This is a genomic window from Methylobacterium dankookense (assembly GCF_902141855.1).
GTDB classification, from domain to species: domain Bacteria; phylum Pseudomonadota; class Alphaproteobacteria; order Rhizobiales; family Beijerinckiaceae; genus Methylobacterium; species Methylobacterium dankookense.
Genome location: NZ_CABFVH010000039.1, coordinates 1 through 52887, shown reverse-complemented (window position 1 = coordinate 52887; position 52887 = coordinate 1). Strand labels below are relative to the sequence as shown.

51 protein-coding genes and 2 pseudogenes are annotated in these 52887 nt (G+C 70.6%); 22 read left to right on the top strand and 31 right to left on the bottom strand.

Annotated elements, in window-relative coordinates; genetic code table 11:
* Positions 1-503 precede the first annotated feature (503 nt).
* From MTDSW087_RS22460 to MTDSW087_RS22425, 7 genes are all read right to left on the bottom strand, one after another.
* The gene (locus MTDSW087_RS22460) at positions 504-2489 is read right to left on the bottom strand and encodes a TniQ family protein (RefSeq protein ID WP_144767101.1); all 1986 of its coding nucleotides are present in this window, start codon (positions 2487-2489) and stop codon (positions 504-506) included.
* A 619-nt stretch (positions 2490-3108) separates the two neighbouring features.
* A complete protein-coding gene (locus MTDSW087_RS22455; RefSeq protein WP_144767100.1) occupies positions 3109-4938 on the bottom strand; it encodes a helix-turn-helix domain-containing protein in 1830 nt (609 codons plus the stop codon).
* Complete coding sequence (locus MTDSW087_RS22450; protein ID WP_186383963.1) at positions 4935-6068, bottom strand: TniB family NTP-binding protein; 1134 nt, start codon at positions 6066-6068, stop codon at positions 4935-4937. Before MTDSW087_RS22450 ends, MTDSW087_RS22455 begins: the two co-directional genes overlap by 4 nt.
* Positions 6065-8266, bottom strand: coding sequence for a Mu transposase C-terminal domain-containing protein (locus MTDSW087_RS22445; protein WP_144767098.1), 2202 nt, complete (start codon positions 8264-8266; stop codon positions 6065-6067). Before MTDSW087_RS22445 ends, MTDSW087_RS22450 begins: the two co-directional genes overlap by 4 nt.
* Entirely contained in the window at positions 8263-8856 is a 594-nt protein-coding gene (locus MTDSW087_RS22440) for a hypothetical protein (protein WP_144767097.1), read from the bottom strand. The genes MTDSW087_RS22445 and MTDSW087_RS22440 overlap by 4 nt, the downstream gene beginning before the upstream one ends.
* A gap of 499 nt (positions 8857-9355) precedes the next feature.
* Positions 9356-9949 (bottom strand): hypothetical protein, encoded by a 594-nt coding sequence (locus MTDSW087_RS22435; protein WP_144767096.1) that lies wholly within the window; start codon positions 9947-9949, stop codon positions 9356-9358.
* 1469 nt (positions 9950-11418) lie between these two features.
* Positions 11419-11652 (bottom strand): hypothetical protein, encoded by a 234-nt coding sequence (locus MTDSW087_RS22425; protein ID WP_144767095.1) that lies wholly within the window; start codon positions 11650-11652, stop codon positions 11419-11421.
* A 554-nt stretch (positions 11653-12206) separates the two neighbouring features.
* Between MTDSW087_RS22425 and MTDSW087_RS22420 the strand changes: the two genes are divergently transcribed.
* The 7 genes and pseudogenes from MTDSW087_RS22420 to MTDSW087_RS22390 form a co-directional block, all read left to right on the top strand.
* Positions 12207-13289 carry an acyltransferase family protein gene (locus MTDSW087_RS22420; protein ID WP_144767094.1) on the top strand — a complete coding sequence of 361 codons (1083 nt, stop codon included), beginning with the start codon at positions 12207-12209 and terminating at the stop codon, positions 13287-13289.
* A gap of 526 nt (positions 13290-13815) precedes the next feature.
* The gene (locus MTDSW087_RS22415; RefSeq protein WP_144767093.1) at positions 13816-14085 is read left to right on the top strand and encodes a hypothetical protein; all 270 of its coding nucleotides are present in this window, start codon (positions 13816-13818) and stop codon (positions 14083-14085) included.
* 510 nt (positions 14086-14595) lie between these two features.
* Positions 14596-15981, top strand: a complete 1386-nt coding sequence (locus MTDSW087_RS30970; RefSeq protein WP_280525285.1) for a S8 family peptidase — start codon at positions 14596-14598, stop codon at positions 15979-15981.
* A 97-nt stretch (positions 15982-16078) separates the two neighbouring features.
* The gene (locus MTDSW087_RS22405; RefSeq protein ID WP_144767091.1) at positions 16079-16639 is read left to right on the top strand and encodes a sigma-70 family RNA polymerase sigma factor; all 561 of its coding nucleotides are present in this window, start codon (positions 16079-16081) and stop codon (positions 16637-16639) included.
* Between the two features lie 10 nt (positions 16640-16649).
* The gene (locus MTDSW087_RS22400) at positions 16650-17333 is read left to right on the top strand and encodes a hypothetical protein (protein WP_144767090.1); all 684 of its coding nucleotides are present in this window, start codon (positions 16650-16652) and stop codon (positions 17331-17333) included.
* Between the two features lie 15 nt (positions 17334-17348).
* Positions 17349-17711 carry an SPOR domain-containing protein gene (locus MTDSW087_RS22395; RefSeq protein ID WP_144767089.1) on the top strand — a complete coding sequence of 121 codons (363 nt, stop codon included), beginning with the start codon at positions 17349-17351 and terminating at the stop codon, positions 17709-17711.
* A 31-nt stretch (positions 17712-17742) separates the two neighbouring features.
* Positions 17743-18522 (top strand): annotated as a pseudogene (locus MTDSW087_RS22390) (cobalamin-binding protein); the annotation flags it as partial.
* A 440-nt stretch (positions 18523-18962) separates the two neighbouring features.
* On the opposite strand, the gene MTDSW087_RS22385 reads toward MTDSW087_RS22390, so the two are convergent.
* The 3 genes from MTDSW087_RS22385 to MTDSW087_RS22375 form a co-directional block, all read right to left on the bottom strand.
* Positions 18963-19229, bottom strand: a complete 267-nt coding sequence (locus tag MTDSW087_RS22385) for a hypothetical protein (protein WP_144767087.1) — start codon at positions 19227-19229, stop codon at positions 18963-18965.
* A gap of 361 nt (positions 19230-19590) precedes the next feature.
* Positions 19591-19782 (bottom strand): hypothetical protein, encoded by a 192-nt coding sequence (locus tag MTDSW087_RS30370; protein ID WP_186383962.1) that lies wholly within the window; start codon positions 19780-19782, stop codon positions 19591-19593.
* A 387-nt stretch (positions 19783-20169) separates the two neighbouring features.
* Positions 20170-20409 carry a hypothetical protein gene (locus MTDSW087_RS22375; protein WP_144767085.1) on the bottom strand — a complete coding sequence of 80 codons (240 nt, stop codon included), beginning with the start codon at positions 20407-20409 and terminating at the stop codon, positions 20170-20172.
* Between the two features lie 487 nt (positions 20410-20896).
* Between MTDSW087_RS22375 and MTDSW087_RS30965 the strand changes: the two genes are divergently transcribed.
* A complete protein-coding gene (locus MTDSW087_RS30965; protein ID WP_238178997.1) occupies positions 20897-21070 on the top strand; it encodes a hypothetical protein in 174 nt (57 codons plus the stop codon).
* A gap of 97 nt (positions 21071-21167) precedes the next feature.
* Here MTDSW087_RS30965 and MTDSW087_RS22365 read toward each other — a convergent pair whose 3' ends face one another.
* Complete coding sequence (locus tag MTDSW087_RS22365) at positions 21168-21515, bottom strand: hypothetical protein (RefSeq protein ID WP_144767083.1); 348 nt, start codon at positions 21513-21515, stop codon at positions 21168-21170.
* A 116-nt stretch (positions 21516-21631) separates the two neighbouring features.
* Here MTDSW087_RS22365 and MTDSW087_RS22360 point away from each other — a divergent pair, with 116 nt between their 5' ends.
* From MTDSW087_RS22360 to MTDSW087_RS22345, 4 genes are all read left to right on the top strand, one after another.
* Positions 21632-22018 (top strand): hypothetical protein, encoded by a 387-nt coding sequence (locus MTDSW087_RS22360; RefSeq protein WP_144767082.1) that lies wholly within the window; start codon positions 21632-21634, stop codon positions 22016-22018.
* Positions 22019-22100: 82 nt separating this feature from the next.
* Entirely contained in the window at positions 22101-23834 is a 1734-nt protein-coding gene (locus MTDSW087_RS22355; protein WP_144767081.1) for an efflux RND transporter periplasmic adaptor subunit, read from the top strand.
* Between the two features lie 12 nt (positions 23835-23846).
* Positions 23847-27059, top strand: a complete 3213-nt coding sequence (locus MTDSW087_RS22350; protein WP_144767080.1) for an efflux RND transporter permease subunit — start codon at positions 23847-23849, stop codon at positions 27057-27059.
* Between the two features lie 32 nt (positions 27060-27091).
* Positions 27092-27457 (top strand): hypothetical protein, encoded by a 366-nt coding sequence (locus tag MTDSW087_RS22345; protein ID WP_144767079.1) that lies wholly within the window; start codon positions 27092-27094, stop codon positions 27455-27457.
* 62 nt (positions 27458-27519) lie between these two features.
* Here the strand turns inward: MTDSW087_RS22345 and MTDSW087_RS30365 are convergent, their stop codons facing one another.
* The 6 genes from MTDSW087_RS30365 to MTDSW087_RS22320 all read right to left on the bottom strand — a co-directional run bounded on the left by MTDSW087_RS30365 (position 27520) and on the right by MTDSW087_RS22320 (position 34338).
* Complete coding sequence (locus tag MTDSW087_RS30365) at positions 27520-27690, bottom strand: hypothetical protein (RefSeq protein ID WP_186383961.1); 171 nt, start codon at positions 27688-27690, stop codon at positions 27520-27522.
* Positions 27691-27702: 12 nt separating this feature from the next.
* On the bottom strand, positions 27703-28620 hold the full coding sequence (locus tag MTDSW087_RS22340; RefSeq protein WP_144767078.1) for a cation diffusion facilitator family transporter: 918 nt from the start codon (positions 28618-28620) through the stop codon (positions 27703-27705).
* Positions 28621-28663: 43 nt separating this feature from the next.
* Positions 28664-29197, bottom strand: a complete 534-nt coding sequence (locus MTDSW087_RS22335; RefSeq protein ID WP_144767077.1) for a threonyl-trna synthetase — start codon at positions 29195-29197, stop codon at positions 28664-28666.
* A 5-nt stretch (positions 29198-29202) separates the two neighbouring features.
* Positions 29203-32460 (bottom strand): efflux RND transporter permease subunit, encoded by a 3258-nt coding sequence (locus tag MTDSW087_RS22330; protein ID WP_144767076.1) that lies wholly within the window; start codon positions 32458-32460, stop codon positions 29203-29205.
* An 11-nt stretch (positions 32461-32471) separates the two neighbouring features.
* The gene (locus tag MTDSW087_RS22325) at positions 32472-33839 is read right to left on the bottom strand and encodes an efflux RND transporter periplasmic adaptor subunit (protein WP_144767075.1); all 1368 of its coding nucleotides are present in this window, start codon (positions 33837-33839) and stop codon (positions 32472-32474) included.
* 127 nt (positions 33840-33966) lie between these two features.
* Positions 33967-34338: a hypothetical protein gene (locus MTDSW087_RS22320; RefSeq protein WP_144767074.1), complete on the bottom strand. Its 372-nt coding sequence runs from the start codon at positions 34336-34338 to the stop codon at positions 33967-33969.
* Positions 34339-34643: 305 nt separating this feature from the next.
* Here MTDSW087_RS22320 and MTDSW087_RS22315 point away from each other — a divergent pair, with 305 nt between their 5' ends.
* Both MTDSW087_RS22315 and MTDSW087_RS22310 read left to right on the top strand, forming a co-directional pair.
* A complete protein-coding gene (locus MTDSW087_RS22315; protein ID WP_144767073.1) occupies positions 34644-34883 on the top strand; it encodes a hypothetical protein in 240 nt (79 codons plus the stop codon).
* 161 nt (positions 34884-35044) lie between these two features.
* Positions 35045-35281 (top strand): hypothetical protein, encoded by a 237-nt coding sequence (locus MTDSW087_RS22310; RefSeq protein ID WP_144767072.1) that lies wholly within the window; start codon positions 35045-35047, stop codon positions 35279-35281.
* 127 nt (positions 35282-35408) lie between these two features.
* Here the strand turns inward: MTDSW087_RS22310 and MTDSW087_RS22305 are convergent, their stop codons facing one another.
* The 4 genes from MTDSW087_RS22305 to MTDSW087_RS22290 all read right to left on the bottom strand — a co-directional run bounded on the left by MTDSW087_RS22305 (position 35409) and on the right by MTDSW087_RS22290 (position 38263).
* Entirely contained in the window at positions 35409-35663 is a 255-nt protein-coding gene (locus tag MTDSW087_RS22305; protein ID WP_144767071.1) for a hypothetical protein, read from the bottom strand.
* Between the two features lie 95 nt (positions 35664-35758).
* Positions 35759-37087: an ATP-binding protein gene (locus MTDSW087_RS22300; RefSeq protein ID WP_144767070.1), complete on the bottom strand. Its 1329-nt coding sequence runs from the start codon at positions 37085-37087 to the stop codon at positions 35759-35761.
* Complete coding sequence (locus MTDSW087_RS22295; protein ID WP_063111994.1) at positions 37084-37809, bottom strand: response regulator transcription factor; 726 nt, start codon at positions 37807-37809, stop codon at positions 37084-37086. The genes MTDSW087_RS22300 and MTDSW087_RS22295 overlap by 4 nt, the downstream gene beginning before the upstream one ends.
* Positions 37810-37840: 31 nt before the next feature.
* Positions 37841-38263, bottom strand: coding sequence for a MerR family transcriptional regulator (locus MTDSW087_RS22290; protein ID WP_063111995.1), 423 nt, complete (start codon positions 38261-38263; stop codon positions 37841-37843).
* A 65-nt stretch (positions 38264-38328) separates the two neighbouring features.
* Between MTDSW087_RS22290 and MTDSW087_RS22285 the strand changes: the two genes are divergently transcribed.
* Positions 38329-40461, top strand: coding sequence for a heavy metal translocating P-type ATPase (locus MTDSW087_RS22285; RefSeq protein WP_144767069.1), 2133 nt, complete (start codon positions 38329-38331; stop codon positions 40459-40461).
* Between the two features lie 18 nt (positions 40462-40479).
* Positions 40480-40874: pseudogene (locus tag MTDSW087_RS22280) on the top strand (DUF411 domain-containing protein); the annotation flags it as partial.
* A gap of 37 nt (positions 40875-40911) precedes the next feature.
* Here MTDSW087_RS22280 and MTDSW087_RS22275 read toward each other — a convergent pair.
* The gene (locus tag MTDSW087_RS22275) at positions 40912-41325 is read right to left on the bottom strand and encodes a MerR family transcriptional regulator (RefSeq protein ID WP_063111996.1); all 414 of its coding nucleotides are present in this window, start codon (positions 41323-41325) and stop codon (positions 40912-40914) included.
* Positions 41326-41391: 66 nt separating this feature from the next.
* Here MTDSW087_RS22275 and MTDSW087_RS22270 point away from each other — a divergent pair, with 66 nt between their 5' ends.
* Positions 41392-41811, top strand: a complete 420-nt coding sequence (locus MTDSW087_RS22270) for a mercuric transporter MerT family protein (RefSeq protein WP_186383960.1) — start codon at positions 41392-41394, stop codon at positions 41809-41811.
* A 2-nt stretch (positions 41812-41813) separates the two neighbouring features.
* The gene (locus MTDSW087_RS30960) at positions 41814-42041 is read left to right on the top strand and encodes a GDCCVxC domain-containing (seleno)protein (protein ID WP_144767067.1); all 228 of its coding nucleotides are present in this window, start codon (positions 41814-41816) and stop codon (positions 42039-42041) included.
* Positions 42042-42530: 489 nt separating this feature from the next.
* Here the strand turns inward: MTDSW087_RS30960 and MTDSW087_RS22260 are convergent, their stop codons facing one another.
* Genes MTDSW087_RS22260 through MTDSW087_RS22225 form a run of 8 tightly spaced genes read right to left on the bottom strand, consistent with a single transcriptional unit; the run spans position 42531 to position 48416 of the window.
* Entirely contained in the window at positions 42531-42773 is a 243-nt protein-coding gene (locus MTDSW087_RS22260) for a hypothetical protein (protein ID WP_144767066.1), read from the bottom strand.
* Complete coding sequence (locus MTDSW087_RS22255; protein WP_144767065.1) at positions 42770-43981, bottom strand: MFS transporter; 1212 nt, start codon at positions 43979-43981, stop codon at positions 42770-42772. Before MTDSW087_RS22255 ends, MTDSW087_RS22260 begins: the two co-directional genes overlap by 4 nt.
* On the bottom strand, positions 43978-44217 hold the full coding sequence (locus MTDSW087_RS22250) for a heavy-metal-associated domain-containing protein (protein ID WP_043075204.1): 240 nt from the start codon (positions 44215-44217) through the stop codon (positions 43978-43980). The genes MTDSW087_RS22255 and MTDSW087_RS22250 overlap by 4 nt, the downstream gene beginning before the upstream one ends.
* A gap of 14 nt (positions 44218-44231) precedes the next feature.
* On the bottom strand, positions 44232-44912 hold the full coding sequence (locus MTDSW087_RS22245) for a cytochrome c biogenesis CcdA family protein (RefSeq protein ID WP_063111999.1): 681 nt from the start codon (positions 44910-44912) through the stop codon (positions 44232-44234).
* A complete protein-coding gene (locus MTDSW087_RS22240; protein ID WP_063112000.1) occupies positions 44909-45253 on the bottom strand; it encodes a heavy-metal-associated domain-containing protein in 345 nt (114 codons plus the stop codon). The genes MTDSW087_RS22245 and MTDSW087_RS22240 overlap by 4 nt, the downstream gene beginning before the upstream one ends.
* Positions 45250-47712, bottom strand: coding sequence for a heavy metal translocating P-type ATPase (locus MTDSW087_RS22235; RefSeq protein WP_063112001.1), 2463 nt, complete (start codon positions 47710-47712; stop codon positions 45250-45252). Before MTDSW087_RS22235 ends, MTDSW087_RS22240 begins: the two co-directional genes overlap by 4 nt.
* Positions 47713-47745: 33 nt before the next feature.
* Positions 47746-47967 carry a heavy-metal-associated domain-containing protein gene (locus MTDSW087_RS22230; protein WP_144767064.1) on the bottom strand — a complete coding sequence of 74 codons (222 nt, stop codon included), beginning with the start codon at positions 47965-47967 and terminating at the stop codon, positions 47746-47748.
* Positions 47964-48416, bottom strand: a complete 453-nt coding sequence (locus MTDSW087_RS22225) for a MerR family transcriptional regulator (protein ID WP_063112021.1) — start codon at positions 48414-48416, stop codon at positions 47964-47966. Before MTDSW087_RS22225 ends, MTDSW087_RS22230 begins: the two co-directional genes overlap by 4 nt.
* A gap of 567 nt (positions 48417-48983) precedes the next feature.
* On the opposite strand from MTDSW087_RS22225, the gene MTDSW087_RS31455 reads away from it, so the two are divergent.
* Positions 48984-49286: a copper-binding protein gene (locus MTDSW087_RS31455; protein ID WP_373321958.1), complete on the top strand. Its 303-nt coding sequence runs from the start codon at positions 48984-48986 to the stop codon at positions 49284-49286.
* A gap of 160 nt (positions 49287-49446) precedes the next feature.
* Here the strand turns inward: MTDSW087_RS31455 and MTDSW087_RS30955 are convergent, their stop codons facing one another.
* Positions 49447-49896, bottom strand: coding sequence for a helix-turn-helix domain-containing protein (locus MTDSW087_RS30955; protein ID WP_238179004.1), 450 nt, complete (start codon positions 49894-49896; stop codon positions 49447-49449).
* Here MTDSW087_RS30955 and MTDSW087_RS22210 point away from each other — a divergent pair.
* The 3 genes from MTDSW087_RS22210 (at position 49895) to MTDSW087_RS22200 (ending at position 52664) form a co-directional block, all read left to right on the top strand.
* Entirely contained in the window at positions 49895-50968 is a 1074-nt protein-coding gene (locus tag MTDSW087_RS22210; protein WP_144767062.1) for a hypothetical protein, read from the top strand. The two genes, MTDSW087_RS30955 and MTDSW087_RS22210, sit on opposite strands and share 2 nt — an antisense overlap.
* Positions 50969-51559: 591 nt before the next feature.
* Positions 51560-52333 carry a metallophosphoesterase gene (locus MTDSW087_RS22205; RefSeq protein WP_144767061.1) on the top strand — a complete coding sequence of 258 codons (774 nt, stop codon included), beginning with the start codon at positions 51560-51562 and terminating at the stop codon, positions 52331-52333.
* A gap of 43 nt (positions 52334-52376) precedes the next feature.
* Positions 52377-52664, top strand: a complete 288-nt coding sequence (locus MTDSW087_RS22200) for a hypothetical protein (RefSeq protein WP_096485555.1) — start codon at positions 52377-52379, stop codon at positions 52662-52664.
* The last annotated feature ends 223 nt before the right edge of the window (positions 52665-52887 follow it).

Here is a 52887-nt window from a genome sequence, read left to right as displayed (position 1 = left end):
GGCGACCCTCGCCTCGGCCCAAGCCTTCCTCTACGCCGCTGCCGTCATGATCCTCGTTCGACGGCTGGGACGCGCCTCATGACTTATCGGACGGACTCTAACGCCCTGATCGATCAATGCGTCTCTGAATCTCTTCGTAGAAAAGACATGATATGACCGCCGCGTGCTCTAGATCGATGGCGTTTCGGGGTTCGAATCTTTTGATTTCACCTATTATTTTGGATTTCTGCGCATGGAATTTTGCGATCCAATCACAAGTGCTCTGGGGGAAAGCGAATAAGGAATTCCCCAACTGTTGATTCATAAGGGTTTCTTCTGGAAGATGAAAGCGATTGCGTGTCAATCCGAAACCGAATGCGTGCTGAAACGGAGTGGCTTGAATGCGATAAAATGTTCGGGCGGATGTTCGGCGCCTTGCTCGTGGTGACTTCGCGGCGCCAGCCGTCCCTACCGCATGAGGACGGCCCCTATGACGATGGCCGACGGCCGCGCACCACAGAAGGCTAGCCAGCGCCGTTCGTCACAGTGGGAACCGTTTGCACGCCTTGCGTGGGCAGTTTCTTCAAGAATGCCCTCAGGGCATCCGTACGCCGGTAGATGCGACCTCTCGCTCTATCCGGGTCAAAAGCCGGCTTGTACCCACGCCTGCGCATGAGGTGGTACACGGCGATAAAGTGCAGGCCGAGCATCTGTCCGATCTTGACTGCCGATATGTACCCCCTCTGAAAGGTCTCGACACTCTCGGGGGTGGCGCGACGCGAGCGGCGGTCCGAACCGGAGGTCTTCAGGACGCCCTCTCGTACCAGGAATTGAAACGTTGCGCCGCCAATCCCAAGCAGCTTGCAAACCTGATCCCGTGTTGGCGCCTGAGCGGGTCGGCGTTGCGCCATCAATCCCTCGACGTCCGACCGTTTGAGGAGGATTCGGGATAGGCCTTGGCCACGGTCGCGCAGGCCTGCCAACGGCACCGTGCGGCGCGTCAGGGCCCGGAGGAGCCGCTCAAGGCCCAGGAAGCCGTGGCCATCCGTGAACTGCGTTGCGGCGGCGGCATCGATCAGGTCGATGGTGTCCGCGGCAGCCAGGACCGGCGCAGACCCCGCTATGTCGAAGAGCAGGTACTCGATCTCCACACGGCTATACCGGTAGCTACTCTTGTCGTGAGGGTTGTCCTGCGTTGACAGGTAGCCGGCAGCCTGCAGCGTCGACACGCCGTTCAAACTGACGCCGAGCAGGTGTGCAGCCTGTGTTCGCGTGAGGGCGTCGTCGTACATCTCCTTGACCGTTGGCAGGAGCGACCGGGCGAGCTTCACCCTAGTGTGGTTGACCTTACCCGGACCGACGACGCCGAGATCGTAGAGGATTGGGTAAAGTTCGCCGGACCACGGTGTGAGCCCGCAGGTCTCGTTCGCGTAACCGAGGGTGACCCAGCGCGACGCTTCCGCCGGGCACCCGAAGATCACTGTCTTCGGGCCTGCGGGAACGTTGGCCAGGAAGTGCCGTTCGTACTCCTCGCGCAGCGGCTGCGCCCCAGGCAAGTTCCATCCATCGAGCCTGTGCCCGAACAGGCGGTAGGCCCGGCTCGACCCGTCGTCCCGGCGAGCGGAACTCCCGAGGTTGTCCTTCGCGAGCCGGAAGAGGCTGTCCAGGAAGCGCCAATAGGCCCGAGGCCAGTGACGGAGGATGCGGAAGCTGGCCATCTTCGCCGAGAGCTTGGCTTCCCGGGAAGCGCCTCGCTTCCACAGGGTGCCCTTTGTTATCTCGGGCCATGGCGCTGGGGACGCCCCGTCAGCATGGCGACCGCTTCCTGCCCGGTACCGGTTGTTCCCGACCTGCCATCCCAGGGAAAACATCAACGCCGTCGCCTGCCCGAGCGGCATCGCGTCGAGCAGCGGGACGGCGCGGTGGGGTCTGCCGAGAAGCCGTCCGAGGATGTACGCGTCCGCCCGCGCATCCAACGGATCGACCCGCTCCGGTTCGACACGGGCCAGGTCCGCGCCGCATTCGCAGAACCGCACGTCCGCCGGCAGAAGCGTGAGGTGCCGTCCGCAGGACGGACACCGGTCGACCAACCAGGCCGAGTGCCTCGGGCAGACGTCGATGGCTCGCAGGTCCCACCAGCAGCGCCGGTGACAGCAGGCATAGGGGGCGGCTGCCTCGCCGTGCAGGCTCAGGTCGTCCCGAAGGCAGGCGACGCAGACCCGGCGTTCGGCGTGCACGAACCAGTCGTTGTTGTGGAACTTCTCGCCTCGGAAGTGGCGCGCGTGCCAGTCGGGCGTCGTGGTCCAGGATCGAACGAGGCCAGGTTCGAAACCGGCCAGTTCGGCGATCAATGAGGCGGCACTTCCGCCGACCGTGTCCTGATAGGACAACCCCACGTCGCCGGCGAAGGTGCGAAGGTCCGCGCGTCGGTGCCGAAGGGCCAGCCTCGCCAACAAGCCATAGGCGGGCTCCTCCTCACGGAAGCGGACCCGGAGCGCCAGCGAAGCCAAGTCGGTTTCCTTCCAGGCAGGTCCGGCGAGGCGGCGGACGCGGCCTTCTCAGGGACGGTTCCATCCTGCAGGGCGGAGCTGAAGAACCGGTTTCGCTGGTCGGCCTCCGCTCCCGTTGACGGTCGTTTCGTCCTCATTCGCCGCGCCGGTCCTCGTCATGCCTGGGGCCTGCCCGCTCGGCAGCACGCCGCCGGGCCCTCGCGGGGATGGCAGCGACCGGGCGTCGGCATGCCTCACGACCTGCCCGGCGTCCGTCGTCCAGGCCGGCCCATCGGGTGCGCGTCGCGCAGCACCACACAGCGGACCCGACCGGTGCACATCGCGCAAGTCCGGGCGAGGCGCGACACCGACGCCCCGCTCGCCCGCGCCTGTGCAGGGAGCGGCCGCCGGAGGGCAAGCCGGCGAACCCGACGGCCCCGTTCCGGTACGGGGCCGCCGGAACGAGCAGTGGTACCGCAGCTGTGCCTAGCCGCCGCACTGGCTGGACCCGACGGCCTGCCTCCTGGCATCCCTGTCCTCCTGACGCGGTCGCGGAGCGGAAGCCTCCGGCCGGTTCGGCGTCGCCGCACCCGCCTTGCCGCATCGGGCCAGGTCTGCCCGATGCCGTCGACAGGGTACCTCACGGCCTTGCCACCGCCAGCACTTGTCGCTGGGCGTCCGCGCGGAGGTAGAAGGTCTGACGGCATGTGGGCGGCCCAGCCGCGACGGCGACCTGCCGTTCGGCCATGAGCCTGGTCGCGCGCTTCGGGGAGGTGCCGAGGAGGCGCGCCGCCTCGCTGGCCGGCATGTACCGGCGCGCGAACGCGTCGACCTCGCCGCGCCGGAGGGAGCGCCGGCCCGGTCGGACCCGGCCCAGCAGGCCCGAACGCCGAAGCGACCGCACCGCCTCGTGGTGGACGCCCAGCGCCTTGGCGGCCTCCTCCACCGTCAGGCCATCGTCCTTCCGAAGCCGGCGGAGGTCCGCGGGCCTTACCATGATCGCCGCCAGGGACAGGCGCCCGGGCGCGACGCCGGTCGCCCGGACGTCGCCCTCCCGCAACCCGGTGCAGGCGACCTCGACGGGAACGCCCGCGGAGCGGCAGGCGCCGGCCAGCATGGCCGACCCATGCGGGAGCTTACGGCGAACCGGGACGCCCTCGATCAGGGTCCTCAGGAAGCGCTCGGCGGCCGCGACCTCGAAGCGGCTGGCCGCCCCGCCTGGTCCGCTGCCCACGGGCGGCACCAGCCCGGCCCCCACGATGCGCCGAGCCTGTGCCTTGCCGACCCCCAGGATCGCGCGCAGCCCCTTCGCGTCGGCCGTCCGATCCAAGGCCTCCCGCAGGCGGGTGAGACCCACGCCGTCGATGGGGAAGGCGACGCTCCGGCGGATGCCGTCGGGCAGCATGCCTCCCCGCCCCAGGATGGCCCGGGCGCGGGCGTGCCCCATGCCGAGGGACGATGTCGCCGTCGCGAGGTCAACGAGTGGCCCGCCGAGGCCGCCGCCGAGTGCCCGTTCCCGCTCCGGGATAACGCCGTTCGCCACCGCATGCTCCCGCAGGGCGGACTTCAGCATCCTGCCGAACTCGTCGTCCGGCAGGTTGGCGATCCAGAGCTCATAGATCCACCCGTAGGACCCGATCAGGCCTGGCCGCCCTTCCCGCGCCCGTCCCTCCGCCAGGACCTGGTCCAGGGCACGCGCGAGGCCGTGCCTCCGGTCGGCGAGGAGCCCCATGCCGGCATCCCGACATGCCGCCGCCTCGCTCCCGCTCAAACGTGGCTTGCGAGCGCTCCATCGCCCTGTTGCGACGAGCCCGAGCCGTTCCAAGGCGCGAACCGCGTCCCGGTAGGTCAGGGCATCGACGAGGGAAGTCCCCGAACGGATCCCGGTGAGGCGCCCCGCGAGGTAGTGGTCTGCCGGACTCGGCCGGCAGCCGTTCGCCTCGGCGGCCGGCAGGAGCGATGCCCCGCAGGGGCACCGGTGCACGGGACCGGCCCAGCCAGGTCCGCGGCCGCAGGCCGCGCACGTCTGCGCGAGCGGGACGCCATGCACCGCGCAGCCGAAGACCGACTTGACGTCCCACCAGAACCGGTGATGGGCGAGCCGCTCCGTCGGCAGGCCCCGCCCGAGTGCGAGCCGCGCGTCGTCGGCGAGGCAATGCGGGCACCAGCGACGGTTCGTCGTGGACCAATCGCCGAGCGCGATGCGCTGCCCGCCCAGGTCGACCGTGCGCCCCGGGGCGTTGACCCGCGGCGAGCGCTGCCCGAGCGCGAGCGGGTCGAAGCCCGCCAGGCGTGCCACGGCGTCGGCGCCGCCGCCGCGCAGGACGCTGCGAAAGGACAGGCCGCAATCCGCCGCGAAGCCGGCCGCGTCGCCGGGACGTCGGTGACGCGCGGCCAGGCGCATCAGGGTGCCGTGCGCGGGCTCGCCGGGCATTTCCGGCACGCGAAGCGCGAGCGGAGCGGCGCTCACGCCGGCCTCCCGAAGGCGCTCGGTGGTGCAGCCTCCTTCGTCCTGTGCGCCGTCACCCGCGACTGGTCGGCAAGGCGATCGCCGGCCATCTTGCGCCAGAGCGCGCGGAACGCTTCGCCCTGCGCCAAGTAGGGGTTGTCGTCCGACGCGGCCTCGGGGCCGGCGTCGCGCGCCCTCCCCTCGGCCTCTCCCGTCCGCCCGGCCGGGACCTCGTCGGGGAACCCAGCGTCGAAGTCCAGCAGGACGGCGGGCTTCCGCTTGAGGACCAGGTCGGCATACGCCCCGGCCATGAGCGGCAGGTCGATCCGGGACTTGCCGTCGGCCACCGCCGTCTCAAGCGCCAGGCTGAGATGAGCCGAGATGATGCCGACATGGCCGCCCGTCGCGCAATAGATGCGGGCGGCGAAATCGAACCCGATGAGGTTGGACGGCTCGGGCAGACCGAGGTGCCGTTCGAAGAATGCAAGCATCCCGAGGTACTTCCTGCGCCCCGTGCGGTCGCTCCAATTGTAGGGATCCAGGTGCACCGGCGGCCGGAAGCGCCGACGCAGCTGCCGGAGCTTCTTGGTTTCGGGGAGGACGCCGAGGTGCGGCAGTCCTGCGAGCACGATCTGCGTCGAACACATGTTCAGCAGCTGCTTTAAGAATTCAGCTGCATCCTCCAGGTCGTCCGTATTCTTATGGTCGACGATGTGGTGCGCCTCGTCGATCATGAGCACCTCGACGCCCATCTCCTCGCAGAGCATCTTGATCTCGCTGAGGATGCGCGCGGTGTTCCATCCGTCACGCAGTCGGTACCCAGGTTCGAGGGCATCGAAGATCGCCGCGGCGAGCTGACGCGGCGTGGTCCGCTTCGGGGCCTCGACGAAGATCACCGGCCGGACGTCGCCATCCTCCGTGGCCCGCTTCGGGTTCTCTTCCGCCAGGGTCTCCAGGATGAAGCTCTTGCCGGCTCCGGGCTCCCCGAGGATCAGCAGCGCGCGCGCCTTCAGCGGCTTGACCCCCTTCGGACGCCAGCGCCGACGCAAGGTCTCGATGGCGCGCCTCCCCTTCTTGAACAGCTCGTGGGGCACCACGGCATGCTCGAAGGTCTTGACCCGCTCACTGATATCCGCGTCCGTCGGCGTCATGCCCGGCTCCATTCGTCCATGAGGGCGTCGAGGTCTTCCGTCAGGCTCTCGTGGGCGGAGCTGGCAGAGGGGGGCGGCGCCGTCGGCGCCGGGGCGGAAGGCGTATCCGGCGCCACGGGCGCAACCGCGGTGGGGACCCGCTCGGCCGCCGGAGTGTCCTTGACCCGCTCCGGCTGACCCGCGTTCCGGGGACCGACGGGCGTGAAGTACTCCCCGTTTGGATAGCGATACCGAGCGACCTTGGCCGCGGTCGTGACGGACCCGCCGTTGCCGAGGATGCGGTCGCTCTCCTCCTCGACGCGCTGCTTGGCCAGAACGATGTCCTGCTCGGTGACGAAGCGGCCGGCCCCGGAGCTGCGCGCCTGCTGGAGGTGCAGGCCGGCCGCGAAGATCGACACGTTGCGGGCGATGGCCTGGTTGGTGCAGTCGACCGGGATGTGCTCGCCCGTCTCCTCGTCGAGGACCCAGATCCTCCAGAGGTCGAAGGGGTCGAACCGGACCTGGTAGAGCTTCTGGCGCCCGCCCCGCCGCTCGCGGAGGGCGGTCAGCCGGTCGGAATGGTAGTTGAGGCCTTCCAGGTGGATGCCGGTGTTGCCGATGGGCCGCTCTCGGACCTGGCCGATGAGTTCGATGATCTGGGCGTGCGACGGGACGGCCCGGATGCCGCCGTTGCGCGCGACGAGGTCGTTCCAGACGTCGAGCGGCCGCGCCTCCAGCGTCCTGTGCCGCGTGACATGATAGTCGTCGACGATGTAGCTGAGCAGGTCCCGGCGCAGCTGGGGCAGCGTGGTCTCGGCCCGCTTGATCGAGTTGTAGTCGCCGCGCGCGACCGCGCTGTGGAACGTCTTGCCCTCGCGATGGGCGTAGACCTGCGCGTTGAAGCGCCCGAACAGCCGTTCCAGCTTGCCCTTCAGCCACGGTGCCATGACCGGAAGGGGGCGGATGCGGAAGTTCATCGCCGTCTCGCTGCGCCGCAGGCTCTTCGACCGGAACTCCTTCCCGTTGTCCACGAACGCGAATTGCGGGATGCCCTCGCAGGGCCAGGGATTGCTCAGCCCCTCGATGCCGCGCAGGTCCTTCGGCCAGAACGCGTGCCCCATGCAGCGCTGGAGCGCCGCGTAGCTCGGCACCTCGAAAGACAGATGGCACCCGATCAGCATCCTCGACGCGCGGTCGAGCGCGGCCGTGAACCACGGCCGGCCAATCGCGCGCCCGGTTTGCTCGTCCACGACGATCAGGTCGACCAGCGAATGGTCGAACTCGACCTCCGCCATCACCTTGGCGAGGGGATCCGTCTTCCGGAAGACATTGAACGTCAGGTAAGCCTTCCGGCCCCCTTCCCGCACCTGCATCTCCTCCCGCGCGTCGAGCATCCCGTTCTTGAAGGTGCGGAAGGCCGCATAGGTGGGATAGGGGCGCGGCTCGCCCTTCCTCCGCGGCTTGTCGGCGTCGAGGCCCTTGCCTTTACAATGGTCCTCAAACTTGCCGTACGCGTAGGTCAGCGGCGGCCGGCGGCGGTCCTTGACCAAGTAATACTTCTCGATATGGGCCCGCATCTCGACGTAGATCCACTCGGCATAGCGCTGCGTCCGGTCGCCCCGACCACGAAAATCCGGCAGGAGCACGCGGATGTCGCGGTCGTGCGTGATCCAGGTCCGGTACCAGAGCTCGACCGTGCGGGGCTTCGGAACGACGAGAGGCTGCCCCTTCTTCGGCCGCTTCAGCTCGGTGGCAGCCTTGCGCTGCCGCTGGCGCCGCCGCTCCGCGAGCGCCGCCGCGTAGGCGACGTCCTCCTCGCGCCATTCTCGCTCGAAAGCCGCGAAAACGTGAAGCGCCGCCCATACGTAGCTCTCCTCCAGCGTCTCCCCCGCCCCGTGCCAGTCATCCACCTCGCGCACGTACTCGGCCCGGCGCAGGGCGATGGTCTTGAGGTCTTCGGGAAAGGCCTCGAACGCCTTGGACAGGCAGTAGGCCACGTGTTCGTCGGCCTCGGGGTCGGCGGCATAGAGCTCGACGGCATGGTCCAGGCGGAGGTCGTGGATGTGATCGTCCGACCAGGTGACCGCGTCCTGGTCCCCGAGCTGCACGAGCCAGCCCTTCCGCTTCCGCTTCAGAACCTTCCAGAGTTCGGGACGGCCTCCCTCGCGCTGCACGTGCACGTGCGCGCCGGGATGGAGCTCGATTTGGGCGGCGCTCACGCGGTCCTCCGGCCGACAAGACGGCTTCGCAGGGAGAGGGGCTGGTCGAGGTCGATCCGCAACTCGTCGAGGGCAACGAGCCCGAGCAGCGTACAGAGGGCGTCCGGGCCGAGGCCGGCCGAGCGCAGGAGCTCGCCGGTGGTCCCCGGGCAGGTGCCCGCCCGAATGGTTCGGCGCAGGGCCGCGAGCGCCGGCTCATCCCAGACCGGTCCGGCGTGGCAGAGGATCTCGCGCGCATTCTCAAGGCGCGGTGACCGCCGGATCTCCTTCTCGGTCCATGTCTCGAACGTCGCCCCGCGCCGCGCGCTTTCCGCTTCGATAGCCGGGCGCCTGCCGCCCAGCGAAGGGTCCTTCCGAAGGCGACGCAGGGGCTTGACCTCGCGGTACGCGCGCGCGCCGGCGGTGGTCAGGATCAAGAAGTCGGGCACGTACCGACGCACCTTGCCGTCCTGCCGCCAGCGAAACGCCTCCGGCTGCGCCCAGAAGCCATCCACCTCGGGATCGACGCACAGGATGGTAACCAGGTCCGCCTCCAGCAGGCTTTCGTAGGGGACGTCTCCCTGCATCCGGTGCGACCAGATGCGGTGCATGAAGGACCAGCGGCTTCGGCCTTCCGCGCCCGTGCGAACCGGTGCCCAAGGCTGTTCCGCGCCGGGGGGAGCGCGCCCGGGTGCGAAGCCGGGCCGAAACGGTGCCTCAAGCGAGAACGGCAAACTCCTACCTCCCTTGCCTCGTGATCGTCGCTATCGCGGTGGGCCGACACGCCGGCAGGCTAGCGCGGGTCGGCTAAGCTTGACTGAACCTCATCTCGCCAGTCTGCCGGGGCCGTCTCCCGGACCGGCTTCGGCTCGCGACGCGAGGCGCCCAGCGGGTCGGGAGGATCCGGTTCCCGCCCCGGCTTCCGAGCGCCTGCCCGCTATGCCGGATTGGCCCGCGAACGGCGCGCGGCGACGGGCGACCGACGGCTGGCCGGGCCCAAGGAGCTGGTACGGTCCCGGCCATTACGTCGGCCAAGGCCTCGACCCCCCGCCCCGGGAGCACCCCCTCGCCGCGCGGCATCCGGGCGTCGGCGGCGCGAGCGCCAAACCGTCACCGGGAGCCGGTGGGCGACGGCTCGGACGAGGCGGAACGTTTCCGGCGCGCGGCCGCAAGGTCGATCACGTTGGTCGCCCCGGCCGAAGGCAACGTCCGGTTTGCCGCGTCCGGTCTCGCCGCGGCCTGCGGTCCGCCGCGGAGGGAGGCCGTCCCAGCGGAGGCATCCCCGCACGGCACGCGGTGCCAGGCGCCATGGACCAGCGCGAAGATCCAACGCGGGTCGGCTGCGTCGACCGCCACGCGAACCCGGCGCTCGCCGGCCATCCGGGCCGCCTGGACGGCAGGAGACGAGTAGATCCGGCCGTGGACCCGCACGCCCAGCTGGGTGATATGACGGTTGACGTAGATCGTGTCCCGCTGGCCGGGGCCCGCGTCGAGGCATGGGTCACGGTCGTCCGGCCCTTCGCGCTCCGGCGCATCGCGCTCGTCCGGGCCGTGCCTGCTCGGGCCCGTCGCGTCGAGGTCCCGGTCCCGCTGCACCCCCGGCGAGACGGGCGTCGGGTCGAACGGCAGATCGAGCTGATGCGGCCGGGGCTTTCCGTCCGGGGTCTCAGTGGAGGGGTCTTGCCCTCCGGTGCCGCTGGTCATCATCGCGCTCCATAACGGTTCCGCGCGGGCACGCGGCCCGGCGAGCCGGACGTGCCTTTGCGGGTCAGTGACGGACCGACGGGGGCGCGAAGCGGGCTTGCGGCCCGGAATCGACTGTGCGATCGATGTTCGAGGAGCGCACGGGACCCCCGGCCGGCGGAGCCGGCCGACGTCGATCCTGGATATCCCTTAGGGCGCTGTCGTGAGCGTGGTGGCCCTGAGGGAGGATGGCTCTGATGAGACGCGCGGTCCTGGCAGACCGCGCGTCTCAGCCCGCCTGCGGCGGCGCGCGCGAGCAGGCGCGGCAGCTCGATCCGGTCATGCGCCGATCTCCTCCTGACGTGGCTTGTGCCGCGCGTATCGATTCCAGACGCAGGGCCGGTCCGTCAACAGCAAAATGCGCCGGCCAAAGTATCGCAGGCTTGGACGCCAAGGTTGGTATTTCAAGTTCGGCAGGTCGTTCCGCCCGAATTTTGTCACGCGTCAAGGATTGACCGTGGTTGAGCTGGTGGAAGGATTGGGCGTCATTTCCTTTAATTGCCATCGACCGGCCTGCGCTCGCCTCCGGGCGAATTGGATACTTCTCGAAGGATTGGCATCTCAATCCTTGAAGGTCCATTCCGCGTCCATGATGCCGCGATCCGGCTCGGCGAGGCACGGCCGTCCCGCTCGCGCGCCCCTGTTCCCGCAGGGGGATCGGCGTCGGTCCGACTTGTGAGGGGTTGCAGAAAGCGAATTATAGCAGCGCCGCCCCTGCCCGCACATCCGCCGAGCGCTTCTTCCTGTTGATGAGGCGGCGCAAGGGACGTTTGTGCCGTTCATATATGGTAGGCTTTTCAGCCGCACGGCGATGACAGGGCAGATCGTCCTTTTCGGCCTAGCCGGAGACCTGGTCCCGCGCCCCGCGGCCAACACGGTCCTGCTGCCGTGCATCCAGCTCAAGAAGTTCCGCCTCGGCATCGCGCTGGTCGCCTGCTTCAGCATCGGCCTCGCGCTGAGGATGGTCTCGGCGGGGACTGGCCGGGTGGCACGTGGCGGCCCGCTGGTCCGCGTTCGGCGCCTTCGCCCGGTGGGCCCCCTACGCCTCGACCGCGCTGATCGTGCCGTTCAGGCTCTGCACGGACCGGCTCGGCTGGAAGGGCATCCGGCACGGAGGCGGGAGCCATGTAGCCGTCCCTACACCGGTAGGCGGATGACCGGTCCATCCCCGCCGCATCAAGCACGGGTACTCCGAGCAGGAATCCTTTCACCCGCCGGATGCGATGTTGGGACCGGCTTTTGAAGAACACGTACAACCACGCGAGGCCGCCCCCGTCGTTGGGCGACCTTCCACCCGCACCTTTCACCCTCCCGGACGTTGCCTTCCGGCCACCCAGGACCGCCGCCACGCGGTAACCTCGGTCCGGCCGGTCCACGGTGCCGGTCAAGTCTCCCTCATCCCTGGGCGCGAGTTCGCCTGTGCTCACGCCTCACGCGCGTGGCCCGTAGAAGCGGTACGCGTTCCGAACCACTCCGGGTTCGTGCTCCCTCGGGAGATCGCGCCCATCCGTCATCGCGTTGATCACCTCGAACGCGTCCTCGATCTTGTCGAAGGCGCGACCGCCTTCGAGGTCCGGCACGAAGGTCCCATCCGCTGCCAGGAAATAGATCACGTCGGCGTGTCTCAGGTATACGTGATACTCGTCCGGCCGGTCGTCGCCCAAGGTCAACCTCCACCTACGCGAGCGGCCTATATGGAACGCATTCCGACCGGCACACACCGTAGAAAGTACGGTCGCTCGGGATCTGGGATTGATCGCCTCCTGTGGCGGTCCACTGCGCGGCGTGAGACGTCGAGCGTTCCAGCGCGACGCACGAAATCGCGTTGGCCGAGCGAGCGTGTGCCTAGCTGGTCAAGTGGCGCTAGCGCGGGAGTGCGGTGGGGAGGCACCACGCCGGACGCCGCCCGGCAACCTCGGCTACACCTTTCCGACCTCTATCGGAGAAGGTCGCGCCGCCTCCGGACGGCGTCGATTGCAAGCTGCGGACAAGGCCAGAGCGCGCCGGAACGGGTTCGACGCGGCTGCGCAACGCGCCACGGGACGCAGGGCAGTTCGTTCGAGGGGTAGATCGGCGCGTCGCCGGACGTGCGGTGGTACCGCGGCCGCGGCTTCGTTCAAGTTCCATTGTCCATCATGGACAGTCGCGTACCGGTGCTGGCGCTCGCTTAACCGGCTCCGGTGAAACTCCGCCCTTGGCTGGTATGCGAGGGCGGTTAATGGGCGGACGGGCGAGCACCCAAGCGGAGGAAGAACTCCGCTACGCCTGGGTCGACGTGGCGAAGGGCATTTGCATCGTCCTCGTGGTGATGATGCACTCGACCCTGGGCACCGGCGAAGCCTTGGGAGGAGAGGGCTTCCTGCACCCGGTCGTCGCCTTCGCCCAGCCGTTCCGGATCCCGGACTTCTTCCTGCTCTCGGGCCTGTTCGTCGGACGGGTGATACACCGTGACTGGCGCCTCTTCGCCGACCGGCGCATCGTCCACTTCGCCTACTTCTACCTACTCTGGCTGCTGCTCCAGTCGGCAGTGAAGTACGGGACGGTCGCCGGGGATGGGGGTGTGCCGGCTTTCCTGGCTCACCTCGCCCTCGCCCTCGTCGAGCCCTACTCGACGCTGTGGTTCATCTATTTGCTCGCCGCGTTCTCGGTTGTCACGAAGTTGCTGCGGTCGCTGCCTGGCCCGGTGCTTCTCGGGGCCGCCGCGCTGCTGCAGATCGTGCCGGTCCAGAGCTCCTCCTACCTCGTTGAGGAGTTCTGTGCCCGCTACGTCTACTTCGTCGGCGGCTACCTCCTGGCTGACCAAGTCTTTGCCCTCTCCGACGCCGTACGGCGCTACCGGTGGCTGGCGCTTGCGAGCCTTGGGGTCTGGGCGCTGGCCGAGGGCTGGCTCGCCTTTACACCATCGGGCGCACCGGAATTTCCGACCCTCGCAGCCCTGCCGGTCGTGAGCTTGGTGCTCGGGTTCACGGGCGCGCTGGCGATTGTCGTGCTCGCCACCTTGCTTGCCGAGGCGGGTGGAGCCGTGGCGGAGGCTTTGCGTACCTGCGGCAAGCGCTCGATTGTGATCTACCTGGCGTTCTTCCTACCGATGGCTGCCAGTCGAAGCCTCATCGTGAAGACCGGGGTGGTAACGGATATCGGGCTCGCCTCATTGACCGTGATGGCCGTTGCGATCGCACTGCCCCTCGTCTTCGAGCGGCTTATCCGCGGCACTTGGCTCGACTTCCTGTTCCGCCGCCCCCTTGCCTTTCATCTCGCCGGGACGGTGAAAAGGAACGAGGCGGTGCTTCGGCCAGCTTAGCGTGGTCCCGCGTGGATCCAAACGCAATGTGGCTGTGCTCAGCGTGCTCGCCGGGAACGCGGCGGGCGGGCATGATCTTGCGGAGGGTCTGGCGAATGCCGCAGGCGCAGCGGGCCTCGTCTTCCACTCCGCTCGACCAAGTGCGAGATGGCCGCCCTGGGCCGTCCTTCCGCAACCGCGGCCAGCCGCTGGACCTGGAGGGCGGCCCCGTCATCGAGGGTTGGCGTCCGTCTGTGCGTCCACTGCCGTCATCGCCGTCGCTGCCGACAGGGACGGCGATCTAGGACGGCCTGTGGAGCGTCGCGAGAACCTGCCCTAAAGGCGTGCCGTGACCGTATGCCTGTGTTCCACCCTTGAGCCTTCGCGGCATCCGGGGTGCCATGGCGTCGGACCGGGAAGACACCGGGTCTCCCCGCTTCTCGGGAGCCGGAAATTCGCGGTTCCCGTGAACCGAGGGCGGACCCTGCGCGACCAACGGATATCGGGGCCGCACCGAGCGGGCCGAACCATCCGAAGGAGCATCGCCATGACCCGAACCAAGATCATCGCCGCCCTGTGCACCGTCGGCCTGGGCCTCGCGGCCGGCTCCGCCGAGGCGAAGCCCTTCCATGGGCACGGGCACCACGGTTTCGGGCACGGGGGCGTCGTCCTCGGCGGCCTTGCCCTCGGGGCGGTGGTCGTCGGCACCGCAGTCGCCGCCACGACGGAGGAGACGTACGAGTGCGTCGTGAAGATCCGGCGGACCTACGACGATTTCGGCAACGTCTATGTTCGGCGGGTCCGTGTCTGCGACTGAGGCCTGATGTTCGCCGCCGGGACTTCGCGGCCCGGAGCATCCGGGCCGCGTGGACTGAGTTTGGCCGCTCATCTACAGTCATGGCGCCGCGCGCCGCTCAGGCGGGCGGTCGCGGGAGCACGTGCTGCGATGCGGAGTGCCTTCGTTCGGTCAATGGGTGGGTGGCCCTGCCGCGTACTGACCGCGGCGGTGCTCCTCTTCCCCGGTTGCCTCGCCGCCCAGGCGCAGATGCGCGGCCCGGCCGGGTCCGGTTCCGGAAGCCCCTACGGCGGGGGCGGCTACGGTGGCGGCGGCTATCGCGGCGGCCCGATGATCGGCTTGCCGGGCATGATCGGCGTCATACCCCGCATGATCCCACCCCCGCGCCAGAGGGTGGAAGAGGTCGAGGACGAGGAGCCGCTTCCCCGGCGGCCGGCGCGCCAACCCGATTACGAGGACGAGCCTCCGCCATACCGCCCAAGGCCGCGCCCCCGGCCACAGGCCCCGCCGCCCGTCCACCGGGCGGAGCCCGTGCCAACCCCGCGCCCCAGGCAAGCGGCACCGGCCCGCGAGCCACCGCCCAAGGTCGTCCAACGGCCCGAGCGATCCAAGCCCATCGCGGCGCCGGCCGCCAAGCCGCAGCCCTCGAAGCCGGCGCTCGCCAAGGCACCGCCTCCGCAGCGCCGGCAGCCGCCGGCTCTCGCACCGGTCCCGGCCGCCGGCTCGCCGGGCCCCGCCGAGCCGGGCGAGGTTCCCGGCGAGGTCCTGTTCGCCCTGAAGGCGGACGCGCCCGCGGGAAGCTTGCCCGAGATCCTGCGCCGCGAGCGCCTGGGATTGGTCTCGACGGACACCTTCACCCTGGTGCCAATGACCCTGCACCGCGCCCGCTTCAAGGACCGCCGGTCCGTCACGGCGGTGGTCGCCGCCCTGGCACGCGACCCGCGCGTCGCCTCGGCGCAGGCGAACCATGTCTACGGCCTCGTCGGCCAGGCCGTGCCCGCCCTCGCCGGCGCCCAGTACGTCGTGGGCAAGCTCCGCCTGAAGGAGGCGCACGCCTCGGTCACGGGCAAGGACGTGACGGTCGCGGTCATCGATTCCGAGCCCGACGGCACCCACCCCGCGCTCCGTGACGCCCTGTCCGAGCGCCACGACGCCCTCGACGGGAGCAAGCCGATGCCGCACCCCCACGGCACGGCCATCGCCGGCATCGTCGGCGCCCGCGCCCAGCTCGCCAGCGCGGCACCCGAGGCGCGCCTCCTCGCGGTGCGCGCCTTCTCGGGCGAGACCCGGGCCGGGGCGCAGGGCACCACGCTCCACGTCCTGCGGGGCCTGGACTGGTCCGAGAGGAAGGGTGCGCGCGTGGTCAACATGAGCTTCGCCGGCCCCTGGGACGCGGCCCTTTCCGAGTTCCTCGCCGCCGGGACCGGGCGCGGCATCGTCTACGTGGCCGCCGGCGGCAACGCCGGTCCGGCGTCACCGCCGCTGTTCCCGGCCGCCGACCCGAACGTCATCGCGGTGACCGCGACGGACGCCGAGGACCGGCTGTTCCCGGCCGCCAACCGCGGCTCGCACCTCTGCGTCGCCGCGCCGGGCGTCGACATCCTCGTAACCGCCCCGAACGGGGGCTACGGGCTCCTGTCGGGCACCTCGATGGCGGCCGCCCAGGTCAGCGGCGTCGTCGCCCTGATGCTGCAGGCGAAGCCCGGCTTGAAGCCCGCCGAGGTGCGGGCGGCGCTGACGCGTAGCGCCCGCGATCTGGGACCGCCGGGGCCGGACCGGGAGTTTGGCGCGGGCTTCGCCGACGCGGAGGGCGCGGTCCGGGCCCTGACGGCGCCGGTGGCGGAGACGCAGCAGACCCTGCCCGCCCCGGGCATGAGCGCGACGCCGGTCAGCGCGGCCGCGCCGGCGCAACCGTGATGCCCGGCGCCAATTGCGTCGAATGGGGCGCCCCGTGGAAATCCGCTCCGGCCGTTGAACCGTCCGCCTTGTCCGCGCGACCCATGATGGGGTGCGGATGAGCGCGCCCTCCGACGAGGACCTCATCCGGCGCATCGCCGGTGGCGACCGCGCGGCGATGCAGGGCCTCTACGCCCGGCATTCGACCGCCGTGTTCCGCTTCCTCGTCCGCATGGTGCGCGACCCGAGCCGGGCGGAGGACCTGATGAGCGACGCCTTCTTCGATGTCTGGCAGCAGGCCGGCCGCTTCGAGGGCCGGTCCAGCGTCATGACCTGGATGCTGACCATCGCCCGCTTCAAGGCGCTCTCGACCTTGCGGCGGCGACCGCACGAGGCGCTGGAGCCGGAGATGGCCGAGGCGGTCGAGGACGAGGCCGACACGCCCGAGGTCACCCTGCAGAAGGCGAGCAAGGCGGAGGCCATGCGCCGCTGCCTCGAAGGCTTGTCCCTGGAGCATCGCACCGTGATCGATCTCGTCTACTACCACGAGCTCGGCGTCGAGGAGGTGGCGCAGGTCCTCGACATCCCGGCCGGCACGGTGAAAACGCGGCTGTTCCACGCCCGCAAGCGCCTGTCCGACCTGTTGCTGAAGGCCGGAATCGACCGGGGATGGCCGTGAGGAGGCCGCGATGACCACGACCGATCCCGCGCGCGACGAGGACGACCTCCTGCTGCCCTGGCACGCGACCGGCCGCCTCGACCCTGCGGCCCGCGCCCGGATCGAGGCGGCGCTCGACCGCGACCGGGAGCTCGCCCGTCGCCTCGACCTGGTCCGGGACGAGCGGGACGCGACCGTGGCGTCGAACGAGGCTCTCGGCACGCCGTCCATGAAGGCCCGGGACGACCTGTTCGCGCGCATCGACGCCGACCTCGCGGCCCGCGACCGTGGCCCTTCGCGCTGGCTGCGGAGGCTCGGCGCCGCGCTGGCGAGCCTGTCGCCGCCCGTCCTGGCCGGGGCGGCGCTCGCCGCCTGCGCCCTGATCCTGCTTCAGGCGGGGCTCCTTACCGGCACGTGGCTCGCTGCCCCGGGCGCCTCCTACCAGACGGCCTCGCACGGCGACGGCGGGACGGCGGCAGGGGGGACCTTCATCCTCGTCGCCTTCGCCCCGACCGCCACCGCCGCGCAGATCGCGGCCGCTCTCGCGGAGGGCGGCATGACGGTCGTGGACGGCCCGCGTGCCGGGGAGATCTACCGCATCCGGGTGCACGCCGGGGCGGATGGGGATCGCTCGTTGGGTGCCGCCCTCGACCGGCTGCGCGCGAAGCCCGGCTTGGTGGTTCTCGCCGTTCCCGAAGCTTTGCCGGCTCGCTGACTGGAGGAGGTGAAGATGCGTGCCCTCCTGGTCTTCGCCTTCACGGCGCTCGCCGCACCCGTCCTGGCGCAGCCCATGCGCGGGGTGCCGCTCGCGGACGACGGCTGGTGGGTGGTGCTTGGGTCCTTCGCCAACAACAGCGGGTCGGGCAGCCGCGCCGCGGACGCGGCGGTCGCACGGGTATGGCGGCAGGCGCAGGCGTGCGGGGAAAGCCCGTTCAACGACGCCTCGGATAAATTCTCGGGGCTTGCCTCGGGTTTCGAGGTCTCGGTCGTCGGCGCCTACCCGACGCGAGCGCGAGCGGAGGCCGCGTTATCCCGGGTCGATGCCTGCGTGCCGGGCGCCTATATCCGTCGCGCGCGGTACGCCGGCGAGTGAGCGCCGGCCCGTATACCGCGGCCAGGTTCGCATGCGTCGCTTCCCGCCGGAACGGATCGTCTGCCTGACGGAGGAGACGGTCGAGACCCTCTACCTACTGGGCGAGCAGGTCCGCATCGTCGGCGTCTCCGGTTACGCCGTCCGACCGTCTCAGGTGCGCCGCGAGAAACCCCGCGTCTCGGCCTTCACCAGCGCGGACATCCTGAAGATCCTCGCGCTCGACCCCGACCTGGTGCTCGCCTTCTCGGACCTGCAGGCGGACATCGTGGCCGAGCTCGTCCGGGCCGGCGTCGCCGTGCACGCCTTCAATCACCGTGACGTCGCGGGCATCCTCGCCATGATTCGCACCGTCGGCGCCCTCGTCGGCGCGAACGGGCGGGCCGAAGCCCTGGCCCGCGGATACGAGGAGCGCCTGGTGCGGGTGGCGGCGGAGGCGCAGGGGCAACCGCGCCCACGCGTCTTCTTCGAGGAGTGGGACGAGCCGCTGATCTCGGGCATCGGCTGGGTTTCCGAGCTCGTCCGCGTCGCCGGGGGCGAGGACGTATTCCCCGAGCTGGCAGCCCAGGCGGCAGCCAAGGACCGCATCGTCGCGCCCGAGGCGGTGGCCGCCGCGGCGCCCGACGTGATCCTCGCCTCCTGGTGCGGGAAGAAGGTGGTGCCGGCCCGCATCGCGGCGCGCCCTGGCTGGGACGCCATCCCGGCGGTGCGGGCGAACCGGATCACGGAGATCAAGTCGCCGCTGATCCTTCAGCCGGGACCGGCCGCGCTCACGGATGGGCTCGACGCCATCGTGGCCGCTCTGGAAGCGGCTCGCGCCCCTGTGGCGGAGTCCGGGGGTGGCGATGGCCGCCACCGACCGTGGGCCCTCAGCGAGAGGCACCGCGCGGTCCTGCGCAAGGTTCCGGATGACGGGTGGGTCGAGGGCTCGCGGCTCGACGGGCGCTGCCTCGACCTGCTGTTGCGACGTGGCTGGATACGTCGGGTACACGCCGACCCGCAGGGCCGCGCTCGCCAGGACGGCTACCAGAGAACGTCGGCGGCACGGCTGGCGCTCTTTCCGGATGGGCGGCCCTCAAAGTGAACGGCGCAGCCACGCGGCCGCCGCCATGGGGGGGTCGGAGCGAGAAACGCACCCGGGTCCCTTGGGGCCAGGGTGCGTTCCGGTGTGTGGGCGAAGTCGGGCGGTGCGGCACGCCTCCGCGGCGGCGACGGATAGGGCCGCGCATGCGCGGCGCCGTCGGCCCCGAACGCTCAGTGGCAGACCCTGCGGACCACGACGTCGCCGAAGTCGTTGACCCACCGGCGCGCGTGGCAGTGGCCGCCATAGTAGACCGTCCCATACCCCCAGTGACCGTGGCCATGGCCGAGTCCCCAATGGCCGTGACCGTGCCCGAAATGGCCATGACCGAAATGCCCGTGCCCGAAGTGACCATGGCCGTGGGCCGACGCGGCCGTTGCCCCGAAGGTGCCGAGGGCCGCCACCACGAGGAGCGGGAAGAGCTTGCGGGATCGGAACATGTTGACCTCCTCTGCTTGCGGACCGGCATCCGGTCCTGACCTTCGTTGGTCGCGGGAGGCTCCGGGACGGTTCATTCCTGCCCGGAAAAACATTCGCGCTCCTGATCACTCCCGGGGGCCGGACCAGAAGGGCGACCGATACCGCCAAGGCAATCCGGCCAGGGCACACAAGCGTAGCGGCCGAAAGCAACGCGGCGGCCGACCATGGTGTTGGTTCAGCCAATATTCATCCTGAAAGAAAGGTCACGAGTGCGCGGATCGGTTCGGGCGGATCTGACGTTTCGCTTGTCGAGATCCTCGTTCACGGAGTTAATCCATGAAGCTTACCCTGCCTATCCTTGCCGCCGCCGCGTCTCTGGCCCTAGCCCCGGGCTACGCATCGGCCCAGCACGTTGACGTCGGCCCCGGTGGCGTCTCCGTGCACGGGCACGGACATGGTCATGGCCACGTCGAGCGGCACGAGCATGTCGAGCGCCGCCACGAACATGTCGACCGCCATGACGACCACCATGATGGGGGCCACAAGCGGGTGACCGTGGAAGAGCACCGCCACTGAGCCGACGGCGCTTCCCGGATGCGGGGCCGTCCATGAGAGCGGCCCCGTCGCGCTTCAGCGAGGGGCTTCAGAAGTGATGATGGTGCCGCCGGACGTGGTGATGGTGGTGTCGACGGTGGTGATGGTGGAATTGCGCGTGGTCCACGAGACCTGCGTCGCCGATTGACGCGGGAGCGGCTCCGGCGAACAGCGGCAGCGCCCCGGACGGGGCGCCTCCGGCCGGGCTGACGGCAGCCGCGAAGGCGAGGGAAGCGGTCAAGGTCAGGACGCGCACAGCCGTTCCTCCTGGATGAGGAAGCGAGTTCGGCTGAGGTATCCCAATCTCGCACCGGCCTCGTCGCTGGCCGTAGACATGAAACGGGGCCCCGAAGGACCCCGTCCGCCTCACATGCGGTGGTGATGGTGCCGCATCATGTGGCCGCGGCGGTGATGGTGGTGGCGCATCATGTGCCCGTGACGGTGGCGGCGGCCCATTTGGCGATGGTGGCCGTGCATCCGGTCCATCCGCACCGAGACCACGTCGGACGAGGCGATCGCGGCGCCCGGGAGGGCCGGCGCGGCGGAGGCGGCTCCGGCCAGGCCGAACGAGGCCATGACGGCGAGCGCCAGCAGGGACTTCTTCAAGGGCGTGTTCCTCTCTTTTCGGTACCGCCGGGTCCATGTGCCCGGCAGGCCCCGTCGCGCCGGGCCCCGGCCGCAGCGGCGCGATCCGAAACCCCGGCCCGACGAGGCGCCCCCGGGGAACGGCCAAGCTGACATCAGGGTTCCCTGGCCCGTCCAGGTTCTCCCGTCCCGCCTTGGTAACGCGCGAGAGAGGGAGGTGGCGATGCGGGTATCCGGAGGAAATCGGCAGCGTACAGGGTTGTCCCCGCGTGTCCGGGTGCACGCGCCAGGATCCAATTGGCGAAGATCCCCTTTGCGACGGATCTGGATAGCTTATGGTCTGGGCACGGACCCCGGTCCGCACCTCTTGGAGGAACACCCGATGACGTCACGATTTATTGGGTATCTCGCCGCCGTAACCTTGGCGCTTTCAGTTCAGTTGGCTCCCGCGCGGGCGGCTCCGATGCCGGTTGCCGCGGCCGATGTCGGTACCGCCGAAACCCCGTTGGTGCAGACCGTGCAACACTGGGGGCATCACCACCATCACGGCCACCACCACCACTGGCGCCCTCGTCACCATCATCACCACTGGGGCCATCACCATCACTGGCGGCCGCGCCACCACCACCATGGCTGGGGCCATCACCACCACTACAGGCGGCACCATCACCACCACTTCTAAGGGGATGCAGGCTGCGCGGGAGGGCTGCCCGACCGGCGGCTCTCCCGCCTACCTGACTGGTAGAGGCGTGCGAGCCGGCAGGTGTGTGCCGGCGTCCTCAGAGGGCCGCCCCCCGCAGGCGATGGTAGAGGGCGCGCACGGCGTCCATGTAGTCCTGCTCGGGGTGCTCGCGGCAGAAGGAGCGCAGGAATGCCGCCTGGTCCGGGAGGGGCAACGTCGGCGGCAACAGGTCCAGGCCCTCGTCGACGCCGGGCGGGGCCCGCATCAGCGCGCCGCTCATGAAGCCCTGAGCCCAGGCGAGATAGTCGCGTTCGGACGCCGGGGCCTCCGCGACCTGCGCGTTGAAGCGGGCGCAGGTCGCGGCGCCGATGCCGACGATCTTGGTCTCCTGTGCCGTCGCGCAGGTCGCAAGGCCGATGCACAGGGCCGCCGCAGTCAACCTCATTCCCTCTCCGTCCTCGGTCGAACGACCCGCCCGCGAGCCTTCCGGCCAGACGCGCGCTCGTCCGGTGCCAAAAAGCTCATGAACGATACGCTCGGACATGCTAAGCATGTCTCGTCATGTCGGCCACCCGCTCCCTTTGGCGCTCGTTGCTCACGGTCTTCCTGACCGTGACGCTCGTCGCCTTTTCGGTGGCGGGTGCCGGGCACGCCCATGCCGGGATACCGCATGTCGGCCACGCGCAGGTCACTGCGGCCGGTCACATGGAAGCCTCCGGACCGGAGCAGGCGCTCGACCTGTCGGACCGCGCGGAGCGAGCCGGCGACGAGGCGGCGGCAAGCCCCTGCGGCCTGAACTGCTGCTGCCATGTGTCCTTCGTGCGCTGGGACTTCCCGGCCGTGGCGGTCGGCTGGAAGCCCGGTCGGACGCTGGTCGGCATCCGAAAGGTTGCCTTCGACAGCCTTGCACCCGAGACCCTTCCCGAGCCCCCTCGATCCTTCGCCTGAGGTCCGCGCATCGACGCGCGCCCTGAACGGCTGCCCGTGAGGGCTGCCGCTAGCCTCCCCTTCGCGAAGGCTCGATTATCCCATGCGTTTTTCCCCCGCCTCCGCCTTGCGGATGGCTTTCCTGGCTCTCGGCCTGTGGGCTGGTGCGCCGACGATATCCGCCGCCCACGAGGGTCATGATCACGGCAACGAGGCACAGGCTCCGGCGACGGCGACCGCGCCGCGCGGCACGTCGAGCACGGACGCGCTGGAACTGGTCGCGGTCGCTCGCAACGGTCGCTTGATGGTGTTCCTCGACCGCGTGGCCACCAACGAACCGGTGACGGACGCCGCCGTCCAAGCCGAGACGCCGGAGGGGGCCGCCACCGCCACGCCGATGCCGGACGGCAGTTACGCGTTCGACGCCCACTGGAGCCTGCATCCCGGCGAGCACGAGGTGCTGTTCACCGTGACCGCGTCCGGCGCGACCGACATGTTCCCCGTCACGCTGACCGTTCCGGAAGCGCCGCCGGCACCGCCGGCCGCGGGCGCCTCCACCTGGGCGACCGGCCTCGCCGCGGCCCACGACTTCCAGCGCCACCTCAAGGAGGCGGACCCGCTGCCGCTGGCCATCGGCGGCATCGGCTTCCTGCTGGGCACCGCGGTCACGCTTCTGATGCGGGGACGCCGCTACCTGCCCGCCACCGCCCTGGTCGTGCTCGTCGTCGCCCTTGCCTTCGCGCCGCGCGCCTTCGCGGCCGACAGCCATGACCATGGCGCCAAGGCAGCCGACACGCCCCAGGTCTTGCAGATGGCGGCGCTGGCCCCTGCCGGGCAGGACCTCGCGCGGCGCCAGCCGGACGGCTCGATCTTCGTTCCGAAGCCGACCCAGCGTGTCCTCGCCGTCCGGACCGTGGTGACCGCCTCCGGCACCCTGCGTCGCACCGTCGAGCTGCCGGGCCGCATCGTACCCGACCCGAGCGCCAGCGGGGTCGTCCAGTCCTCGGTCGGCGGACGGCTCTCGCCGCCGGAATCGGGGATTTTCCCGCGCCTCGGTACCCGGGTGCGCAAGGGCCAGGTGCTCGCCTACGTGACGCCGCCGGTGCAGGCGGTGGACGCCTCCGACATGCGCCAGCGCCAGGGCGAGCTCGACCAGCAGATCGCCATCACCGAGCGCCGGGTCGAGCGCTATCGCAAGCTCGCGCCGGGCGGCTCTGTCTCGCAGGTCCAGCTTGAGGACGCCCAGGCCGAGCTCAAGGGTCTGCTCGACCGCCGCGCGGCCCTCGACAACATCCGCCAGCAGCCCGAGGCGCTGAAGGCCCCCGTCGATGGCGCCATCGCCGAGGCGAACGCGGTGGCCGGACAGATGGCGAGCCCCGGCGTGCAGGTCTTCCAGATCGTCGACCCGAACCGCCTCTGGGTCGAGGCCCTGAGCTTCGACGCGCTAGCCGGGGGGCAGGACGCCACGGCCCGCATGGCGGACGGCCGGATGCTGCGGCTTGCCTACATGGGCGCGGGCCTCGCAGACCGCAGTCAGGCAGTCCCGATGCACTTCGCGGTGGAGGGCGCGCCGCCGGAGCTGCGCACCGGGCAGTTCGTCACCGTGCTGGCGGCGACCGATGCCCAGCAGGCCGGGCTGGCGCTGCCGCGCATGAGCGTGGTGCGGGGCGGCAACGGCCAGAGCATCGTCTACGAGCACACCGCGCCGGAGCGCTTCGAGCCGCGCGAGGTCCGGGTCGAGCCCCTCGACGCGGGGCAGGTCCTGGTGGTGTCCGGCCTCGCGCCGGGCAAGCGGATCGTGACCCAGGGCGCCGAGCTCCTCAATCAGGTCCGCTGAGGAGGCGCGCCCATGTTCACCCTCCTCGTCACGCAGTCGCTGCGCAACCGCCTGCTGGTGCTGGCGCTTGCCGCCGTGCTCGTCCTCTACGGCGCCTTCACGGTGACGAAGCTGCCGGTCGACGTCTTCCCCGACCTCAACAGGCCGACCGTCACCATCATGACGGAGGCCGAAGGCCTCGCGCCCCAGGAGGTCGAGCAACTCGTCACCTTCCCGGTCGAGACGCAGATGAACGGCCTGCCCGGCGTCAGCCGCGTCCGCTCGGTCTCGGGTGTCGGCCTGTCGGTGATCTACGTCGAGTTCGATTGGGGCACCGACATCTACCGCAACCGCCAGCAGGTGTCCGAGCGGCTCGCGATGGTACGGCCGCAACTTCCCCCCACCGTCAACCCGATGATGGGTCCGGTCTCCTCGATCATGGGCCAGATCGTCATGGTGGCGCTGAGCGGCGGCACGGTCTCGCCGATGCAGCTGCGGGAACTCGCCGACTTCACCATCCGGCCCCGCCTGCTCTCGATCCCGGGCGTCGCGCAGGTCATCCCGATGGGCGGCGAGGTGCGCCAGTTCCGCGTGGCCCCCCAACCCACGGCGCTGCGGGCGCTCGGCATCACCCACGGGCAATTGGAGACGGCCCTCGCCCAGTTCGGCACGAACACGGGCGGCGGATTCACGGACCAGTACGCCCGCGAGTACCTGATCCGGAACCTCGGCCGGACCATGAACCTGGACGACCTGCGCAACATGGTCGTCGCCACGGTCAACAACCGACCGGTCTACCTGCGCCAAGTCGCCGAGGTCTCCTTCGCGGCCCGGGTGAAGCGGGGCGATGCCGGCTACATGGGCGCGCCGGCCGTCGTCGTCTCGGTGGAGAAGCAGCCCGGCGTCGATACGGTGCGCCTCACCCGCGAGGTCGAGGCGGCCCTCAAGGACATCACCGCGAGCCTGAACGCCTGCGGCGCGGGTAAGGGCGGGGCAGGCCCGTCCATGGCCGAGCCCGCCGGGGAAGCCTGCGCCTTCAAGGGCGTTCGCGCGGACCAGCTGATCTTCCGGCAGGCGAACTTCATCGAGACCTCGATCCGCAACGTCGAGACCGTGCTGATGGAGGCGGTCGTCGTGGTCGCCGTCGTCCTGTTCGCCTTCCTGCTGAACGCTCGCACCACCGCGATCTCGCTCACCGCGATCCCGGTCTCGATCCTGGCCACCGCGATCGTGTTCCACCTCGCCGGCCTGTCCATCAACACCATGACGCTGGGCGGGCTCGCCATCGCCATCGGCGAGCTCGTGGACGACGCGGTGGTCGACGTGGAGAACATCTTCCGCAGGCTCGGCGAGAACCGGCGGGCCGGCAATCCGCGGAGCGTCTTCGCCGTGGTGGTCGCGGCCTCGAACGAGGTGCGCTCCGGCATCGTCTACGCCACGATGGTGATCGTGCTGGTCTTCGTGCCGCTCTTCGCCCTGTCGGGCATCGAGGGCCGGCTCTTCGCGCCGCTCGGGCAAGCCTACATCGTCTCGATCCTGGCGAGCCTGCTCGTCTCCATCACTCTGACGCCGGTGCTGGCCTACTACCTCCTGCCGGGCCTCAAGCGGCTGGAGGAGCACGACAGCCGCTTCCTGAAGCTGCTGAAGCGGGGCAACGCCGCATTGCTGAGGGGCGTACTCGGGCGTGCCCGACCGGTCATGCTGGTCGCCGGGTTGGCGGTGGCGGCGGCGGGGCTCGCGGCGGCCTTCCTGCCGCGCACCTTCCTGCCGCCGTTCAACGAGGGCTCGTTCACGGTCAACATGACCTTCAACCCCGGCATCTCGCTCGCCGAGAGCACCCGGGTCGGGCTCGTCGCGGAACGACTGCTCTTGGAGATGCCGGACGTGAAGTCCATCGGGCGCCGCACAGGCCGGGCGGAGCTCGACGAGCACGCGGAGGGCGTGCACTCGTCCGACCTGGAGATCGACCTGAAGCCCGGCGCCCGGCCCAAGCCCGAGCTCGTCGCCGACATCCGCGGGCGCCTCGCGGTCCTGCCGGTCAACGTGAACGTCGGCCAGCCGATCTCGCACCGGCTCGACCACATGCTCTCCGGCGTGCGCGCCGAGATCGCGCTGAAGATCTTCGGCGAGGACCTCGACACCCTTCGAGCCCTCGCCGAGGACCTGCGCGGGCGCATGGCCGAGATCCCCGGCCTCGCCGACCTGCAGGTCGAGAAGCAGGTGCTGATCCCCCAGCTGGAGATCCGCGTCGACTACGCCCGGGCCGCCCTCTACGGCGTGCAGCCGGCCGCCCTCGTGGAGCAGCTCAGCCGGCTCTCGAACGGCCAGGTGGTCTCGCGCGTGGTCGATGGCTACCGCCGCTTCGACGTGGTGATGCGCCTGTCCGACGCCATGCGCACCACCCAGCGGCTCGGAGACATGCTGGTCGAGACGCCGTCCGGCTGGGTGCCGGCGCGCCAGATCGCCGACATCCGCGAGACCGACGGGCCGAACCAGATCCTGCGCGAGAATGCCCGCCGCCGCATCGTCGTGCAGGCCAACACGCAGGCCGGCTCCGACATGGGCAAGATCGTCGGGGCCATCCAGGAGAAGGTCGCCGCGGCGAGCCTGCCCAACGGCTACACCACCAGCCTGGAAGGCTCGTTCCAGGCCCAGGCGGAGGCGAGCCGCACCATCGGGCTCCTCTCGCTTCTCTCGCTCGCGCTCGTCTTCGCGCTGCTCTACAGCCGCTACCGCTCGGTCGTCCTCACGCTGATCATCCTCGGGAGCATCCCGCTCGCGCTGATCGGCTCGGTGGCGGCCCTCTGGCTTGCCGGCCAGCCGCTCTCGGTGGCCTCGATGATCGGCTTCATCACGCTGACCGGCATCGCCACCCGCAACGGCATCCTCAAGATCAGCCACTACCTGAACCTGGCGATCCACGAAGGCATGCCCTTCGGCCGGGACCTCGTCATCCGCGGCAGCCTGGAGCGGCTCGCGCCGGTGCTGATGACGGCGCTCTCGGCCGGGGTCGCCCTGGTGCCGCTGCTGATCGGGGCCGACGCGCCCGGCAAGGAGATCCTGCACCCTGTCGCGGTGACGATCTTCGGCGGCCTGATCAGCGCCACGCTCCTCGACACGGTGCTGACCCCGGTCCTGTTCCTGACCTTCGGGCGCAAGCCCCTGGAGCGGTTGCGGGACGACGCCCGTCACGGTCCCGAGGCTTCTCCCGAAGCCCCGCGAAGCGCGCCCGTCGAGGCGTTCTGAACGTCCCCATGCCCCTGAGAAAGGATACCGCCATGCGCTCCCCCCTCCGCCCCGCCGTCCTCGCCATCGCCCTGGCCCTGTCGTCGCCCTGCCTCGCCGCGGGCCCGAACGGCGGCCAGACGACGGTCGCCGACGGCCATCCCATCGAGTTCGTCGCGACCGATACGGGCGTCACGTTCTTCGTGACCGGCGAGGACGGCAAGCCGGCCGACACGGCCGGCCTCTCGGCCAAGGCCTTCGTCCAGGCGGGGGGCAAGACGGAGACCCTGACCTTGAAGCCGGCGTCGCCGAACAAGCTCGTGGCCGACCTCAAGGCCCCGTTGCCGGCGGGGGCGAAGGTCGTGCTCTCCGCGAAGGTGCACGGGCACAACGTCCAGGCGCGTTTCGAGAAGCCGTAGGGCTGGCGAGCCGGGCGGGTGACGGGCGTTGCCGGGCGGCGGACCCAGGCCCGCCGCCCCTCTCAGGCGAACCGGCCCAGGAGCACCAGCAGCCCGATCACCGAGAGGACCAGCACCGCCGCCTTCAGGAGGTCGCGGCCCGCCGCGCGCCTGACATGGGGTCGGGCCCGCCGCCTGCCGCGCGGATTGCTGCCCCACTGCTCCGTCTGGCGCGCCAGCTTCTTGCCTGCCACGGTTGCGCCCCTTCAGACCGGAAGGTGGGCGGCCTCGGCCGCCAGCGCCTCGTCCTCGACCTGGACGGTGACGTGCTCGATGCCGTGCCGTTCCTTCAGTAGCGCGCGGATCGCCCGGATCACGCCGGGGCCGGCGGCGACGTCGTCCACGACCACGTGGCCGCTCATCGCGTCGAAGCCCGAGGTCAGCGTCCAGGCATGCAGGTCGTAGGCCCGGCGCACGCCCGGCATCGCCTCGATCTCGGCCTTCAACCCTCCGAGGTCGACGTCCGGGGGCGTGCCTTCCAGCAGGACATGGAGCGCCTCGCCGAGCAGGCGCCAGGTGCGTGGCACGATGAACAGGCCGATGCCGGCGCCGACCAGCGGGTCGACCCAGCGCCAGCCGGTCGCCATCACGACGAGGGCGGCCGCGATGACGCCGAGCGAGCCCAGCATGTCCGAGAACACCTCGAAGTAGGCGCCCTTCACGTTCAGGCTCTCGGACGAGCCGCCGGCGAGCATCCGCATGCTGGCGAGGTTCACCCCGAGGCCGACGAGCGCGACCAGCATCATCGGCCAGCCGAGGATCTCGTTGGGCTCGACGAAGCGGCGGTAGGCCTCATAGAGGATGTAGGCGGTCACGCCGAGCAGCACGACCGCGTTGGCGAGCGCCGCCAGGATCTCGAAGCGCATGTAGCCGAAGCTCTTGCCGGGCGTCGGCGCCTTGGCCGCGTAGTGGATGGCGAGGAGCGAGAGGGCGAGGCCGCCGGCGTCGGTGACCATGTGCGCGGCGTCGGCCAGCAGCGCGAGGCTGCCGGTGAGCAGGCCGCCCACCACCTCAGCCAGCATGTAGGCCAACGTCAGCGCGAGCGCCCCCGCCAGGCGGGTCTTGTTCCGGGCTGCCGCCGAGCCCGAGGGGATGCCGCCCCCGTGCGAGTGTCCGTGTCCCATGGTTGCTTCCCGTGTGGCGTGAGGTTCGGACGGACGGGCGGCCTCAGGGGCCGCCGGTGCCGATCAGGTCGGCGACGTGCCCGCCGGCCGGATGCCCGGTCTCGGCGCGGTGCGCCTCGGAGCAGGCGGCGTAGCCGGGGCCGAAGGCGGTCATCACCAGCTGGCGCCTCCCTTCCGCGGCTTCGCGGCTCGCCAGGAGGGCCCGGCCGCCGGGCCAGGCCTCGGAATCGTTCGCGGGGCCCGGTTCAGGCTCGCCGTAGCGCCGGACCCCTTCGTCCCGGATGGCCCGGCGCGCCTTCGCGAGCGCCTCCCCGGACAGGGGCAGGCCCACCCAGATCACCTGCTGCAAACCTTGCTCGCGGCAGACGACCAGGATCACCTCGGCCGTTCCGGGCCCCTGGGCCGGCCCCCAGCCGCGGGGAAAGAACAGGGCGGTCAGGTTCGCCTCGCGGTCGGCCTTGAGCGGGCGCGGCACCTCGGCGACCGGCCCCCAGGCGAGGCCGAAAGGAGCCTCCTGCGCCGACGTCGCGGACAGGAGGCCGAGCCAGAGCAGCGACGCCGGGACACTTCGCGGCATCGGCGCTACTCGGCGGCCTGCCGGAGCGTCTCGCGCGCCCCTGCCTCGGATGGCGGCGCGGCCTCCGGCGCCGCGGCGTCCTTTCCGCCGAAGCGGGCGTACAGGGCCGGCAGGACGACGAGCGTCAGGAGGGTCGCGCTGATCAGGCCGCCGATGACAACGGTGGCGAGCGGGCGCTGCACCTCGGCGCCGGTCTCGGTCGCGAGCGCCATCGGCACGAAGCCGAGCGAGGCCACGAGCGCCGTCATCGCGACCGGCCGGAGCCGGGTCATGGCGCCCTTCAGGATGGCCTCCCGCCTCGGGCGTCCCTCGGCCATGAGCTGCTTGATGAAGGTCAGCATCACGAGGCCGTTGAGGACCGCCACGCCCGAGAGCGCGATGAAGCCGACCGCCGCCGGCACCGAGACCGGCATGCCCCGCAGCCAGAGCGCGGCGATGCCGCCGGTCAGCGCCAGGGGCACGGCGCTGAACACCAGGAGCGCGTCGCGGGGGCTGCCCAGGGCCGAGTAGAGCAGCAGGAAGATCATGAAGAAGCAGACCGGCACCACGACCATCAGCCGCCGCTTGGCCGAGGCGAGGTTCTCGAACTGCCCGCCCCAGGTCACGTAGTAGCCCGGCGGGAGCTGCACCTGCGCCCCGACCTTGGCCTGGGCCTCGGCGACGAGCGAGCCGATGTCGCGGCCGCGCACGTTCGCGGTGACGACGACGCGGCGCTTGCCGTTCTCGCGGCTGATCTGGTTCGGGCCCTCGGTCACCGAGAAGCTCGCCACCTGCTTCAGGAGGACCGAGCTCGCCCGCCCGTTCGGGCCGGGCGGGAGCGGCACCGGGATGTTCTCCAGCGCCTCGCGGTCCTCGCGAACCTTGTCGGTGAGGCGCACCACGATGGGGAAGCGGCGGTCGCCCTCGAAGACGACGCCCGCCTCCTTGCCGCCGATGGCCGCGCCGATGACCTCCTGGATGGCCCCGGTGCTCAAGCCCAGGCACGCCGCCTCGGTCTTGTTGATCCGGATGTCGAGGAAGGGCAGGCCCGCGGTCTGCTCGACCTTCACGTCCTCGGCACCGCTGACGCCGCGCAGGATGGCGGCGACCTGGTTGGCCGCCTTCAGCATCGGCTCGAACTCCTCGCCGAACACCTTCACGGCGAGGTCGCCGCGTGTGCCGGCCAGGAGCTCGTTGAAGCGCAGCTGGATGGGCTGCGAGAACTCGTAGACGTTGCCGGCGAGCTCGCCGACCGCCTTCTCGATCTGCTCCTGGAGTTCGGCTTTCGACAGGCCCGGGTCCGGCCATTCCTCCTGCGGCTTGAGGATGACGAAGGTGTCGGACGAGTTCGGGGGCATCGGGTCGGTGGCGACTTCTGCCGTCCCGGTCTTCGAGAAGACGTAGGCCACCTGCGGGAACTTCGAGACGACCTTCTCGACGTTGAGCTGCATCGCCTGCGACTGGGTCAGCGAGGTCGAGGGGATGCGGGTGGCGTTGAGCGCGATGCTCTTCTCGTCGAGCTGCGGGATGAACTCGGTGCCGAGCCGGGTGAACAGCACGCCGGCCACGGCGAGCAGCAGAAGGGCCGCGCCGACGAAGGCGAACGGTGCCCGGACCGCGGCGCCCAGCACCGGCCGGTAGACGGCCTTGAGGGCGCGGATGATGAGGTTGTCCTTCTCGGTCACCTTGCCGGTGATGACGATGGCGATGAGCGCCGGCACGAAGGTCAGCGATAGGACGAAGGCCGAGGCGAGGGCGATGATGACGGTCAGCGCCATGGGCTCGAACATCTTGCCCTCGACGCCCGTGAAGGTGAGGAGCGGCACGTAGACGAGGATGATGATCGCCTGCCCGTATAGGGAGGGCTTGATCATCTCCTCGGCCGAGGCCCGCACCGTCTGCAGGCGCTCCTCCAGGCCGAGCGTTCGTCCCAGCGCGTGCTGCTTCTCGGCGAGGTGGCGTAGGGCGTTCTCGGTGATGATGACCGCCCCGTCGACGATTAGGCCGAAGTCGAGGGCGCCCAGGCTCATGAGGTTGGCCGAGATCTTCGCCTCGACCATCCCGGTCATGGTCATCAGCATGGCGACCGGGATGACGAGCGCCGTGATGATGGCGGCCCGGATGTTCCCCAGCAGCAGGAACAGGATGACGATGACGAGGGCCGCGCCCTCGGAGAGGTTCTTGGCCACCGTGCGGACGGTCGCCTCGACGAGCAGCGTCCGGTTGAGGACGGTCTGCACCTCGACACCGGGCGGCAGCGAGCGCCGGATCTGGTCCATCTTCGTGTCGACCGCGACCGAGACGGTGCGGCTGTTCTCGCCGATAAGCATCAGCGCGGTGCCGACGACCACCTCCTGCCCGTCCTCGCTGCCGGAGCCGGTGCGCAGGTCGCGGCCGATGCGCACCTCGGCGATGTCCTTGATGCGGACCGGGACGCCGCCGCGGGTGGTGACGAGGACGTTCTCGATCTCCTCCATGCTCTCCAGGCGGCCGGCGGCGCGCACGACGTAACCCTCGCCGTTGTCCTCCAGGTAGCGGGCGCCCTGGTTGGCGTTGTTGGCCTGGAGCGCGCGGGCGACGTCGCCGAAGGAGAGGTCGAGGGCGGTGAGCTTCGTCGGGTCCGGCTGGACGTGGTACTGCTTCTCGAAGCCGCCGACGACGTCGACGCCGGCCACGCCCGGCACCGTCTTGACCTGGGGCCGGATGATCCAGTCCTGCACCGTGCGCAGGTAGGCGGTCTGCTCCAGCTCCGTCTTGAGCCGCTGCCCCTCCGGCGTCAGGTAGCTGCCGTCGGGCTGCCAGCCGGGCTTGCCCGCCTCCGAGACCTTGCGCTCGCCTGGCTTCGCGTAGTGGACCGACCACATGTAGATCTCGCCGAGGCCGGTCGAGATCGGGCCCATGTGCGGCTCGGCTCCGGGCGGCAGGTCCTCCTTCACCTGGGACAGGCGCTCGGCGACCTGCTGGCGGGCGAAGTAGATGTCGAGTTTTTCCGCGAAGACGGCGGTGACCTGCGAGAAGCCGTTGCGCGAGAGGGAGCGCGTGTACTCCAGGCCCTTGATGCCGGCGAGCGCGGTCTCGACCGGGTAGGTGACCTGCTTCTCGATGTCGACCGGCGAGAGAGAGGGCGCGACCGTGTTGATCTGCACCTGGTTGTTGGTGATGTCGGGCACCGCGTCGATGGGCAGCTTGGTGAGGGCGTAGCCGCCGAACCCTGCCGCGAGGAGCGACAGGAGCAGGACCAACCAGCGCTGGTGGACCGAGAAGTCGAGGATGCGGGAGATCATGTCCGTTCCCCTCAGTGGTCGTGATCGGCTTCGCCCTTGCCGAGCTCAGCCTTGAGGAGGAAGGAGTTGGCGACCGCGATCTCCTCGCCGGGCTTCAGGCCGGCGGTGACCTCGTAGGAATCGTCGTCCGAGCGACCGAGCTCGACCTCGCGCTTCTCGAAGCCCGCCTCGGTGCGCACGAAGACGGCGCGCTTGCCCTCGACCGTCTGCAGGGCCGATTTCGGGATGCGCACCCCGACCTTGTCCTGCGCGATCTCGACCTCGGCGGTGACGAAGGTCCCGGGGCGCCAGGCCATGTCCTGGTTCGGCAGGGCGACGATGACACGGGCCGAACGGGTCTCCTGGTTCAGGAGCGGGCTGACGAAGACGACCTTGCCTTCGGCCCGGCGGTCGCCGCCCTCCTGGCTCGGGGTGACCACGACCCGGGCGCCTTCCCGCACCCTCGCGAGCTCGACGGTCGGCACCGAGAGCTCGATCCACACGGTCGAGAGGTCGGCGACGGTGTAGACGTCGGAGGGGTCGCCCTCCTTGCCGACGGCGGTGCCGACGTCGACCTTGCGCTCGACGACGCGACCGGCGAGCGGCGAGCGCAGCTCGTACTGGCGCAGGGTGGAGGCGTTCGGCGTCGCCTCGTCCTGCTTGGCGAGTTTGGCGACCTCGGCGGCGTTGAGGCCGAGGGCCGAGAGCTTCTGGCGGGCGAGGTCCTGCCGCAGGGCCGCCTCGGTGTAGACGGCCTTGGCGTTCAGGTAGGCCGACTCGGCCGAGACCCGCTTGTCCCAGAGCGCCTGCTGCCGGTCGAAGTTCGTCTTCTCCAGCTCCGCCCGGACCACCGCGGTGAGGTACTCGCTCTTGGCGTCGGCGACCTCGCGGCTGTCGAGCACGGCCACGACCTCGTCCTTCTTCACGAGGTCTCCGAGGCGCTTGCGCATCTCGGCCACCGTGCCGACGACCTTCGCCGGTACCCGGGCGATCCGGTCGGTATCGGGCGTGATGGTGCCGGGCACGAGGATGTGTCGGGCGAGCGTCCCGCCCTCGACCTTGGCGACCTCGATGTCCTGCCCCGCGACCTGCTCCGGCCGCATCCTGATCACGCCTTCCTCGGCGTGTTCCTCCCCCTCCTTGTGCTCGTGTCCGCCATGGGCGTGACCGGCGGACTCGTTGCTAGGCTCGGCCTTGTTCGGCGCCTTGTCGTGGCCGTGGCCGTCGCCCTCCGAGTGCGCCCCCTCGGGGGCCTTTGCGGGCGCGGCGGCGAACGCGAACAGGGTCGGGGGCACGCCCGCGGCGGCGAGGGTACCCCGAACGAAGTCGGTGACGGCGGGGGCGGCGGCGGCGGTGGCGATGCCGGTGGCCAGGAGGACCGCGGAGAGGAGGATACGCATGGGACCTGCTCGGACGGGCTTCCGCTCGGCGCGGAGCGCGCTCGCGGTCGGACCCGTTGTTCACGTGAGGGACCCGGCGCCGCGGCGGGCGCAGGGCTGGGACATGCGCCGCGACGGCGCCGTCACCTCACGCGCGAGGGGGCCTGGGCAGTCGGTCGGGGGCGATGGAGGAGGCCATCTCGCTCAACCGGGCGTAGACCGGCGGTGCGGCTTCGAGGCAGGGCATGACGGGGCCGCTCGCCGCCGTCGGGGCGACCTGGTGGCAGCCGCAGTGGATGTGGCAGGCCAGGCCGGGGTCGCCGGTGCCGGGAGCCGGCGCGGCGTCCACCACCGTCAGCTCCGCCGCGTGACCGTGGCTTTCGTGGAACGCGAGGTCGTCCGCGTAGCCGGCGACGGGCGCGACCAGGGACAGGGCGAGGACGAGCGCGAGCAGGCGGGCGGCGACCGCCCACCATCCCCGTGCCGCCCGTCGGCGGCTATGCCCGTGCCTGGAACCCATCTCCCGCCTTATGTGCGATTCCCTCCGGATGACACAAGCCATCGCTCCGGCCCGTTGAACATGGTCTGAACGAGACTACCCCAAGTCCTGGGAGGTCATCATCCGCTCCGACACTGAAACGGCCAAGACCGGGAAGTAGATCCCACGGCGCAAGGGCCAGGTCGGTCACACCGCGCGGTGGCGGGCCAAGCTGGTCCGCGCGCCGGTGCTGCCGGACCCAGCACGGATACGGAGCAGAAAAAATCCCGGAACGGTTCTTTTGGGCCGCGCATTCTCCGCCCAACCTCGAAACCAGGAGACCTCGGATGAAGATCACGATTGCCGCGCTCGCCGCTTCCGCCGCCCTGGCCCTCGCCCCCGCCAGCGCGATGGCCCAGCACGTGGACGTCGGCCCCGGCGGCGTCTCGGTCCATGGCGACCATCATCATCGCGACGTCGAGCACACCCACGGGGTGGTCGAGGAGCATCACCACGACCGTCCGGTCGTGCATGACCACCACGACGACGTCCACGAGCACACCGTGGTCGAAGAGCACCGCCACTAAGCCCTGCGCCGGGAGGGCCGCGAACCGGGCAAACCCGGTTCGCGGCCCTTCTCGTTTTCCGGTACCTTGAAGGTTACCGCTTCCTGAACGGCGATTTCAGAGCGCGTTCAATCTGGGTGTCCCAGGGTGGCGGCCACCTGGAGTTTCCTTCGGAGCGACACATGAGGACGATCTTCGCGGGCCTCGCGGCGGCCCTGATCCTCGCGCCGGCCGCGGCCTCGGCCCAATACTACGAGGGCGGCTACGGCTACCGGCGGCCGCATGACCACGTCGAGGTTTACCGTCACGGCGACCATGAGGACGTCGTCGTTCGGCACCACCACCCGCGGCGGTACGAGGAGCGGCGGTTCTACGAGGGACGGCCGCACCACCATCATCACCACGACTTCGACGACTGACGCCGTCGGACCGGTTCGCTGTGGCCCGACCCGGCTTGCGCCGGAGCGGGCCTTTCACGGCGCGCAGGGGGGCGAAGGCAAGGAGCAAAGGCAGAATACCGCTTCCCCGGCGGCTCCCGCCGAGGCGTCACTTCCTGCCGTGGCTGTGCCCGTGCGCGTGGCCATCGTTCTCGTGGTGAACCGGCTTGCCGTCGGGCCGGATCTCCTGGGCCTCGCGGACGCGCGGGTCGTCACGATGGGCAGGGCCACCCGAGACGTTGCCGGTGTTCGGCACCGCCCGCTCGGGGCTCGCGGCATTGCCATGGCCGTCGATGGCCAGGGTCGGCGCGACGGTTCCGGCCAGCGTTCCCGCGGCGAGGATGGCGACCACAATGCGCTTCATCGGTCAATCTCCCGTTTCCCTGCGGCGTCGGCCGCTCGGAGGTTGAGATAGCCGCGTCGTTTGTCCCCCGATTGCCGCATACGTGACGAAGTGTGTCAGCCGGCGGAGCCGGCCCGAGGCAAGCGGATCTCGGCCCTGAGGCCGCCATCGGGGCGGTTCGCGAGGGTAAGGGTGCCGCCCTCGGTCACGACGGCGCGCCTGGCGAGGGTCAGCCCGAGGCCGGTCCCGCCGGTGTTGCGGTTGCGCGAGCCTTCGAGCCGGGTGAAGGGCTCGAAGGCGCGGGCGATGTCCTCCGGCGGGATGCCGGGACCGTCGTCGTCGACCCGCAGCACCAGCGTGGTCTCCTCGGCCTCCAGGCCGATGCGGGCCCGCGCGCCGTACCGCACCGCGTTGTCGACGAGGTTCTCCAAGACGCGCCGGAGGGCCACGGGTCGAACGGTCGCGAGGGCGCGCCCGGGGCCCGCGTACTCGACCTCGCGACCGGCATCCGACGCGGCGTCGGCGAGACCCATCAGCACGCTCGCGACGTTCGTGACCTGCCTTGCCTCGGGGTCGGCGTCGCCGCGCAGGTAGGCGAGCGTGGCGTCCACCATCGCCTGCATGTCGTCGAGGTCGGAGGCCATGGCACGTCGCTCCGCCCCGTCCTCCACGCGGTCGAGGCGCAGGCGGAGGCGGGCGATGGGCGTGCGCAGGTCGTGGGAGACGGCGGCCAGCGCCTGGGTCCGCTCGGCGAGGAGGGCGTGGATGCGCTCCTGCATGGCGTTGAGCGCCCGCCCGATCCCGCGCGTCTCGTCCGGACCGATCTCGGGGATCCGAACGACCGTGCCATGGCCGATCCGCATCGTGGCGCGGGTCAACGCGCGCAGGGGACCCGCGATCCGATGCATCAGGACGACGGCCGCCGCCCCGACAAGGATGGTCATGGCCGTCGCCAGCAGGGCCCAGGGCATGCGGTGGGTCGAATCGGGCGAGTGGGCCGACCGGAAGGTCAGGAAGCTTCCGTCCGGCAGCGGCAGCGCCCCCCGGAGATCCTGCCGGTGGAACGGCTCGCCGGGAGCATCCTGGCTGAGGGCGAGGCCTTGCCCGAGGACCGGTTCGAGGTCGAGGACCTGGTCACGGAAGGTTCGCAAGGCCGGGTCCGTGCCCCGGCCGTCGGGCACGTCCCTCGCCCAACCGATCTCGAAATGGCTGGACGACAAGGCGCGCGCCTCGGCGGTCCGCGCGTCTGCCGGCCGGCGCAGGACCGCCTCGCGCGCCAGGACGAGTTGCCGCGCGACCTCGCTCGCGAAGGCCTCGTCGGCCGCGGCCGCGGCCGACTGGCGGTAGAGCGCGAGGGCACCGCCGTGGACCGCGAGGACGGCCAGGAGCAGGACCGCGACCGTGCGCCCCTCCAGGCTCCGCGCAAGGCCGACGAGCCCCCTCATGCCCGCTCGACCTTGGCCGCCAGCATGTAGCCCGAGCCGCGCACGGTCTTGATGACGGGGACCATACCTTCGGGCGGTTCGAGCTTGCGACGCAGGCGGCTGACAAGGGTGTCGACGCTGCGGTCGGACGGCGCGGCGAGGCGCCCTCGGCTCATCTCCAGGATCTGCTCGCGGCCGAGCACCCGCCCGGGATGCTCCAGGAAGACCAGCAGGAGGTCGTGCTCGGCGCCCGACAAGTCGACGGCGGCCCCCTCGGGGTCGGTCAGGGCACGGCTGCGCAGGTCGAGCCGCCAGCCGGCGAACGCAAGTGCTTCCGGCCTTACCGCCGCGGCCGGCAGGGGCGCGATGGCGGCGCGGCGGAGCACCGCCCGTATCCGGGCGAGGAGTTCGGGACGGCCGAACGGCTTGGCCAGGTAGTCGTCGGCGCCGAGTTCCAGCCCGAGGACGCGGTCGGCCTCCTCGTTGCGGGCGCTCAGCATGATCACGGGGACGGTGCCCTTCGCGCGCAACGCCCTGAGCAGGTCGATCCCCGAAGCGCCGGGCAGCATGACGTCGAGCAGGATGAGGTCGACCGCGCCCTCGGGCAGGTGCGACCACATCTCGGCGCCGCTTCGGCAGCCCGTCACGCGATAGCCGCTCTCCCGCAGGATGCGGGTGACGAGCACGCGCATGCCGTCGTCGTCCTCGACGAGGAGCACATGGGGTGCGTCGGCGTCCACCATCGTCCTTTCCCCTGGCCGCTTGGCCGCTCGTTCAATGCCGCTCGTGCAGGCACTCGCCGTGGTCGGCGAGCACCTCGATGATGCGGCATTCACGGACGTGGCCGCCCGCGCACTGACCGACCATCGCCCGCACCTCGTCCCTCAGGCCGGTCAGGCGCGCGATCCGGTCGTCGATGTCGGCGAGGTGTTTGCGCGCAATGGCATCCGCCTCCGCGCACGGTCGTTCCGGCTGGCCCGCCAGGTCGAGCAGGGTTCGGATGTCCTCGATCTCGAACCCGAGCTCGCGCGCGTGCCGGATGAACCGCAGGCGACGCACGTCGGCATCACCGTAGGTGCGCCGGTTCCCCTCGGTGCGCTCAGGCGTCGGCAGCAAACCCCGCTCCTCGTAGAACCGGATGGTGGGGACCTTCACGGCGGCCCGCCGTGACAGCTCCCCGATGGCGATGGGCTTCATCGAGCTTGCTCCTCTAGCCGCTGGAGGAATTAGGGTCCCTCCGAGAGATGCGGAAGGTACTCGCCATGAGCGAAGCGACGACCCTGGACCGGACCGGGTCCCCCCTCACGCGTCTGCGCGTGTCGGGCATGGACTGCGCCTCCTGCGCGGCCAAGGTCGAGACGGCCGTCCGACGCCTGCCCGGCATCGAGCAGGTCGAGGCCTCGGTCGCGACGGAGACCCTCACGGTCCGGCACGACCCTGCGACAAGCGCCGGGTCCATCGCCGCGACGGTACGGGGGCTCGGCTACGGCGCCGAGGATCCCGACGCCGTCGCGCCGGAGGCAGGGGCCCCGGACATGCCCTGGTGGCGGGCGCCCAGGGCCCTGCTGGTATTCGCCTGCGGCGCGGCGTTGGTGCTGGCTTACGCGGTCGGACGGGTCGCGCCGGCGACCGAGCGCTGGGCCTTCCTCGCCGCCATGGCCGTCGGGCTGGTTCCGGTCGCCCGGCGCGCCCTGTCGGCAGCCCGGCACGGGACGCCGTTCTCCATCGAGATGCTGATGACGGTTGCCGCCGTCGGCGCGACCGTCATCGGGGCCACCGAAGAGGCGGCCACCGTCGTCTTCCTGTTCCTGGTCGGCGAGGTGCTGGAGGGCGTCGCCGCCGGGCGCGCCCGTGCGAGCATCCGTGGGCTCACGGGCCTGGTACCTGACACGGCCCTGCTGGAGCGGGACGGCGCGACCGTACAGGTCCCGGCGGCGAGCCTCCGGGCCGGCGCAACGGTGCTGGTTCGCCCCGGCGACCGGGTCCCGGCGGACGGGACCGTCGCCGAGGGCGAGAGCGCCGTCGACGAGGCGCCAGTCACCGGCGAGAGCGTGCCGAAGCGGAAGGCATCGGGCGACACGGTGTTCGCCGGCACGGTCAACGGCGACGGGGCGCTGCGCGTCCGGGTGACCGCCGCGGCGCGGGACAACACCATCGCCCGCGTCGTGCGGTTGGTGGAGGAGGCGCAGGACACGAAGGCCCCGACCGAGCGCCTGATCGACCGGTTCTCCAAAGTCTACACGCCGGCCGTGGTCGCGGTGGCCGCCCTCGTCGCCGTGGTTCCGCCGCTCCTCGCGGGCGGTTCCTGGGGCGAGTGGGTCTACAAGGGACTGGCCATCCTGCTGATCGGATGCCCCTGCGCATTGGTCATCTCGACGCCGGCGGCCATCGCGGCCGGGCTCTCGGCCGGCGCCCGCCGCGGACTGCTGATCAAGGGCGGCGCCGTGTTGGAGCGGCTGGCCGAGGTCACCCAGGTCGCTTTCGACAAGACGGGCACCCTGACCGGGGGCAAGCCGGTCGTCACCGACGTGGTCGGGATCGGCAGGTCGGAACGGGACGTGCTCTCGCTGGCCGGCGCGCTGGAGGCGGGGTCCTCGCACCCGCTCGCCCGGGCCGTCCTGACCAAGGCCGCCGAGGTCGGGGCTCCGGTGCCTCCCGCATTCGGTGCGACGGCGTTGGGCGGCAAGGGCGTCGCCGGCAAGGTCGGTGGACTCGACCTGTTCCTGGGCTCGCCGCGGGAGGCGGCCGCCCGCACGGCACTCACGGGTGGGCAGGAGGCCCAGGTCTCCGAGCTTCAGGGCGAAGGCAAGACGGTGTCCGTGCTCCTCGCGGATGGGGTGGTGGCTGGGTTGCTCTCCATGCGGGACGAGCCTCGGCCGGACGCAAAGGCCGGCGTCGACCGCTTGGCGGCGGAGGGCGTTGGGGCGGTCATGCTCACCGGCGACAACGCGCGCACCGCGCGGGCCGTGGCCGACGCGCTCGGCATTGAGGCTTTTGCCGAACTCCTGCCCGAGGACAAGCAGCGGATCGTACGCGGGCTGCAGGCCGGCGGTGCGGTTGTGGCGAAGGTCGGCGACGGCATCAACGACGCGCCGGCGCTCGCGGCCGCGGATGTCGGTATCGCGATGGGCGGGGGCGCCGACGTTGCGCTGGAGACGGCCGACGCGGCGGTCCTTCACGGGCGCGTCGCCGACGTCGCCCGCATGATCGAGCTCTCGCGCCGGACGCTTGCCAACATCCGGGCGAACCTCGCCATCGCGCTCGGCCTGAAGGCGGTGTTCCTGGCGACGACGGTCCTTGGCATCACCGGCCTGTGGCCGGCCATCCTCGCCGATACCGGGGCAACGGTCCTCGTGACGGCGAACGCGCTGCGGCTTCTGCGGATGCGGGTTTGAACCGGACGGAGCGCCCCGGCGAACGAGCTGCCCACGGTCGCGGTGACCATAAACCCGAGCTGCAGCTGCTGCGAGAAGTGGGTCGCCCACCTGCGCGAGGCCGGCTTCGCGGTGGCGGTGACCAAGGGATCGGTGAACCCGCTGAAGGCTGGCCTCGGCGTGCCGCGGGACCTTGCCTCCTTCCACACCGTCCTCGTCGGCGGGTATGTGGCCGAGGGGCACGTCTCCGCCGGGGCGATCAAGCGGCTCCTGGCGGAAAGGCCCCAAGGCGCGGGCTGGCCGTCCCGGGCATGCCGCTCGGCTCGCCAGGCATGGAGGTCGAGGGCATGGAATCGGATGTCTACGAGGTCTTGCGGTTCGGGCCTCAGGGACGACCCAGGTTCGTCCGCTACCGCGGCGGCGAGCTGGCTTGAGCCCGCTCGACGCTTGAGCCTGGAGCTGTGGCAAGCTTCAGGACGGCCGGCCTAGCATGTCGAGGATCGGGCAGATCGGCACCTGTTCGCCCGAACATCGCTCGACGGTTCCGTCAAGGATACGTTCCAGCGCCACCAAGTGGGTAAGCTTGGCTCGCACCGCCGCTAGGTGTGCGCTTGCGATATCCCGGACCTCGGCGCAGGACCGGCGGTCCGGTTCCGCGAGCCTCAGCAGTGCCCGAACGTCCTCGATGCCAAAGCCCAGCTCTCGGGCATGGCGGATGAAGGCCAGGCGCTGGACATGGGTGCGGTCATACGCGCGATGGCCGCCCCTGGTTCTGGGAGGCGGCGGCATGAGCCGGATGCTCTCGTAGTAGCGGATGGTTTCGAGGTTGACGCCCGTCGCCTTGGCCAATTGCCCGATGCTGATACCGCGCGATGCCGTGACCATTTTGCCGCTTGAACCCGTAGTAGCTACGGGATGCAGGGTGCCATGCATCAGTCAGGAGCACCACACATGACGGTTCGCACCGTGACCGAACCCACCGAAGAACCGGATCGCAGCACGGTCTCCACCGGTTGGCTTGCCGGCTTGGGCACCCTGTTTGGGATGGGGGCGCTCGCGGCGTCGTCGTGCTGTGCCTTGCCGGTCGCGCTGGTCGGGCTCGGTGCAACAGGCACGGTGCTCGGTGGCCTGAGCCTTCTGACGAACCTTCGTCCCTTTCTGCTAGGCGGGGGGGTCCTTGCGCTGCTTGTCGCCTGGGGCCTGCTGGTCCGATCCCGCGCGACGGCGTGCGCGCTGCATGGACCCTGCACGGAGCCTTCCTCCCGATGGCGGACGGTGGTCCTGCTCGGATCCGGTACCCTGCTGGTCGGCCTTGCCTTGGTGTGGGGGCCACATATCGAGCCGCTACTGTTAAGGGCGATGCGAGGGTGACGATGCAGCTCAATTCGACGCTCACCTGCCCGCAGTGCGCCCGGCAGGCCAAGGAAACGATGCCGGCCGACGCCTGCCAGTTCTTCTATGAATGCACCGGCTGCGGCACGCTCCTTCGCCCCAAGGCCGGAGATTGCTGTGTCTTCTGCTCCTACGGCGACATACCCTGCCCACCGGTCCAAGAGGCCGAGCGGTGTGGGCAAACTGCACGCTGCTGCGGTGGCACCTGACGCATCTCGCGACTTTCGCACCGCTATCGGGGCGCACACCTCGACTATTGCACGTCCAACCGAGCTTCGCGTCCGGCCGGATCGCTACAGCTGCGATGCAATTCCATCGGGTCGGACCGGGCGGGGCACTGCCCAGAAGCACTGTGACAAAGGACCCGAGCCTATTTTGCGGTGAGAGATATCTCGCGCACTACGCGAGGCCAGCTGCAAGGAGACTGTTCCCGAGTGGCGCGTGAACCCGATGGCGGGCGGCTCGGGACTACCGCTGGACCTCGCCTCCTGCCGCACGGCCGAGGGCGTAGCGATATGACCGAGCAGCACGTGCAAGCGGAGAGGCCTCGGAGCAGCACGTCAGGAGGCCCGGCCATGCCGGTCGAGCATCGATGTCGAAGACATGGAGGCCGACCCCGGCGACGTCGTCCTGTTCTAATCAACGGGCCGGCGCGCGTTCGCGTGCTACCGCCGAGGTGAGATTGCGCAGCAGCCTCCTCACAGCGAGTTTCGATGGCGGGCGCACGTGTTCCCTTGGGCGACCCTGGCGAGGCTGAGATAGGCGTCGTCGAGGCAAGCCGAGGTACGCGCGAGACTCCCGGCATCGTCGACGAGGGCCTCCAGTGCGCGGAGGAGATGCTCGGCCGTGGCCGTTGCCCCCTCCCGCCGCGCTCGCTGGAACGCGGCCAGGATGAGGGTGTCGAGGGCTTCCGCCTCGAATTCGGGTGTCGATGCGCTCATGGGCGTCCTACCTCGACGGACGGCGTCTCGGACCGGAAGAGACGTACGGCCGCTGCGGCGAGCGCAAGTTCCGCCGCCGCGAACAGGGCGAGCGTCGTCCCGACCCCGAAACGGAGCAAGCCGCCGAAGAGCAGGCTTCCCAGCCCGAACCCGGTGAACAGCAGGCAGACGTTGAGCCCCATGGCCTGGCCCGGACGTTGGCCCCCGAGCGCGGTGACGATGCCGGCGAGCAGCGGCTGGGTCATGTCGTAGCCGAGCGACAGGACCGTCACCGCCACCGCCGCCAGGAGAAGCGGCGCGTTGAGGGTCAGGGCCGCCGCCGACAAGGCCCCCAGGAGCAGGCCGGCCGGGAGCAGGCGGCCGCGCCCTCGCCGGTCCGCGATGCGGCCGATGACGGGCCCCAGGAGGAAGCCCGGGATGCCGTAGCCGAGGAGCGCAAGGCCGACCCCGACGGGACCGAGCCCGTATCGCTGCTCGAAGTACAGGCCGAGCCAGGTGAACACGCCGGAATGGAACATCGAGTTGAGCAGGACAAAGCCGTAGGTGCGGCATCCGCGTGGGTTGAGCAGGAGGTCGCGATAGCCGCGGAACAGGTCGGGCAGCCGTGTCCCGGCCGCCGTGGCGCCCGGGATGATCCCCTGTGACGGCGCGAGGACGAGCAGGAGCGCGCCCCCGGCGACGCCAACGGTGAGGAATAGGCCGCGCCATCCCACGACCGGTTCGAGCAGGGCACCGAAGGTCGACCCGAAGGCCATGCCGCCGGCCATTGCCCCAAACAACCATCCCAGGGGGCGCCCGCGTCGTTTGTAGGGGAAGAGCCGGCCTACGAGAACCAGGCCGAGCGGAACGACCCCGCTCGCCCCCAGGCCGGTCATGAAGCGCCACATGGCGAGTTGCCCGACCGAGCTCGCCGTGGCCGTCAGGGCCGTCAGCGCCGCGAAGGTGCCCAGGGAACCCGCCATGACGCGCCAGACGCCGAGGCGGTCCGCCAGCAAACCGTAGACCAACGTCGCCGCGCCGTACGGGATCAGGTAGGCGGGAACGATGAGCCCGACGCGCTCGGGCGAGACGCCGAACCCCTGCGCCAACTGCGGCAGGACCGGCGCGACCATGAACGCCTGGAAGAAGATCACGAATGCCGCCGCCGCGAGCACGCGGAGCAGGCGCTCGCGGTCGACCTCCGCGGGCTCTGCCGCTCCGGGGATCATGCCTGCACCTCGGCGCCGTCGAACCCGCCGTTGGCGAGCGCCGCCCGGATCTCCGCGGGTCCGACGCGGGACGGCTCGAACCGAACGGCGACGTACTTGCGCCACGCGCTGGACCTCGCCTGCCGGATCCCCGGAACGGCCATCAGCAGGTCACGGACCGTCTCGGCGCACCTGTCGCACAGCATTCCCGGCACGGAGAGGGTGACCTCCGTCAGGGAGGCGGTTTCGTCGCTCATGAGGTCTCCGGGGTTCAGAGCAGGTCCGCGTAGACCCGTGCGTAGTAGGCGCTGACCAGTAGGAGCGCAGCGCCGCTGAGGAGCTGCAGGGCTCGCCCCCAGACGCCGAGGCGGGCCAGGCGGGTGACCGCGCTCCCGGCCGCACCGGCGGCGAGGAAGGGCAGGCCCCGACCGAGGCCGAATGCGAGGGCGAGGACGACGCCGCGCCCGGTCCGACCCTCCGCAGCCGCCACCGTGAGCAGCAGCAGCAGCGGCGCGACTGAGGTGCCGACGCTGAACACCAAGCCGTAGGCGAAGGCGCCGAGGAGGCCGGGGCGGCGCCAGGCTGTCAGCGCTCGGGTGCGCAGGCGCGGCCACCAAAATGCGAGCAGCGCCGCCGCGAGCGAAACGACGGCCATGAGCAGGGCCCAGTTCCGGCCGAACGCCTCCGTCGCGAGCGCGCCGAGATGTCCCGCCGCGGAGCCGAGGGCGGCGAGGCTCAGGACGATTCCGGCAAAGAAGGCCCCGGCCACCTGCAGTCCGGCGCGGCGGGACCCCGCCTCCGAGGCCCCGGCGACGCTGGCCAGGCCCAGCCCGACCGGCAGGGTGCAGGGGCAGACCGCGCTGGCCAGCACCCCGGCGAGGAATCCGATCCAGAGGGCGGCCGGCCCGCCGGCGCCGGTCGCCAAGGGCTGGACGAGGTGTTCGAGCGTCACGGCGCCACCATGGGAGGACCGGGGGTGTAACCGAGGCCCGCGATGGCCGTCCGCACGCGACCGAGCAAGAGGGGTCGGCCAGCGGCGTAGGTGACGCGGAGCGTGCGGCCGACGAAATCGATCTCCGCGTCGGTCACCCCGTCCACCTTCCGGACCGCACGCTTGATCGAGGCGGCGCAGGAGAGGCAGGCCATGCCTTCCACCGGGATGGTCGCGACCCTCAGGTCGGAGCCGCGGCGTGACATGGCCGGCGCATCCTCCTGGGCCCGAACCGGCCTGCCCGGTCCCAGGAGGAGGGCCGCCAGCGCGACCGCCGCGCTCGAAGAATTCAGGAACTTCATCGCCGACCTCTTTCGGTCGCGAGCCCGTTCGTGCCGGGCAGGCTGCCGACGCTCGTGATCGCGCCCAGGAACAGTCCGGGCTGGCCCCAAAGGGAATTGAGGAAGATCGCGGTGACGCTCACCGCCATGGCGACCATGGCCCAGATCGGATTGACGAGGCCGGTCGCGGCGACCGGGATGCCAAGGCCGTTGAAGGCGAAGGCCAGCCAGACGTTCTGGAGCATCTTGGCGTAGCTGCGCCGGCTGATGCGGCGGGCGAGCGGCAGCGCGGCCAGGCGGTTCGACAGGATGATGATGTCCGCGGCCTCGATGGCGATGTCGGTACCCCCGCCCATGGCGATGCCGACGTCGGCCTGCATCAGGGCGGGCGCGTCGTTGATGCCGTCGCCGACCATGGCGACCTTGGCAGTCGCCTGGAGGCGCCGCACGGTCTCCGCCTTGCCGTCGGGCAGTACCCCCGCGTGGACTTCGTCGATGCCCGCCTCGGCGGCGATCCGGCAAGCGGCCGGCTCGTTGTCACCGGTGAGCAGGACCGTCCGCAGGCCCTCGGCCCGCAAGGCCGCGACCGCCCGCGCCGCGTCGGACCGTAGCCTGTCGTCGAGGGCGAGCAGGCCCAGCAGGCGACGGTCCCGACCGACCACGATGACGGTGCGCCCGGCCCCCTCCAGGTCCTGGATGCGAGCCGCTGCGGACGAGAGGTCGATGCCCCGGCCCGCTAGGAACGCCGGGCTGCCGACCAGGACCTCGCCCGCCCCGGTGCGGGCGACGACGCCCTTGCCCGGAACGGCCTCGAACGAGGTCACGTCCGGGGGCACGGCGCCGCGCGCGAACGCGGCCTTGACCACCGCCTGCGCGAGCGGGTGCTCGGACGTGGCCTCGGCCGCGGCGGCAAGGGCGACGAGATCGGCCTCGCTCCCGGAGAACGCCTCGACCTCGCGGACCGTGGGTCGGCCCTCGGTGAGGGTCCCGGTCTTGTCGAGGACGACCGTGTCGACGAGGCGGTAGCCCTGGAAGGCCTCGCCGGTCCGCATCAGGATGCCGTGCTCGGCGGCCTCGCCGGCCCCCCGCACGATGGAGAGGGGCGCCGAGATGCCGACGGCGCACGGGTAGCCCATGACCAGGACGCTCAGGCCCGCGAACACGGCCCGCTCGATGTCGGGTTCGCCGCCGGCCAACGAGGTCATGGCGAGCCAGCCGACGTAGGCCAGCGCGGCAACCACGAGCACGGTCGGGGTGTAGACCTGCAGGACGCGGTCGACGAGGTGGAGCAGGCCGGGCTTGAGGGCGCGGGCGTCCTCGACCTCGCGCACCACCTTCTGCAGGAAGCTGCCGGCCCCCACCGCGGTCACCCGCACCAGCAGGGTGCCGGTGCCGTTGATCGAGCCGCCGATGACGGCGTCGCCCTCCGCGCGCTCGACCGGGATGGGCTCGCCGGTGATGAGGGCCTGGTCGACGGCGGAGCGGCCGCCCGCGACCGTGCCGTCGACGGGCACGCGTTCCCCGGGGCGGATGCGGACGAGGTCGCCGGCCGCGACGGCGTCCAGTGGCACATCCCGCTCCTGTCCGTCCCGGACCATGCGGGCGGTCTCCGGCTGAAGGTCGAGGAGCCGCTTCACGGCCTGGGAGCTGCGCGTCTTGACGATAAGCGACAGCCACTCGGAGAAGATGTGGTAGGTCGCGACCATGACCGAGACGGCGAAGAACGGCGCGGTCGGGTAGTCCGGCCGTTCGAGGACCAGCCCGATGACGCCGCCGAGCATGCCCGCGAAGGCGCCGATCTCCAGCAGCACGTGCTGGTTCAGGATGCCGCGGCGGAGGGCCTGGATGGCCATGTGCAGGATGTGGCCCCCAACCCCGAAGACGAGCACGACCGCGAGCGCCGCGACGAGCCAGGGGGCGAAGGCCGCAAGGTAACCCTGGAGGTTCAGGTAGAGCAGGCCGAGCGCCACGGCGGCGAGACCGACGGTGCTGGCGGCCGCAGCGAGGAGGCTGGTCTTCCGCAGGACAAGGAAGACCATCGCGCCGAGGCTAAGGCAGACCAGGGCGGGCAGGAAGCCGATCCAGCCGAGGGTGGGGTCCGCGATGATGGGAATCGAGGCGACGCTCAGGGCGACCGCCACGACGAAGCGGCGGCTCTCGCGCACAAGATCGCGCTCCTCCTCCTCGTAGGGCCGGACCTTGCGCGGGTCGGAGATGGTGTAGCCGATGTCGCGCAGGATCCCCAGCAACGCGGCCGGCCGCGCGACCCTCGGGTCGTACTCGACGAGGGCCTGCTCGTGGGTCAGGCTGACCGCCACTTTGTCGACGCCGGGCTGGCTGCCCAGGGCCTTCTCGATGGTCCCGGTGCAGAGCGAGCAGTGCAGGCCGCCGATCCGAGCACGGATGCGCGCCCGGTCGGGCCGGCTGGCAGGCTCCTCGCTCCATAGGGAAAGGTCGGTTTCGAGGGCCGCTGTGGCCATCGGTCTGCCTCCTGGAATGTCCGGTCGGGTGGATCAGGCCGAGGTGCGGGCCACGACGCGGAAGCCGCGCTTCTCGATCAGCTCGACGAGGCGGTCCTCGCTTGTGGCCGCCGGGTCGAAGAGGGCTCGGACGCGTCCCTCGTCGAAGGAGACGTCGATGCCGCGGACGCCGGGATGAGCCTCCAGCAGGGAGCCGACCGAGGCGGAGCAGGCGGCGCACCGCCAACCTTCGACCTTCAGGGTGACCGTCCTCATGGCGTGTTCCTCTTCCTCGGTTCGTCGCATCGGCAGGTACTCGGCTCCCGCGGAGCCTCGTCGAGAGCTTCCAGGATGGTGCAGCCGCTCAGGCCGCCGTGGCCCGGGCACGACGCGACCACGGCCTCCAAGGCAGCGCGGACGCGCAGGAGCTCGGAGATCTTCTCGTCCACCTCTGCGATCTTGTGCTGGGCTTGGGCACGCACATCGGCGCAGTCGGCCTCCGGGTTAGCCCGCAGGGCGAGCAGCTCCTGCGCCTCCCTGAGGGAAAACCCGATCCTCTGGGCCTGCCGGATGAAGCGGATGCGAGCGACCACCTCGGGCGGGTAGGTCCGATAGCCTGCCCCCTTGGCCGGCTGCTCGATCAGACCCTGGCGCTCGTAGAACCGGATGGTCTCGACGCCGACACCAGCCTCCTGCGCCGCTTTTCCGATGGTCAAATTCCTCATCTGCCGTCCCGGCATCACCAACACTCCACGAGCCTACACTCCGTACTATGGTACGGGGTCAAGGGAGCATAAGGCCGCCCACTGATTAAGGGTGGGATTTCGAGATGAAACAGCAAAGCTGAGGGGAAGGCCCGCTGGGATCGGCCCGTTGGGGGGGCTTGATCAAGTGCTATCGGGATCGGCGCTGCGAGTTTCATTGGATAGCGCCCACCTTGCCGAGGCACCGGTGTCGGCGGCACTCGCGACCTTGGCCTGTGCAGCTCAAGCGATTGACTTGGGCCGAGGCCATTCAGGTTGGAATTTCTAACCTCCGGCCCGGATCGTTCGCGCAGTACGGGGGATGGGTATGAGATTTCTTATGGGCGCCACGCTGGCTTTGCTTGCAGGGTTCGTAACAAGTCAGCTGACAATATCTGCCAGCCACGCAGCCTAGGCCGACAACGTTCCGGCCCATCATCGCGTCTGTCTCAAGCGGGCCGATCCGCAATATAGAATCTGGCGTTCCGACGAGGAGCGACCCTGGATTGCCGCCGTCGTCCGCAAAGTCAATGATGCGCGGCAGCTGCCGTGATCCAGCACGGCCCTGTGCGGAAGCCGCCGATGAAGGCGATGTCCATGCGCCTCCCGATGCGTCCGACATTGCACTTCTCGATGCTGAAGCCCGGCGACCGGGTTCAGGTCCGCGCCGCTGAAAACGCCGGGCAGGTCAAGGTCGTGGGCCGGAGGATGCTTCAGTTGCGCCCGTCAGGACGATGGAGTGCCTCCCGCCTGTCCTCTGGGGGCCGAGTGTGGTGCCGGCCGGCGCATTGCTTGAACCGTGGGCATCGACGTGGTCCAGGAGGCGCAGCCCGCCTCAGCATCCGACATTAAGGGGGCCTCGGTGCTCCGGATGTTGAGATGGTTACCGCGGACTATGGAACCGGCAACCATCTTGATTGCCGTGAATGGACCTTTGCTCCGCGGGCCGCCTTAGATGTAGCCGAAGTATAGGGTTGAAGTTCGTCCCTGGGGCGATCCCGTTCAGCCTCGCTCAGGGACCGGCTCCGACGCCGTCGTGCTTCGCCTGCGTCCTGCTGACCAGAACGCCAATCGCTTCTCCGCTTCGGTAGAAGCGCGCCCCACGGTTCTCCAGGGCTTCGCGCAAGGCCCGTACCACACGGCCCCGGGGCTCCACTTTCTGGTTCTCGTAATCATTGATCGTTTTCTTGCTGACGTCCGAGAGCTTCGAGAATTCAAGCTGCGTCAGACCGAGCAACTCCCGGGCTGCTTGGCACACGACACCCGGCAGGGATGCGCCGGGCTCCAGCGCTTCGACGTTGGCTGAGGATAAGTCGAGCGGCGGCTTGCTTTGCTCGTGATAAAATATTACACCTGTGGTATAGTTCCATCTCTTCGTTTGAGCTCGCCCGTCCGCGCGTGGTCCCACTCCATCGCCGGCATCCGTGGCCCGCTCCGCTCTCTCGGGATGGGACTGCTCCATGCTCTACGCCTTCTACGGGGCCGATGGCCGTTCGGCCGCGACCCATGCCGCCCTCGTGGCGGCCCACGCCCTGGCGACCGCCGCACGGCCCGCCACGTTGCTGAGGATCACCGAGCGGGGACAGGGCCTTGCCCGGATCCCGGAGACGATGCCAGAGGCCCTGTGCGTCGTCGAGGCCGAACCCGGCGACCTCATGACCTTCGACGATCCGGAGGAGCTGATCAGGCAGGCACGGGCCACGGCGCGGGACGTCGTCCTGGACCTTCCGCTCTCCTGGCTCCCCGAGCGCAGCTTGCGCGAGGCGGCGGCCTTGTCGGTGGTCGTCGTCGGCCCGGGCGCCATGGAGGAGCGCCTCGCAGCCTTCGCCCTTGGTCAGTGCGGGGAGCAGGTAACCGCGGGGCGGCCGGCGCCGGATCAGGCTTCGGGCGCGGGGCCGGAGCCCGGATCCCCTGCCCCGATCTGGTTGCTCGGGGCCGGACGTGCCGGCGGAGGTCCGGACGCCACCCGTTTCGAACAGGCGATGCGCCCCCTCCTCCGCCGCGCCGGGGCCGGCGACGGGTGCCGGTTCCTGCCCGTGGCCCTGCCTGCGCCGACGCGGTCCGAGGCGCACGCCGTCGCGGCGGGCCATCCGCTGGCCGGAACGGTGCGGCAGGGCATGCTCCTTCTCGCCGCCATCGAGGTGGCCGCCCAGGATCCCTTCGTCGCTTCCCTCGACAGCGGGCGGTTCGCCCGCGCGCTCGGCCTTGATCCCGACCTGCCCATCACCCCCGACGAGCGGCGGCTCTGCGACCGGCTGCGCGACCTCGCCGACGCGCTGGAGGCGCTGGAGCAAGGCGGACCGGCTCCGGAGGAGATGGCGCGGGCGCCGCTCATGGAATCCTGGAGTTTTCTGAGCGGCCGGACGCGGGTGCTTGCCGGCGTCTCCTTCGGCCACCCGACCATCACTTCCGGGCGCCCCACCCTCACCTCGGACGTCTTCGCCACGGACGGAAGAACTTGGGCGCGGACGCTGTCGCGCCTCTATCGCCTGGGGACACCGGCAGAGGCGACGCCGGCGGCGGGGCTCCAGTGAGCGCGCGCCCTCCCGCCCATCCCGACGCCATGGAGATAGCCTGACATGTCCCGACCTGCTTCCGGGCGCCGCGACGCCTGCCCGGCCGCTCCTGCGTGCCCGCCCGCCGCCAACGCCGCGCTGAGGCGCGCGCCCCCGATGCTCAGGCTGTGGCGGGTCGTGCCGCCGCAGTCCCTCGGTCCCGCGACGGCGCGCTCACTCCTCATGGTGTTGCGCGCGGTCGAACCCCCTTGCGCCCGGCGACGCTGGGACGCTGCGCTCCGGGGCGATCCGGTCGCGACCACGCGCATCGCGCTCACGGTCCTGCGCCTGGAAGGGGTGAGCGGACCAGCGGCCGACACCGTCGCGAGCGCCCTGCTGCTGCGTGCCTTGTGCGGTGATCGAACCGCCCCGGTCGTCCTCGCAAGCGCGCTGAGGCGATTGGCGCGCCGACGTCCGGACGAGCGTCACCTGGTCGAACTCGCCGCGCGGTGGGCGGCCTGGGTGCCGCGCGTCCCGCCGGCGCCGCGGCCGTGACCGACTGGGACCGGTTCGCCCCGGCGCCGACCGAGAACCCCTGCCCCGCATCCCAATCGCCCAAGGACGGCACCCATGCGCATCTGGATCCTGTCGGACCTTCACCAAGGAGTGGGAGGGCCACCGTGGAACCCGGCCCGTATCCCCGAAGCTGACGTGGTGGTCGTCGCTGGCGACGTCTGCGAGGGGCTGGGCGCCGCGGTGGACTGGGCGGCCGAAGCGCTCGGACGCCACATGCCGGTCGTGATGGTCGCCGGCAACCACGAGTTTTACCGCCGCATCCACGGCGAGGAACTCGCGCTGGGCCGTGCCGCCGCGCAAGCCGCCGGCATTCACCTGCTGGAGGACGAGGCGGTCACGCTCGGCGGCGTCCGGTTCTGCGGGGCCACCCTCTGGACCGACTATGCGCTCGATGGCCTTGAACGGCGGCGGGCGGCGATGGACGCCGCCGGCCGTGGCCTCAACGACCACCGGCGCATCCGCTGGGGCCACGCGCGGCGGCCCTTCCGCCCGGAGGAGGCGCTCGGCCTGCACGAGGCCTCGCGCGCCTTCCTGGACGCCGTCCTCCGGGAGACCCCCGGCGGGTTGCACCAGGTGGTGGTCACGCACCACGGCCCGGCACCGGCCTCCGTCGCGCCGGCCTTCGCCGGCGACCCGCTGAACCCGGCCTTCGTCTCCGATCTCGGGCCGATGATCGAGGACCGGCGCCCCGCCCTCTGGGTTCACGGTCACGTCCACGCCAGCCTCGACTACGTGCACGCCGCCACACGGGTGATCTGCAACCCCCGCGGGTACGGCTCCGAGAACCCGGCCTTCCGCGCGGATCTCGTGGTGGAGGTCGGCGCGTGAGGACGCCTCCCGCATCGGGCGTCGCGGCAAACGGGGGACTTGGATGACCGCCTACCTTCCGGCCGACCTGCACGAGCAGGTCGCCGCCCTGCGCACGCTGCTCGGCCGCCTGGAGCGGGTCGTCGCGGGGGCGTCGCCGATCCGCAGGGAGCTCGCGTGGGCCCCCCTCGTCGAGGGCTGGGTGCCCGCCTCGCAGCCGCTTCCCGCCATCGTCGGCGTGATCGACGGGAGTGCCGTGCTGACGGGCCGGATGTGGGCGCTCGACCCGAACCTCGGATGGGCGCTGACGGAGGAGGGCTGGCTGCGCCTCGGCCAGCGCGGCGAAGCCTGACGCGTCGGATCACGAAGATGGAGGACGAATTTCCTTTGACCGGTCCTGTCGTACCCCCGAGCCTCGCGCGCAGGATCGTCCTGCGCCACCTGCCGCGCATCCTGCGTGCGGGCCTAGATCCCGATGTGTTTCGGCGTGCAACTTTGACCCCTTGAGGCGGGGGATCGGCGTCCAATTCTGACCCCCTAACCTCGTTCTCGCAGACTGCCCTCTGGTGCGGCCG

Excerpts from the sequence above, each read along its gene's own strand:
- MTDSW087_RS22230 (WP_144767064.1), bottom strand. The coding sequence starts at position 47,967 with ATGAGGACGGTCACCCTGAAGGTCGAAGGTTGGCGGTGCGCCGCCTGC.
- MTDSW087_RS22210 (WP_144767062.1), top strand. The coding sequence starts at position 49,895 with ATGCTCTACGCCTTCTACGGGGCCGATGGCCGTTCGGCCGCGACCCAT.
- MTDSW087_RS22340 (WP_144767078.1), bottom strand. The coding sequence starts at position 28,620 with ATGGGACACGGACACTCGCACGGGGGCGGCATCCCCTCGGGCTCGGCG.
- MTDSW087_RS30955 (WP_238179004.1), bottom strand. The coding sequence starts at position 49,896 with ATGGAGCAGTCCCATCCCGAGAGAGCGGAGCGGGCCACGGATGCCGGC.
- MTDSW087_RS22325 (WP_144767075.1), bottom strand. The coding sequence starts at position 33,839 with ATGCGTATCCTCCTCTCCGCGGTCCTCCTGGCCACCGGCATCGCCACC.
- MTDSW087_RS22310 (WP_144767072.1), top strand. The coding sequence starts at position 35,045 with ATGAGGACGATCTTCGCGGGCCTCGCGGCGGCCCTGATCCTCGCGCCG.
- MTDSW087_RS30960 (WP_144767067.1), top strand. The coding sequence starts at position 41,814 with ATGCAGCTCAATTCGACGCTCACCTGCCCGCAGTGCGCCCGGCAGGCC.
- MTDSW087_RS22395 (WP_144767089.1), top strand. The coding sequence starts at position 17,349 with ATGCGTGCCCTCCTGGTCTTCGCCTTCACGGCGCTCGCCGCACCCGTC.
- MTDSW087_RS22330 (WP_144767076.1), bottom strand. The coding sequence starts at position 32,460 with ATGATCTCCCGCATCCTCGACTTCTCGGTCCACCAGCGCTGGTTGGTC.
- MTDSW087_RS22355 (WP_144767081.1), top strand. The coding sequence starts at position 22,101 with ATGCGTTTTTCCCCCGCCTCCGCCTTGCGGATGGCTTTCCTGGCTCTC.
- MTDSW087_RS22320 (WP_144767074.1), bottom strand. The coding sequence starts at position 34,338 with ATGGGTTCCAGGCACGGGCATAGCCGCCGACGGGCGGCACGGGGATGG.
- MTDSW087_RS22285 (WP_144767069.1), top strand. The coding sequence starts at position 38,329 with ATGAGCGAAGCGACGACCCTGGACCGGACCGGGTCCCCCCTCACGCGT.
- MTDSW087_RS22250 (WP_043075204.1), bottom strand. The coding sequence starts at position 44,217 with ATGAGCGACGAAACCGCCTCCCTGACGGAGGTCACCCTCTCCGTGCCG.
- MTDSW087_RS22240 (WP_063112000.1), bottom strand. The coding sequence starts at position 45,253 with ATGAAGTTCCTGAATTCTTCGAGCGCGGCGGTCGCGCTGGCGGCCCTC.
- MTDSW087_RS22360 (WP_144767082.1), top strand. The coding sequence starts at position 21,632 with ATGTCGGCCACCCGCTCCCTTTGGCGCTCGTTGCTCACGGTCTTCCTG.
- MTDSW087_RS22405 (WP_144767091.1), top strand. The coding sequence starts at position 16,079 with ATGAGCGCGCCCTCCGACGAGGACCTCATCCGGCGCATCGCCGGTGGC.
- MTDSW087_RS22400 (WP_144767090.1), top strand. The coding sequence starts at position 16,650 with ATGACCACGACCGATCCCGCGCGCGACGAGGACGACCTCCTGCTGCCC.
- MTDSW087_RS22260 (WP_144767066.1), bottom strand. The coding sequence starts at position 42,773 with ATGAGCGCATCGACACCCGAATTCGAGGCGGAAGCCCTCGACACCCTC.
- MTDSW087_RS22315 (WP_144767073.1), top strand. The coding sequence starts at position 34,644 with ATGAAGATCACGATTGCCGCGCTCGCCGCTTCCGCCGCCCTGGCCCTC.
- MTDSW087_RS22335 (WP_144767077.1), bottom strand. The coding sequence starts at position 29,197 with ATGCCGCGAAGTGTCCCGGCGTCGCTGCTCTGGCTCGGCCTCCTGTCC.
- MTDSW087_RS22205 (WP_144767061.1), top strand. The coding sequence starts at position 51,560 with ATGCGCATCTGGATCCTGTCGGACCTTCACCAAGGAGTGGGAGGGCCA.
- MTDSW087_RS22350 (WP_144767080.1), top strand. The coding sequence starts at position 23,847 with ATGTTCACCCTCCTCGTCACGCAGTCGCTGCGCAACCGCCTGCTGGTG.
- MTDSW087_RS22305 (WP_144767071.1), bottom strand. The coding sequence starts at position 35,663 with ATGAAGCGCATTGTGGTCGCCATCCTCGCCGCGGGAACGCTGGCCGGA.
- MTDSW087_RS22255 (WP_144767065.1), bottom strand. The coding sequence starts at position 43,981 with ATGATCCCCGGAGCGGCAGAGCCCGCGGAGGTCGACCGCGAGCGCCTG.
- MTDSW087_RS22345 (WP_144767079.1), top strand. The coding sequence starts at position 27,092 with ATGCGCTCCCCCCTCCGCCCCGCCGTCCTCGCCATCGCCCTGGCCCTG.
- MTDSW087_RS22200 (WP_096485555.1), top strand. The coding sequence starts at position 52,377 with ATGACCGCCTACCTTCCGGCCGACCTGCACGAGCAGGTCGCCGCCCTG.
- MTDSW087_RS22300 (WP_144767070.1), bottom strand. The coding sequence starts at position 37,087 with ATGAGGGGGCTCGTCGGCCTTGCGCGGAGCCTGGAGGGGCGCACGGTC.
- MTDSW087_RS22295 (WP_063111994.1), bottom strand. The coding sequence starts at position 37,809 with ATGGTGGACGCCGACGCACCCCATGTGCTCCTCGTCGAGGACGACGAC.
- MTDSW087_RS22440 (WP_144767097.1), bottom strand. The coding sequence starts at position 8,856 with ATGCACCGCATCTGGTCGCACCGGATGCAGGGAGACGTCCCCTACGAA.
- MTDSW087_RS22415 (WP_144767093.1), top strand. The coding sequence starts at position 13,816 with ATGACCCGAACCAAGATCATCGCCGCCCTGTGCACCGTCGGCCTGGGC.
- MTDSW087_RS22365 (WP_144767083.1), bottom strand. The coding sequence starts at position 21,515 with ATGAGGTTGACTGCGGCGGCCCTGTGCATCGGCCTTGCGACCTGCGCG.
- MTDSW087_RS22275 (WP_063111996.1), bottom strand. The coding sequence starts at position 41,325 with ATGGTCACGGCATCGCGCGGTATCAGCATCGGGCAATTGGCCAAGGCG.
- MTDSW087_RS22420 (WP_144767094.1), top strand. The coding sequence starts at position 12,207 with ATGGGCGGACGGGCGAGCACCCAAGCGGAGGAAGAACTCCGCTACGCC.
- MTDSW087_RS22385 (WP_144767087.1), bottom strand. The coding sequence starts at position 19,229 with ATGTTCCGATCCCGCAAGCTCTTCCCGCTCCTCGTGGTGGCGGCCCTC.
- MTDSW087_RS22450 (WP_186383963.1), bottom strand. The coding sequence starts at position 6,068 with ATGACGCCGACGGACGCGGATATCAGTGAGCGGGTCAAGACCTTCGAG.
- MTDSW087_RS22290 (WP_063111995.1), bottom strand. The coding sequence starts at position 38,263 with ATGAAGCCCATCGCCATCGGGGAGCTGTCACGGCGGGCCGCCGTGAAG.
- MTDSW087_RS22435 (WP_144767096.1), bottom strand. The coding sequence starts at position 9,949 with ATGACCAGCGGCACCGGAGGGCAAGACCCCTCCACTGAGACCCCGGAC.
- MTDSW087_RS22235 (WP_063112001.1), bottom strand. The coding sequence starts at position 47,712 with ATGGCCACAGCGGCCCTCGAAACCGACCTTTCCCTATGGAGCGAGGAG.
- MTDSW087_RS22270 (WP_186383960.1), top strand. The coding sequence starts at position 41,392 with ATGACGGTTCGCACCGTGACCGAACCCACCGAAGAACCGGATCGCAGC.
- MTDSW087_RS22225 (WP_063112021.1), bottom strand. The coding sequence starts at position 48,416 with ATGAGGAATTTGACCATCGGAAAAGCGGCGCAGGAGGCTGGTGTCGGC.